The following is a 57,671-nucleotide window of genomic DNA, read 5'->3' as shown; positions in this document are numbered from 1 at the left end:
GAACCAGGACGGGCTGAAGCGCGGCGGTCGGATGATGCGCTCGCCCGCCAGCGGCGGAAAGGCCTGCGCCGCTTCCTTCTTGCACTGGAAGCTGTCTTCGTCGAAGTTGGCGTCGTAGCGGGTGGCGTGGCGCCACTGGTAAGTGGCGCAGGCGCTGAGCAAAGCGAGGCTCAGCAACACAAGCAGGCGGTTCATGAGGGTGTCCCGTGGCGCAATGCCGATACCCACAGTTTAGCCCGCCGCGCTGCCGGCGGGGCCGGGTGCGGTTATTCCTTTAGTGGATAAAGAATACAAAATTCATTTGTTTGTATGGCTTTGTCATCGTTTTATGATGGGCCATCTTCTCCTGACCTCTGAATGAAAGCCGACCATGAAACGCAAACTGACCCTGGCCCTGCTGCTGGCCGTGACCGCTACCTCCGCCCTGGCCGACCGCCTCGACGACATCAAGAAAGCCGGCGTGCTGCGTGTCGCCGCCTTCGACAGCAACCCGCCGTTCGGTTTCCTCGACGCGCAGAGCCGCCAGATCACCGGGCTGGATGTGGACGTGGCGCGCCACATCGCCGCCAAGATCGGCGTCAAGCTGGAGCTGGTGCCGACCAATCCGGCCAACCGCATTCCGCTGCTGGTGTCGGGCAAGGCCGACCTGATTGCGGCCAACTTCACCGTGACGCCAGATCGCGCCAAGCAGGTCGATTTCAGCCTGCCGTACTTTGCCTCCGGCCAGCAGTTCATCAGCCGCAAGGGCACGCTGGCCACGCCGGCACAGCTGGCCGGCCTGCGCGTGGGTGCGGACAAGGGCACCACGCAGGAGATCACGCTGCGCGAGAAATACCCGGCCACCAAGGTGGTGTCCTACGACGACACGCCGCTGGCGTTTGCCGCGCTGCGCAACGGCAACGTGACCGCGATCACCCAGGACGGCTCCAAGCTGGCGGCCCTGCTGGCCAATGCACCGGACAAGGACAAGTACGAGATCGCGCCGTTTACGCTGACCCGCGAATTCCAGGCCATCGGCCTGCCCAAGGGCGAGGCGCGGCTGGTGAAGGTGGTCAACGAGGTGCTGCTGGGGCTGGAGAAAAACGGCGAAGCGAAAAAGATCTACGACCACTGGTTCGGCCCCGGCACCAAGGCGCCGCTGCCGCGTGATTTCAGGATCGGCGACAAGGCCTGACCCGCCACGGACTCGGCTGATTCGTGCTGCCGCCGGGCTTGCCTGGCGGTTTTTCTTTGCTGAAGGGAGTAAATCATGACACCGCCTGCATGGCTGGGTTATGGCTGGCTGGAGTCGCATTTCATCGGCTGGATGCTGCAGGGCGCGGCGCTGACGGCGTGGCTGGCGCTGCTGGTGTGCGGGCTGGCAACGCTGCTGGGTGTGCTGCTGGCCGCCGGTTATGAGCAGCGCTGGCGCAGCGTGCGCCTGGCGGTGCGGACCTTTCTGTCGCTGCATCGCAATACGCCGCTGATGGTGCAGCTGCTGCTGTGGTACTTCGGCGTGGCCGGCTTGCTGCCGGAAGCGGTGATGTTGTGGCTGAATGCGCCGCACGAGGTGACGCTGGCCGGCTGGACGCTGGCCTGGCCGTCGTTCGAGTTTGTGGCGGCGCTGATCGCGCTGTCGCTGTACAGCGCGGCGTTTGTCGCCGAGGAAATCCGCGCCGGCATCCGCAGTGTCGCGCCGGGGCAGCACGCGGTGGCGCTGGCGCTGGGGATGACGCCGCGCCAGGTGTTCCGCCACATCGTGTTGCCGCAGGCGCTGCGCGTGGTGCGCCGCCCGTTGCTGGGCCAGTATCTGGGCGTGATCAAGAACACCTCGCTGACCATGGCCATCGGCGTGGCCGAACTGTCGTACAGCTCGCGCCAGGTGGAGAGCGAGACGCTGCTGACCTTCCAGGCCTTTGCCGTCGCCACGCTGCTGTACCTGCTGCTGGTGCTGGGCGCACAGCTGGCCGGCGGGCGGGCGCGGCCAACCTTGGGGGGCGGGCGATGACGGCGCTCGAGGTGATCAGCGCCAATCTGGACTACCTGCTGCTGGGCAGCTGGCCGGCCGGGCCGCTGGGCGGCATGGCACTGAGTGTGGTGATCGGGTTGACGGCGGCGCTGCTGGCGTCGCTGCTGGGGCTGGCGGGCGGCATCGTGCTGACGCTGGGGCCTCCGCTGCTGCGGCGTCTGGTGGCGATATCCGCCGCGCTGCTGTGCGCGATTCCGGTGGTGATGCTGATTTTCTGGTGCTACTTCTTGCTGCCGGTGCTGTTTGCCGTCGACGTGCCGGGCACGCTGACGGTGATTGCGGCGCTGGCGCTGATCGGCGGCGCCTTCCTGACGCAGGCGGTGCACGCCGGCATTGCCGCCATCGCCGCCGGGCAGTGGCAGGCCGGGCTGTCGCTGGGCTTCAGCCGCTGGCAGACGCTACGCCTGATCGTGCTGCCGCAGGCGCTGCGCATCATGGTGCCGTCCTTCGTCAACCAGTGGATCACGCTGGTGAAGGACACCTCGCTGGCCTACATCGTCGGCGTGGCCGAGCTGACCTTTGTCGCCTCGCAAGTGAACAACCGCGAGCAGGTGTATCCGCTCCCGGTATTCGCCACGGTGGCGCTGCTGTACTGGCTGTGGTGCAGCGGCCTGGTGTGGCTGGGTGCGCGCTGGGAGACGCGCTATGCCGGGGTTGGCCGCAAATGACAGCAGCCGGCCGCACCCGGCCACTGTCGGGTGCGGCCGGGTAAGCGGGGTCAGACTGGTGCCGTGTCGCGTCTGGCTGCCCAGCGGTACAGCGCGAGGCCGGCGACGATCATCGGCACGCTCAGCCACTGGCCCATGCTGATGATGTCGGACTGGCCGAAGATGCCGGCATCCGGGGTGCGGAAGAATTCGGCGATGAAGCGGAAGCTGCCGTAGCCGATCAGGAACACCGCCGACACCTGCCCCAGCGGCCGGCGCCGTGCCGAGAACAGCCACAGGATCACGAACAGCGCCAGGCCTTCCAGCGCCGCTTGGTACAGCTGCGACGGGTGGCGCGGCATGGCGTCGACGTGCGGGAAGATCATCGCCCACGGCAGATCGTGGCTGGCGATGCGGCCCCACAGCTCGCCGTTGATGAAGTTGCCGATGCGGCCGGCGGCGAGGCCGGTGGGCACCAGCGGCGCCACGAAATCGCTGATCTGCCAGAAGCTGACGCCTTTCTTGCGCGCGAACAGCAGCATCGCCGCCAGCACGCCAATAAAGCCGCCGTGGAAGCTCATGCCGCCTTTCCACACCATCAGGATCTCGGCCGGGTGCGCCAGATAGTAGCCGGGCTGGTAGAACAGCACCTCGCCCAGCCGCCCGCCGACGATGACGCCGAGCACCGCCCAGGTCAGGAAATCGTCGAGATCCTTGCCGTTCCAGCCGCAATCGGGCTGCTGTTTGATACGGACATGGCCCAGCCACAGGAACAGGCCGAAACCGACGAGGTACATCAGGCCGTACCAGTGGATGGCCAGCGGGCCAAGCTGGATGGCGACAGGGTCAAACTGGGGATGGATCAGCATTTGTCAGGTATGTGCGTTTGCGGTAAAAGGATAACTATAAATTATACGGAAAGCGTTACCGGTCGTCGCGCTGCTACCCGCCGCGCGACGCCTTCTGTGTAGAACATGCCGGCACCCGCAAGTTCTACCGGCCGGGCAATATCCCGCCTGGCCCGCGACGCGCCGCCAGATCAAAGCGACAAAGCCATTACTGCATTCAAGGACACATCATGCCTCAATACCGTTCCAAGACCTCGACTTCCGGCCGCAACATGGCGGGTGCCCGCGCCCTGTGGCGCGCCACCGGCATGAAGGACGAGGATTTCCAGAAACCGATCATCGCCATCGCCAACTCCTTCACCCAGTTCGTACCCGGCCACGTGCACCTGCACAATATGGGCCAGCTGGTGGCGCGCGAGATCGAAAAGGCCGGTGGCGTGGCCAAAGAGTTCAACACCATCGCCGTGGACGACGGCATCGCCATGGGCCACGGCGGCATGCTGTACTCGCTGCCATCGCGCGACCTGATCGCCGACAGCGTGGAATACATGGTCAACGCCCACTGCGCCGACGCGCTGGTGTGCATCTCCAACTGCGACAAGATCACTCCCGGCATGCTGATGGCCGCGCTGCGGCTGAACATCCCGGTGGTGTTCGTGTCCGGCGGCCCGATGGAGGCCGGCAAGGTCAACTGGCGCGGCAGCGAGCGCAAGCTGGACCTGGTCGACGCGATGGTGGAAGCCGCCAACGACAAGATCAGCGACGAGGACGTGGACAAGGTGGAGCGTTCCGCCTGTCCGACTTGCGGCTCCTGCTCCGGCATGTTCACCGCCAACTCGATGAACTGCCTGACCGAGGCGCTGGGGCTGTCGCTGCCGGGTAACGGCTCGATGCTGGCCACCCACGCCGACCGCAAGGAACTGTTCCTGCGCGCCGGCCGCCTGATCGTCGAGATCACCAAGCGTCACTACGAGCAGGACGATTACAGTGTGCTGCCGCGCAGCATCGCCACCAAGGCCGCGTTCGAGAACGCGATGAGCCTGGACGTGGCGATGGGCGGCTCCACCAATACCGTGCTGCACTTGCTGGCCGCCGCCAGCGAAGCCGGTGTCGACTTCAAGATGACCGACATCGACCGCATCTCGCGCAGCGTGCCCTGCCTGTCCAAGGTGGCGCCGGCAACGCAGAAGTACCACATGGAAGACGTGCACCGCGCCGGTGGCGTGGTCGCCATCCTGTCCGAGCTGGACCGCGCCGGCCTGATCCAGCGCGAGGTGCCGACCATCCATAGCGCCACTATGGGCGCCGGTCTGGAAGCGTGGGACATCCGCCGCCACGCGGCCGACAGCGAGGTGCACCGCTTCTACCGCGCCGCGCCGGGCGGGGTGCCGACCACCATCGCCTTCAGCCAGAGCATGCGTTACCCGACGCTGGACGACGACCGCGCCGAGGGCTGCATCCGTGACAAGGAACACGCGTACTCGCAGGACGGCGGCCTCGCCGTGCTGTACGGCAATATCGCCGAGCGTGGCTGCATCGTGAAGACCGCCGGTGTTGACGATTCCATCCTCAAGTTCACCGGCCGCGCCCGCGTGTTCGAAAGCCAGGATGACGCGGTGGCGGCGATTCTGGCCGACAGCGTGGTGGCCGGCGATGTGGTGGTGATCCGCTACGAAGGCCCGAAAGGCGGCCCGGGGATGCAGGAAATGCTGTACCCGACCTCGTACCTGAAGTCCAAGGGCCTGGGCAAGGAGTGCGCGCTGCTGACCGACGGCCGTTTCTCCGGCGGGACCTCCGGCCTGTCCATCGGCCACGTGTCGCCGGAAGCGGCCGAAGGCGGTGCCATCGGCCTGGTGGAAGAGGGCGATCGCATCGAGATCGACATCCCCAACCGCGGCATCCGCCTGGCGGTATCCGACGACATCCTGGCCGCACGCCGCGCGGCGATGGAAGCCCGTGGTGCGCTGGCATGGAAACCGGTCGACCGCCAGCGCGTGGTCAGCCCGGCGCTGCGTGCCTACGCCGCGATGACCACCAGTGCCGACACCGGCGCGGTGCGTGACGTGTCGCAGGTGGAACGCAAGTAAGCCATCCCCGTTGCGGCCAACCTTGGCCGCATCTCCCAAAACGGCAGCCCCCGCGGGCTGCCGTTTTTCATGGCCGTCGCGGTGCTGGTTACGATTGGTCACAGTTTGCCGGGCGCGCTGCCGCTACCATGCTGTCGCCACAGGCTTAAACAGACAATCGCGGTTTTTGATCGTGTTTCGATACAAAAGCGGACGGTCTGCGCCGGCTCAGACACTCGCGTCATGAGCCGGTAACAAGCGTGGCAGGGCTGGCGCCAGTACCGGATTTTGAGGTGCGGGCGGCCGGCCCGCGACAGACAGCATGACCTTGACCATAACAAGCAGCGGCCAAAAAAACACGCTGCACACGGCAACGAAGAGCAAACAGCAAACGGGAGAGATAGATGTTCAAAACGGTAAAAGCCCAATTCATGGCCATGGTGGGCGCAGCGGCCATCGGCATCGTGCTGATGACCATCTGGGCGTTGTTCAACCTTGGCCAGACCCTGACCGAGCAGGCGGTACGCGATACCCGCCAGCTGGCACAAAGCGCGGCCAGACTGGTGGAAAGTTACGAGGCCCAGGCGGCGACGCTGGGCGAGGACGAGGCGCGGCGGCGGGCGATGGCCGCGGTGATGGCGATGCGCTTCGGCGAGGACGGGTACTTCTTCGTCACCGACGACCGCTTCACCTACCTGGGGCACCCGATCCGTCGCAACCTGGTCGGCACCAGCATGACGACGCAGGTCGACCCCAACGGCGTCAACCTCGGCGCCGCTTTCCGCCAGGCGCTGGCCGGCGGCGGTGTCGCCGAGTACCACTGGGCCAAGCCCGGCTTTGCGCAGCCGGTGGGCAAGATCGCGGTGGTGCAGAAAACGGCGCGCTGGGGCTGGGTGATCGGCACCGGCATCTACGTCGACCATATCGACAATGCGGTGTGGCGCCAGGCGCTGTTCCTGGGTGCCGGCCTGGTCGGCCTGCTGCTGTTGCTCCTGGCCATCGGCTACGTGATCGGCCGCCGCCTGATCGGCCAGCTCGGCGGTGAGCCGGCCTACGCGGTAGAGGTGGTGGCGGCGATTTCGGCCGGGCGGCTGGATACCGCGGTCGATGTCAGCAAGGCCGAGCAGGGCAGCCTGCTGGCCAGCATCGCCGACATGCAGCAGCACCTGCGCGAGATGGTGGGGCAGGTGATCACCAACGCCGATTACCTGGTGTCGGTGGCCGACGGGCTGATGGACAACGTCGACCGCGTCGCCAGCGGTTCCGATCGCCAGAGCGGGGCGGCCACCGCGATGGCGGCATCGGTGGAGCAGATGACGGTCGGCATCAACCATATCGCCGCCAATGCCGAGCACGCGCACGAGCTGGGGCGCAATTCCGGCCAGCTGTCGCGTGACGGCGCGGCGGTGGTGCGCAAGGCGGTGGACGAGATGCGGGTGATCAGCGACGTGGTCGGCACCGCCTCGCAAAGCCTGCAGCGGCTGGTGGAGGATGTCGGCAATATTTCCTCCATCGTCGGCGTGATCCGCGATGTCGCCGACCAGACCAACCTGCTGGCGCTGAACGCGGCGATCGAGGCGGCACGCGCCGGCGAGCTGGGACGCGGTTTTGCCGTGGTTGCCGACGAGGTGCGCAAGCTGGCGGAGCGCACCGCGCAGGCCACCGGCGACATCGTCGACAAGATCGAGCAGATCCGCCGCCTGTCGGCCGATACCAGCCAGGCGATGGTGGAAACGGTGGCGCGCGTCGCCGCCGGCCGCGCGCTGGCCGACGAGGGCGGCGACGCCATCGCCAGCATCGAGGAGGCGTCGGCGGCGGTGCTGCGCGCGGTGGAGGACATCTCGCTGGCGCTGAAGGAGCAGAGCGTGGCCAGCAACGACATCGCAGTCAACGTCGAGGGCATCGCCGGCAGCGCCAGCGACAACGCCGCCGCGGCGCGCGCCGCCGCCGACGCGACGCAGAGCATGCACGGCCTTGCCGGCGAGCTGCACCAGTCGGTGACCAGGTTCCACCTCGGCTAAGCGCCGTGACCCGCCGCCGGCCAAGGTGGCGGGTACGGCTTTGACGACAGCGCTTGCGGCCAACCTTGGCAGCGGCCGGGGAGTGTGTTCTCCTTGCGCCTTTGCCGCCGGAGCCACCGATGACCCCTCCTTCCCCGCTTGACGCCGCGCTGGCGCAGTATTTCGGTTTTGACGGCTTCCGCGACGGCCAGCGCGAGGTGATCCAGCATTTGCTGGATGGCCATTCCGCGATGGCGATCTTCCCCACCGGCTCCGGCAAGTCGCTGTGCTACCAGCTGGCGGCGACGCAGCTGCCGCACCTGACGCTGGTGATCTCGCCGCTCTTGGCGCTGATGCGCGACCAGCTGGCGTTCCTGCAGCAGAAGGGCATCGCCGCTGCGGCGATCGACTCCAGCCAGAGCCGCGACGAGGCACAGCAGGTGATGGCCGACGTGCGCGCCGGACGCATCAAGGTGCTGATGGTGTCGGTGGAGCGGCTGAAGAACGAGCGTTTCCGCCGCTTTATCGCCGAGGTGCCGCTGTCGCTGCTGGTGGTGGACGAAGCGCACTGCATCTCGGAGTGGGGCCACAACTTCCGGCCGGATTACCTCAAGCTGCCGCAGTACCGCGAGCAGCTGGCCATTCCGCAGGTGCTGCTGCTGACCGCCACCGCCACCCCGGCGGTGATGCAGGACATGGCGCGCCGATTCGACATCGCACCCGAACACATCACCGTCACCGGCTTCTACCGCCCCAATCTGCACCTGCACGTGCGCGCGGTGGCGCAGGCGGACAAGGACGCGATGCTGCTGAAGCTGCTGGCGCGCACGCCGGGCGCCGCCTGCGTGGTGTACGTCACCCAGCAGCAGACCGCGGAAACGTTGGCCGCACGGCTGCAGGCGCAGGGCGTCGGCGCCGCCGCCTACCACGCCGGACTGGACAGCGCGCTGCGCGAGCAGATCCAGGACGCGTTCATGCGTGGCGACACGCCGGTGATCGTCGCCACCATTGCTTTCGGGATGGGTATCGACAAGGGCAATATCCGCCAGGTGATCCACTACGACCTGCCGAAATCGGTGGAAAACTACAGTCAGGAAATCGGCCGCGCCGGCCGCGATGGCGAGGTGTCGCTGTGCACGCTGCTGGGCAACCGCGACGGCCTGCACGTGCTGGAGAACTTCGTCTACGGCGACACGCCGCAGCAGGCGTCGATTGCGCTGGTGTTGCAGCGCATCCGCGACGAGGCGCAGCACGGGCAGTGGGAAATGACATTGTACGGCCTGTCGGCGGACAGCAATATCCGCCAGCTGTCGCTGAAGACGCTGCTGGTGTATCTGGAGGTGCAGGGCGTGCTGCAGGCGCAGTACAGCTACTACAGCGAGTATCGCTTCCAGTTGCGCGAGGACGAAGCTGCGCTGCTGGCGCACTTCAAGGACGAGCGCCGCGAGTTTGTCGCCGCGTTGCTGACACACAGCAAGCTGGGGCGCAGCTGGTACGCATTCGACTTCGACAGCTTCCTGCAGGCCTTCCCCGGCCAGCGCCAGCGTGCGGTGACGGCGCTGGAATTCATGGACGAGCGCGGCTGGCTGACGCTGGAAACCAAGCAGATGACCGAGGTGTACGCGGTGAACGACACTGCGTTCGATGTCGCCACACTGGCCGCCAGCCTCTATCGCCAGTTCCAGGCGCGCGAGGACAGCGAGCTGGCGAGGCTACAGCAGATGCTGCGCCTGTTCGAAACGGAAAGCTGCCTGAGCTTCGCGCTGGCCAGCTACTTCGGCGACAGCGCGGCGCCGCGCGAGTGCGGCCATTGTCTGGTGTGTCGCGGCAAGCCGGCGCGGTTGCCGGCAGCCCCGGCGCTGACAGCACTGGACGCCGTCACGCTGCATGGCGCGTTGGCGGCACTGCACGACAAGCTGGGCGCGGCCGCGACGCCGCATCTGGCGGCCTGCTTTTTGTGCGGTATCACCCTGCCACGGCTGACGGCGCTGCGCGCGGCACGGCTACCCGGCTTCGGCCGCTTTGCCGGCTATCCGTTTGCCCGCGTGCGCGAACTGTTGTCGGTGGAAATGGCGTAATAACCTGTTCAATGTCTGCTGCAACTGATCTCAACATGAGGCGATACGGCGTTGAAAACGGCTGCGGCAGGCGTGTTTATCTCTGGATAAACGCCGCTTCCTCAGCCGTTTTTGCCTTGTCTCGCGTGAGCTCGCGAGACTTTGAGCAGGTTCTAGGGGGAGGCGTTGCGGCCAACCTTGGCCGAAACGTTTGAATGCTCAGTAGAAGCCGAGCGCGCCGAGCAGGCTGAAGATCAGCACGAAGCAGGTGATGCCGGTCAGCAGCAGGTTGGTCTGCTTTTCCTTGTGCAGCGAGGTTTCCAGCGAGCGCTCCTGCGACTGCAGGCCGTGCAGCTTGTGCTGCAGCTCGGCGCGTTCCTCGTCGTGGCGCGACAGCGTGGTCAGCAGCGCGTTGAGCGATACCTCGGCCACCTTTTCGTTGTCCCAGCCACTGATCAGCTGCCGCACGCGGGCCTTGTGGTAACGGCCGTGCACCTGGCTGCCGTCGTCCCACTCGAAATCGAAGCCGTGCGCCGCCAGCCGGCTGTTGCGGTGCGCGCGCGCCTCTTCGCCCTCCGCCTCCGGTGCCGGCAGCACGCTGGGCAGCACACGGTAGTCCGGGTAGCGCTGTTTCAGCCAGCTGATCGCCTGCGAGTAGGCATAGCCGGACAGGCCGAGGCCGGAGATTTCCGGGCTGAGGCTGAAGCCGGATTTCGGCCCGAACGACACCGTGTGCGACGGGTGATCGACCGCCACCTGCAGGCAGTTGCGGGTGTTCATCCACTCCGACGCCTCGCCGCGCAGCGGCAGCCACTGGCTGCCCTCGGCACGGGCAAAGGTGACGAACTGGATACGGAAAAAATCGGACTGGAAGGTATGGCCGCTGCTGATGCGGCTGAACAGGTAGATCGGCACCCCGTTGTCGAGCAGCGCGATCAGCTGCTCCGCCTGCGGCGTACTGCGCCCGGCAAGATGGCTCTCGTCTTCCGGCGACGGCAGCGGGATCGCCTCCGGCTCGCTGGCGGTTTTGTCGATTTTCGGTGGCGTTTTCAGGCTTCGGCTGGACATGGCGGCATGGTTTCAATCGTGCGTGGCGGCTAGCGTACACCATTGGCTGTTATACGTCAGGAAACGAGGGCGGCTGACGTAGTGGATAAGCAAGCGCCACCTTTCGGGTGGCATGCGGCTTCTTCTGCGCCAGCATGGCAGCAGTCGCCCACGAGCGGGCGGTCGCGCACCATCTCTAGGATGGTTTCTTGCACGGATGTTCTCTACAGCAACTCGCTGAGAGTGGCCTCGGTCCAAGTGGTCGGATTGGGCTATATCTTGGTCAATAGCCAAAGAGTCATCCGGTGGCGAGGAGCTTCTTTGGTCTGATGAACCAGATCAGGAGGGCATGAGATCATGTTCAACAAGGATCGTTTTATCCAGGATTGCTTGAGCGCTATTTCCGGGGGCCATGAGGCGATTAGTGAGCTGGTGGCCGAAGCGGTGTCGGATAGCGCCGGGGTGATGGCCGAGCTTGGCGAGCCGCAACATGCCTGCCTTACGCCGCTATTCAGGTCGCCCGAGCTTACCGTCATCAGCTTTGTCTGGGCGCCGTGCATGAGCCTGATGCCGCACAATCACCAGATGTTTTCGGTGGTCGGCATCTATACCGGGCGCGAGGACAACGTCTTCTGGAAGCGGACGGGAACGACGATAGAGGCAGTCGGTGCCAAGTCGTTGGGGGCTGGCGATGTTGCCACGCTCGATAGTGACGTTATCCACTCGGTGCTGAATCCGATCGGGAAGATGACTTGTGCGATACACGTCTATGGCGGTGATTTCTTCGCTCCCCCCGTACCGCGCAGTGAATGGGACCACGAAACGCTCATCGAAGCACCATGGAATGTCGAGCACGCCAAGTCGCTGTTTCGGGAGGCCGAGGCACGCTTTCGTGCGAGCCTCGGTTAAGCAGGGCGACTCAAGGCGCTCCGGCCGTAATTGTGGCCAACCTTTGTGCGCCGGCCAAGCCCAAGCAGCGCCGCAATGAAAAATGGCTGCTTCCGTCACCGGAAGCAGCCATTTACCTTGTCAGGCCAAGCCGGCTTGCCACGCCTGCCGAGCCTGCCGCTTACGCCAGATCGAAACGGTCCAGGTTCATCACCTTGCTCCACGCCGCCACGAAGTCGTTGACGAACTTCGGCTGCGCGTCGCTGCAGGCGTACACCTCGGCCAGTGCCCGCAGCTGCGAGTTGGAGCCGAACACCAGGTCCACGGTGGTGGCGGTCCATTTCTGCGCGCCGCTGGCGCGGTCACGGCCTTCCAGTACGCCGTCGGTGGCGGATTTCTGCCACTTGGTTCCCATGTCGAGCAGGTTGACGAAGAAGTCGTTGCTCAGGGTGCCGGGGCGCTGGGTGAACACGCCGTGCTGTGCCTGGCCGGCGTTGGCACCCAGCACGCGCAGACCGCCGATCAGCACTGTCATTTCCGGCGCGCTCAGCGTCAGCAACTGCGCCTTGTCGATCAGCAGTTCGGCGGCGGCGCCCTCCAGCCCGGGCTGCACGTAGTTGCGGAAGCCGTCCGCGCGTGGTTCCAGCACCGCGAACGAGGCGACGTCGGTCTGGTCCTGCGTGGCGTCGGTGCGTCCCGGTGCAAACGGTACGGTCACCTGCTGGCCGGCTTGCTTGGCCGCGGCTTCGATGGCGGCAGCGCCGGCGAGCACGATCAGGTCGGCCAGCGAGATCTGCTTGCCGCCGGCGGCTCTGGTGTTGAAGTCCTGCTGGATCGCGGCCAACGTTTGCAGTACCTGCGCCAGTTGCGCCGGCTGGTTGACCGCCCAGTCCTTCTGCGGCGCCAGGCGGATGCGCGCACCGTTGGCGCCGCCGCGCTTGTCGCTGCCACGGAAGGTGGCGGCGGAGGCCCAGGCGGTGCCGACCAGCTGTGCCACGGACAGGCCGGAGGCGAGCACCTTGGTCTTCAGCGCGGCGATGTCCTGCGCGTCGACCAGCGGGTGGTCCACGGCCGGCACCGGGTCCTGCCAGATCAGTTCTTCTGCCGGTACCAGCTTGCCAAGGTAGCGGGCGCGCGGGCCCATGTCGCGGTGGGTGAGCTTGAACCAGGCGCGGGCGAAGGCATCGGCAAACGCCTGCGGATCCTGATGGAAGCGGCGCGCAATCGGTTCGTAGATCGGGTCGAGGCGCAGTGACAGGTCGGCGGTGGTCATCATCGGCGGATGCTTCTTGCTCGGGTCGTGCGCGTCCGGAATCATGTCTTCCGGCCTCACGTCCTTGGCCACCCACTGGTGCGCGCCGGCCGGGCTCTTGGTCAGTTCCCACTCGTAGCCGAACAGGGTGTTGAAGTAGCCGTGGTCCCAGGTAGTGGGGTTGGGTTTCCACGCGCCTTCGATGCCGCTGGTGGTGGCGTGCACGCCCTTGCCGCTACCGAACTGGTTGATCCAGCCGAGGCCCATTTCCTCGAGCGGTGCGCCTTCCGGTTCCGGACCGACCAGTGCCGGGTCGCCGGCGCCGTGCGCCTTGCCGAAGGTGTGGCCGCCGGCGACCAGCGCCACGGTTTCCTCGTCGTCCATCGCCATGCGGGCGAAGGTTTCGCGCACGTCACGGCCGGAGGCGACCGGGTCCGGGTTGCCGTTGGGGCCTTCCGGGTTGACGTAGATCAGGCCCATCTGCACCGCGGCCAGCGGGTTTGCCAGCTCACGGTCGCCGCTGTAGCGCTTGTCGCCCAGCCAAGTGCTCTCCGGTCCCCAGTAGATGTCTTCTTCCGGCGCCCAGATGTCCTCACGGCCGCCGCCGAAGCCGAAGGTCTTGAAGCCCATCGATTCCAGTGCCACGTTGCCGGCGAGGATGAACAGGTCGGCCCACGACAGCTTGCGGCCGTATTTCTGCTTGATCGGCCACAGCAGGCGGCGCGCCTTGTCGAGGTTGCCGTTGTCCGGCCAGCTGTTGAGCGGGGCGAAGCGCTGGTTGCCGGTGCCGGCGCCGCCGCGGCCGTCGGCGATGCGGTAGGTGCCGGCGGCGTGCCAGGCCATGCGGATCATCAGGCCGCCGTAGTGGCCCCAGTCGGCCGGCCACCAGTCCTGCGAATCGGTCATCAGCGCGTGCAGGTCGGCGACCACGGCATCCAGATCCAGGGTCTTGAACTCGGCGGCATAGTCGAACGCCTCGCCCATCGGGTCGGACTTGGCGGAGTGCTGGTGCAGGATGCCCAGCTTCAGCTGATTGGGCCACCAGTTACCGTTGGAGGGGCCGCCGGCTACGGTGTGCGGGGCGGCGCTACCCGAAAACGGGCACTTGGCTTCTGTCGACATGGTTATCTCCTGTTGCTTTTGATTGCCAGCGGATCACGCCAGGTGGCGGGTCCGCTGCGGTTGGCTGGGGTTGACTTGACTGCTGATCTGAGCAGCATCGCCGGCCACCCGGCTGGTTGCCGGGCACTGGCCATCACGCGGGTTGCGGCCAACGTTGCGGCTTACTGCATCCACACCAGGTTGGCCCACATCTCGTCGAGGGTGATGTGCTGGCGGAAGAAACGTTTCATGGTCTTGCTCCTTGCAGATCGCTTGATGACTGGATTATGGATACCGGTTATGCATTTGTTAAATTGATTGTTGTTTTTGATTTGTTAGCTTTTTGCTATTTATCTGCCATGCCGCACGTATCGGGTGCCATTTGCGCCGTGCTGGTGCACGCGCCATGTCGTGGTGATTCTTTTTATAGCGGCAAAGTGGCGAATTGGCAGTGATGGCGGCGCTTTTTGCTGGCACGGCAATTGCTCAATAGTCGGCGAGGGTAGCTGTGGTGGCTGCGCCTCGCTTGAGAGTCTGTCCCGTTGCTTCTGTCGGCATACTGCTAGACACGCCCGTTCCCGCACTGGGGGCGGGCGATTTTTTTGCGCCGGCCGCGCGCCGCGGCGGTTAAGCAATGCCGCGCAACGCGCTATACTCGCCGCTTCGATCACCGGGGGTGTCTGCCGCAGGCAGACTGAGAGATACCCCAGAACCTGATCTGGGTCATGCCAGCGGAGGGAGCGTGATGCGCGGCCAGTCCGCGTCCCGCTTCTTCTTTTGGTCGGCACCATTACCAAAAGAGGATGTCTGCAATGTTCAAGAAGTCCGTACTGCTGCTGGCGCTGGCCGGCGTTTCCCTGAGCACCCTGGCCGCGGAGCTGCGGGTGATGACGCACAGCTCGTTCAGCCTGCCGAAAGAGCGCATCGCCGAGTTCGAGAAGCAAAGCGGCGCCAAGCTGGCCATCATCAAGGGCGGCGATGCCGGCGAGATGCTCAACAAGCTGATTCTGACCCGCGCCAATCCGGTGGCCGACGTGGTGTACGGCATCGACAACACCCTGATCGGCAAGGCCAACGCCGCCGGCGTGCTGGAGGCCACCAGCAGCAAGGTTGGCCGCAGCGTGGCGGTGGCCAGCCTGCCGGGCGCGGTGGCCATCGATTACGGCTATGTCACCCTCAACATCGACAAGGCCTGGTTTGCTAACAGCAAGTTGCCACTGCCGGCGACGCTGGACGACCTGACCAAGCCTGCCTACAAGAACCTGCTGGTGGTGGAAAACCCGGCGACCTCCAGCCCCGGCCTCGCCTTCCTGCTGGCGACCATCGCCGGCAAGGGCGAGGAGGGCGCCTTCCAGTGGTGGGGCAAGCTGCGCGATAACGGCCTGAAGGTGGCCAAGGGCTGGAGCGAGGCCTACTACACCGACTTCACCCGCAACGGCGGCGCGCGCCCGATCGTGGTCAGCTACGCCACCAGCCCGGCGGCGGAAGTGTTCTACAGCAAGGAAAAACTGGCCGAATCGCCGACCGCCAACCTGTTGCTGAAAGGCGGCGTGTTCATGCAGGTGGAGGGTGTGGCCAAAGTCAAGGGCGGGCTGCAGCCGCAGCTGGCACAGCAGTTCGTCGATTTCCTGCGCGGCGAGGCGGTGCAGAAAGAGCTGCAGACCAGCATGTGGATGTACCCGGCGGTCGCCGGCGTGGCGCTGGCGCCGGTGTTCAAGCACGCCGCGCAGCCGGCCAGCTTCAGCAACCCGGACCTGAAGGCGATGCAGCACAAGACCGCCGCCTGGGTCAGCCGCTGGACGCGACTGGTGATCAAGAACGCGCCGTGATGCGGCGGGCTGCCGGCGCGCTCCGGCAGCGGGGTGTTTTCGCGACGGTAACGGCGGCAGCCGTTACCGTTTTCCATTGTCGTGATGCAGAAAGTGTTGCCCTTGTCTGATTTCCGCTGGCTGGCCTTGCCGCCGCTGTTATTTCTGCTGCTGCTGGTCGGGCTGCCGCTGTCGCGCCTGCTGTACGAGGGCGGGCTGGCATTCAGTCCGGCGCTCCTGAGTGATGCCTACCTGCAGTGGCGCCTAGGCTGGTCGCTGCTGCAGGCGGCGGCCACCTGCGTGCTAACTCTATTACTCGGCCTGCCGCTGGCGTGGGTGCTGGCGCACTTCGAGTTCCGCGGCCGCGCGCTGCTGTTGCGGGTGCTGATGCTGCCCTTCGTGATGCCGACGCTGGTCGCCGGCCTCGGCGTGCTGGCGCTGTTCGGCCCGCACGGCGTCAGCGGGCTGAACCTGCAGGACACGCCGTGGCTGCTGCTGTACGGCAACCTGTTCTACAACCTGCCGCTCTTGATCCGCGCCGCGGTGGACGGCTTCGACCACGTGCCGGCCAGCCGGCTGATGGTGGCGCGCACGCTGGGCGCCTCGCGCTGGCGCGCGTTCTGGCGCGTGGAGTGGCCGGTGGTGCGGCCGTGGCTGGCGTCGGCGCTGTGCCTGATCTTCCTGTACTGCTTCTCCGGCTTCGGCCTCGCGCTGCTGCTCGGCGGCCAGCGGTACGCCACGGTGGAGGTCGAGATCTACTCGCTGGTCGCCTACGAGCTGAACCTGGCCGATGCCGGCGCACTGGCGCTGCTGATGCTGCTGCTCGGCGCCGTCATCGCGCTGCTGTACGCGCTGATCGAGCGCCGCCTGGCGCGGCCGGACAAGCGCAGCCCGCCGCTGCGGCAGCCGGTGCAAGGTTGGCCGCAACGGTTGCTGCTGCTGGCCTGCCTGCTGCTGCTCGCGTTGTTTGCCGCCGCGCCGCTGCTGGCGGTGCTCTTGCGCGCGTTGCTGGCTGATGCCGCGGCGTGGCGGGTGCTGCTGCAGGACGACACCCTGCTGGCGTTGGGCAACACGCTGCGCTTTTCGCTGCTGGCGCTGCTGCTGGCGACGGCCCTGGGCCTGCTGCACGGACTGGCGGCGCAGCGCAGCGCCGGCCTGCGCGCGCTGATGTTCCTGCCGTTCATGGTGTCGCCGGTGTGCGTCGCCTTCGGCCTGCTGCTGGCCTATCCCGCCTACAGCGCGACGCTGGCGCTGCTGGTGGCCGCCTATGCGCTCCTGGCCTACCCGTTTGTCGCCAAGGCGGTGGTCAGCGCTCGCGACGCCTTGCCGGCGGCGCTGCCCAATGCCGCGCGCACGCTGGGCGCGTCGCCGTGGCGCGTGTTCTGGCGCGTCAGCCTGCCGCTGATGCGCCCGGCGCTGCGGCGCGGCATGGCCTTTGCCGCCGCCACCGCCGTCGGCGAGTTTGCGGTCAGCCTGTTCCTGTCACGGCCGGAATGGCTGACGCTGACCACGCTGATCTACCAGCATCTGGGCCGCCCCGGCGCGGCCAATCTTGAGGCGGCGCTGGTGTTGTCCAGCGTGCTGCTGCTGCTGGCGCTGCTGGCATTCATGGCCATCGAGTGGCCGGAGAAGACTCATGCTCGAACTTCGTGACCTGGCGCTGGCGTTTGCCGGCCGCCGCGTGCTGGACGGCCTGTCGCTGCAGGTGGCCGCCGGCGAAACCGTGGCCCTGCTCGGCCCCTCCGGCGAGGGCAAGTCCAGCCTGCTGGCGGTGATCGCCGGCCTGTTGCGGCCGCAGCGCGGCCAGGTGTGGCTGGGCGGGCGCGACATCAGCCGCCTGCCGCCTGAGCAGCGCCAGCTGGCGATGATGTTCCAGGACCACGCCTTGTTCCCGCACCTCGATGCTGCGGCCAACGTTGCCTTCGGCCTGCAGGAACGCGGCGTGCCGCGCGCGGCCGCACGGCAGCGTGCCGAGGCGGCGCTGGCGGCGGTGGGGCTGGCCGGCCGTGGCGCGGCCGCCTGCCACCAGCTGTCCGGCGGCGAGCAGCAGCGGGTGGCGCTGGCGCGGGCGCTGATCGGCGAGCCGGCGCTGTTCCTGCTCGACGAGCCGTTTTCCAGTCTCGACACCCATCTCAAGCAGCAGCTGATCGACGACCTGCGCCAGCGGCTGTCAGCCATGGCGGTGCCGACGCTGCTGGTGACGCACGACCGCCACGAGGCGTTCGCGCTGGCCGACCGCGTCGCCATCCTGCAGCACGGGCGGCTGATCCAGGTCGGCACCCCGGGCGAGGTGCTGGCGCGGCCGGCCAGCGCCTGGGTGGCGCGCTTCGTCGGCTTCGACAACGTCGCCGCCGATCACGCCATCCCGCCGGCGGCATTCCGGCTCGGCGACGGCCAGCCGCTGCGCACGGTGAAACTGGTCGAGCCGCGGGTGGAGGGCTGCCGCGTGGTGGTGGCTGGCGACGGTGGCGACTGGGTGCTGTCACTGTCGGCGCGCGAGCTGGCCACGCAGCCGTATCCGCAGCGTGGCGGCCATCTGGCGGTGGGCGTCGATCGCGCAGCGCTGCTGCGCTGGTAGCTCTTTGCGGCGTCAGGCAGCGGCACGCGGCCGGCGCCGGGCTTGAGGCGGAACAGGTGCCGGGCGCGGCTTTTGGTGTAAACTGCCACGCCTGTTTCCGGATAATTGCAGAAAGAACGCACCATGAAGCCGCATATTCTCGACACCCTCCACCAAGCCCGTAACGCGCTGGACGCGCTGCTGGCCAATCCGGCGGCGCTGGCTGCCATCGGCGATGCCGGTGATGCGCTGGTGAACGCCTTCCGCCAGGGCAAACGGGTGTTCAGCTGCGGCAACGGTGGCTCGATGTGCGACGCGATGCACTTTGCCGAGGAGCTGTCCGGTCGCTACCGCCTGAACCGCAAGGCATTGCCGGCGGCGTCGATCAGCGACCCCAGCCACATCAGCTGCGTCGGTAACGATTACGGCTACGAGGCGATCTTCTCCCGCTATCTGGAGGCGCACGCCGGGCAGGGCGACGTGCTGCTGGCGATCAGCACCAGTGGCAGCAGCAAGAACATCCTCGCCGCGGTGAACGCGGCGAAAGCGCTGGGCGTGACCGTGGTGGCGCTGACCGGCCGCCCCGGTTCGGTGATCGGCGAGCTGGCCGACATCGACGTCTGCACCCCCGGCGGCCAGTACGCCGACCGCGTGCAGGAGCTGCACATCAAGGTGATCCACATCCTGATCGAGTCGGTGGAGCGCGAGCTGTTTCCGGAAAACTACGCCTGATTGTCATCGGCATGAAATATAAAGCCTGCTCGCGAGCAGGCTTTTTTTTATTCAATTGCGACATGGTGTTACAGCTTTTTCGCCGTGACAGCTTGATTCTATTCTGGCTTTAATTGAGCAGGATTGGCATCAATGCCGTTCTGGCGGCTTTTGCCACGACCGGTCTTGGGTTTTGTGCGCCGCAGCATGAGGATTTTGTCATAAAATTGCTTATATGCTATGTCTTTTGCAACTAAGTAAAAATACTGGGTGCCAAAAGATCGCATTGCACTGGGGCCGGGTTGGCACTAGATATCAACAGTGATGTCATCAGGATTACCCCTGTCGACGCGCTCAACCCCACCGGAGCCACCCCCATGCTGCGCAATCCCACCATCGGCCAGCGCCTCAGTTTTCTGGTCATCGTCCTGCTCGCCATCGCCGCCTTCCTCGGTGGCTACGGCATGTATACCCAGTCCAAGATTCTTGCCGACTTTTCAAGCACCTATAACGATCGCGTGGTACCGCTGCAGCAGCTGAAGCTGGTGGCGGACGGCTACGCGGTCAGCATTGTCGATGCCGCGCACAAGGTCCGTGCCGGCGCGCTGAATCGCGACGGTTTCCTCTCCAATCTGGATCAGGCGCGCACGCAGATCCGCCAGCAGTGGCAGGCCTACCGCGCCACCGAGCTGACCGCGCACGAGCTGGAGCTGGCGCAGCAGGCGGAGCGCAGCATGCAGGCGGCCGACCATACCGTCGACCGGCTGCGCGAACTGGTGGTGGCCGGCGATAACGCGGCGTTGCAGACATTTAATGACGCGCAGCTGTATCCGGGGCTGGACCCGGTATCGGGGCGCATCTCCGCGCTGATCGACCTGCAACTGAAGGTGGCGGCGCAGGAATACGCCGCGGCCGAGGCCGACGCCGCCTTCTGCGCGCGGGTGTCGTTGGCGCTGATGCTGCTGGGCATGGTGCTGGGCGCGGCGCTGGGCTACACCATCATCCGCCGCTTGCTGTCGCAACTGGGCGGTGAACCGAACGACGTGGTGGCGCTGGCCGGGCGCATCGCCAACGGCGACCTCAGTCTGCAGCTTCCGGTGCGCGGCGGTGACCGCCACAGCATCGTCGCCTCGATGGCACAGATGCAGCAGGCGCTGATCGCGCTGGTGCGCAACCTGGACGGCATCGTGGCGCGGCTGACGGTGAATGCGTCGGAACTGGCGGCCGCCTCGGAGCAGGTCGCGGTCAGCGCCGAGGAGCAGACCCGCTCCGCGGCGTCGATGTCCGCCGCGGTGGAGCAGCTGTCGGTGAGCATCGCCTCGGTCAGCGACAATGCCCGCGATGTCGCCACCGACGCGCAGGCGTCCGGCAGCCTGGCGCAACAGGGGCAGGGCATCATCGAGCGCACCGTGCACACCATCCACCAGGTGGCGCAGCAGGCGCGCGACGCCAGCCGCCAGGCGGACCTGCTCGGCAACAAGTCGCAGCAGATTGCCAATGTGGTGCAGGTGATCCGTGATGTGGCGGAGCAGACCAATCTGCTGGCGCTGAATGCGGCGATCGAGGCCGCCCGTGCCGGCGAGCAGGGCCGCGGCTTTGCCGTGGTCGCCGACGAGGTGCGCAAGCTGTCGGAGCGTACCGCGCAATCCACCGCCGAGATCAGCAGCATCATCGGCGAGATGCTGGACAACAGCCAGCGGGTGGTGGCCGGCATACACGGCACGGTCGGGCAGATGGAGGACGGCCTGCAGCAGAGCCAGCAGGCGCAGGGCGCGGTGGCCGGCATCGGCGACAACGTTGGCCGCATCAACCACGCCATCGCCGAAATCTCGGTGGCGCTGGTGCAGCAACAGGCGGCCGGCAGCGGCATTGCCGGCAATGTCGAGCAGGTGGCGCAGATGTCGGAGGAAACGTGCAGTGCCGCGGCACAAACGGCGGCATCGGCCGGTCAGCTGGAGCAGATGGCGCACGAGCTGAAGGCCGCCATCGACTTCTTCTCGCTGCCCGCCACCACCGCGCCGGCACGTGACATGGCGTTCGCGATGCCGCTGGCCAGCCGGCTGCAACCCGCCTGATGTCGTACTAGCCAGACCGTAGCAAGCGACACGGCCCCATCCGGAGCCGTGTTGTTGTTGGCGCTCAGAAAGGGTTCATGATCTGGCACACTTATGCGGGACAAGGCGAAAACGGCTGAGGCAGCGGCGCTTATCCCGATGTAACAAGCATGCCGCCGCCGTTTTGAACGTGGCATCGCCCCGTTGATATCAGTCACGGCAGATCGTGGACAGGTTCTCAGGCGGCGACGGTTTCCTGCGGCTGGCACACGTCCACCCAGTGGCCGTCGACCACGGCGACCAGCTGCGCCAGGCTGATGCGCACCGCGGTGTGCACGTCACCGGCGGCGGGCAAGACCTCGTCGAAGGCCTGCAACGAGCTGTCCAGATACACCGGCAAGTCGGTGGCGAGGCCGAACGGGCACACGCCGCCGACCGGGTGCCCGGTCAGCGCTTCCACCTCGTCGGACGGCAGCATGCGGCCCTTGCCGAAGGCTTCCTTGAATTTGCGGTTGTCGATGCGGGCATCGCCGCGCGCCACCAGCAAGACCACCCGGCCATCGCCCAGGCGGAACGCCAGCGTCTTGGCGATGCGTCCCGGCTCGACCCCATGCGCCTCGGCGGCCAGCGCCACGGTGGCGGTGCTGGTTTCCAGCTCGATGATGGCGATGTCCAGCTGACGGGCGGCAAAAAACTCACGGACGGATTGCAGACTCATGGCGACCTCGGCTTGATGGCGAAGCGCTTATCTTGACAAGGTCGACGGGGTTTGAACATTCCCCGCACCCCGGCTGGCCGGGGGATATAACGGCGCTGTGGCGGTGGTGGCGAGCCGGCGGGGGATGTCGGGCGACCCGGCTGCCGCGTGCCTGAGCCCTGAGGTGCTGCGACGCAGGGCGCAAAGGTTGGCCGCAGCGCACGGGGAGGACACAGCAAAACCGCCGCGAGGGCGGCGGTTTGCTCGGCGGGATCGGCCGGCAGCGGGCGCGGCTCAGTTGTGCCGGTCGCGGCCGCGTTGCTGCTGCTGTTCAAGTAGCAGCTCTTCCTCGGTTGGCGGCCTGCCTCTGGATGGCTGCCGTTGCTGTGGCGGCTGTCTGGTTTCCGAATCCTGTTGCCGCTGCTCGGTGCGGGAGCGGTTCGGGTTGCCCTGTGGTTGCCGTGGCATGTCGGGTCGCTGTTGCTGCTCGATCCGCGGTTGGCCCGGTGCGGACTGCCGTGGCGCGTCCTGTTGTGGCTGCCGGCTTGGTGCTTGCCGCAGGTCGGGGCGTTGTTGCTGCTCCATCCGCGGCTGGTTTGGAGCGGGTTGCCGTTGCACGTCCGGTGCAGGCTGGCGGCTTGGTGACTGCCGCACGTCGGGGCGCTGTTGCTGCTGCTCCATCCGCGGCTGGTTCGGTGCGGGCTGCCGTTGCATGTCCGGTGCAGGCTGGCGGCTTGGCGATTGCCGCACGTCGGGGCGCTGTTGCTGCTGTTCCATCCGCGGCTGGCTCGGCTTGCCTCGCTGCTGGAAATGCTGCTGCGTTACCTCTTCGCGTGGCTGATAGCGGTAATTCCGCGAGCGGATCTCGCGCAGCTGTTCGGACGAGCGCGGATAGTTTCTTTCCGAATATTGCCGCTGATAGTGCGGCAAGGGTGCCGGGGCGGGTGCGGAGCGCTGATCCCAGCGATCCCAGTCACGATGGCGCTCGCTCCAGTCGCGTCCCCAGTGTTCGTCCCAGCGCGGCGCGCGGTCGGCACGCCAGTAACGGAAGTACATCGGCGGCCGGCGATAGTAGCGGATCGGCACCCGCAACACGAACAGCGGCATGTATTCCGGCTCTACCTCCCACCACGGCCCATTGTACCAGTCGCTGGCATACCAGCGGTCGTCCTCGTAGGCCCAGTACAGCCCGTCGTAGAAGAAGAAATTGAAGTTGAGGCGGGGGGCGTAGTAAACCGGATAGCCCGGCACCCTGACCATGGCCGGATACGCCGGCAGGTTGATGCCCAGGCTGATGCCGGGCAGTTCGATGCCAATGCCGATACTGAGCTGGGCGTGGCTAGGCAGCGCCGGGAACAGCAGCATGGATAAAGCAAGCAGGAGATAGCGCATTTCGGTTCTCCAGTAGGATAAACAGCCATCGCGGCGACGACTGTTGTGACCGAGGCTTGCCGACGAAGACGAGATCGTGGGCACTGAATGGAGCTGGAACAAACGAAGGCGAGAGCAACCAGTCCGCGTGAAGGCGCCGGCCATACCGGTTTCGGCGCCCATCAGGCTGCCAGCAGGGCCGTGCTCCGCCGTGTCGGGAGCCATGCCGCTGCGACAACCACCTGTTGCCAGACAAAGACGGCTCCGTACGGAGCGCGCAATGAAAAAAACACACTGTGTGGCACAGCCATGCATCCAGGCGCGCCCTTGAACCAAGGGTGAATTAACAACGCTTCATCTTTACATTCTAGGTCGGATACGCCGCATTGCGAGGGCTACCGCCTGGCCTCGCCCGCAAGCCCACGCCGCGGTCGTCATGCCGCAGCGCTATCTGCCGCCATCCACCTGCGGCGTGCGCGACTACAAAGCCAACTGCGCAAGGGGGGCCTGGCAGGGGGCAGTCACTTGAACGGCTGCCGAGGTGAACGACCTGTGGCCAGGTACGTGGCAGCGGGGCAGGTTGCCCACCAAAACGGCCATCCAGTCCCCAGGCATGGCGTGGCCGATTGCCGCTAGCAAACAGACATTCGATGACAAACTAACGATGTCTCCACGGAGCTGGGGCAACTGCAAGCGGATATCCGGCGCATATCGGGCGCGAGTGAGGTGACTCGCCCGCCAGTTGACACGCCCCCGCCGAACTGCGACCCTTTCCGCCTCAATTTATTAGCCATTGCCCGCCATGAAAATCACCCAAAACACCGCCGTCACCCTGCGCATGAAAGTTACAGACAGCCAGGGTCTGGTTTACGACGATGGCAAGAATCCGGTCTCCTACCTGCACGGTGATTACGACAACCTGTTTCCCAAACTGGAAGCCGCACTGGAAGGTCAGGAAGCAGGCTTTCAAACCACGCTGGAACTCGCAACTGAAGACACCTTCGGCGAGCGCGACGAAGCCTTGGTAACCACCATGCCCAAGGCCGACTTCCCGCCCGGCGTCAAGGTCGGCGGCCAGATCCAGCGCATCGGCCCGGATGGCGAGCCGCGCTACTACTTCGTCACCAAGATCAAAGGCCCAACCGTATTGCTGGACGGCAACCACCCACTGTGCGGTAAAACCCTGCGCTTCGCCATCACGGTAGTGGACGTGCGTGAGGCAAGCGCAGAGGAAATTGCCCACCAGCATGTACATGGCGAGCACGGGCATCAGCACTGATACCTCCCCGCTCCTCACAAACAAGGCCCTCCCTCCGTTGGGAGGGCTTTGTTTTGCCTGAACCCCACCTGCTATGGCCAGGAAGCGCGATCAGATGCCAGCGCTTTTCGGCAAGCTGGGATCCTGTCCCAACCATGCCGAAGTCGTCGCCATGAATCGTACGGCGAACTCCGTCGTTGGATGGGCAAGTCCCCCAAGCCAGGAGCGATAGGCTCGGGAAGCTGCGGCGCATTCGTGCAGGCGTGACAACAGAATCGCCATCTACTCTATGCCTTTCGCAATCAGGCACAGTCTGAGGCATGCGCTTTTACGATGGCTACGGACGAAGTGTTCACGGGGAGGCACAGGGCTGCGGTCAGCAGTGCCAAGCTCATATGGCACAAGTAGACGGTATTAAAGTCAGCACGTTGTAAACCGGGGCTCCCGAGCAGTAGGACGGTGAGGGCGACACCCATGACTGAACCAACTTGCCGTATCGCCTGGTTGATGGCAGCACCTACGGCGTAATGGCCGGAGGGTAGGTGGCTGACCGCCGCCCCCGACAGCGACGGCAACACCATGCCCACGCCAAGGCCACTCAACAGCATGCCCGGCAGCCAGTCGGTCAGATACGCGGGCTCGGTGCCGGGCACCAGCAAAAACCACAGTGCGCTGGCCGCGTAGATCAGACATCCCACAACCAGCAAAGGTCGGTGACCATGCCGGCTCGCGATTCGGCCCGACACAGCGGCTACCGGAATCACCAGCAGCGGTCCGGGCGCCATCGCCAGACCAGCCAGCGGCAACGAATAGTGCCAGATCGACTTCATGTAAAAAAAGAAGGCGAAAAACATCATCGAGAACGCGATGCCGAAGCTCAACGTTGCGAGATTGACGTAACGGTATGTGGCGTTGCGGAACAAGCCCAGGTCCACCAGTGGCGCGGTGATAGACCGAGCCCAGGCGACAAATCCGACGACGCACGCCAACCCGATGCCCGCAGCAGCCAGCAGCTCATGGCGTGACCAGGCTGGCGACTCCGCTTGCACAATGGACAACGCCAATGCACCGATACCGACGATCAGCAAGCCCATCCCCGCCAGGTCTAGCGGGCGCCCTGGGGTTGACTGCTTCGCCTCCGTCAGCAGTGTTGCGCCGCGCCAGATGGCAAGAATGCCCAACGGCACATTCAGGTAGAACGCCCATTGCCACCCGAGCGACGCAATCACGAACGCGCCCAGGCTGGGGCCCACCGCTGCCGCCAGACCACCGACCGCTCCCCATAGGCTGACCGCCACAGCACGTTTGTTTGTCGGGAACGCCGCCAGCACGAGCGAGAGCGATGCCGGCGTCAGCAATGCAGCCCCAATGGCCTGCAGAACTCTGGCTGCGACCAGTCCCTCTACGCTGACCGCCAAACCACAGGCCACAGAAGCCGCCAGAAACAGCGCAACACCAACGAGAAATACCTGCTTGTGCCCGTGCTTGTCGGCCAGTCCGCCGGATGGGATTAGCATCGCAGCATAGGCCACGGTGTAGGCATTGAGCACCCACGAGAGGTCTGCCGCAGTAGCCAGCGGGAAACCGGCCCGCAAGGCGCTGAAGGCGGCGAACAGCATGGTGCCGTCCATAGAGACAAGAAACACCGCCACACTGGCCACCCAGAACACCGGCCATGGTGAGGCGGTGCTGGGGGGCATGCTGGACAAAGCCTGTTCCATGCTGGCGCGCGAGGACATGCTGGACTTTCTGTCTGAATCTGTCATAAGGCTCTTCCGGTCATTTAGGGTGCTCGCTCCCTCGGCGCCAGGCTCATTGAGGTGCGTGCCACTGTTAGAGGGGCGGGATCGATTCAGGCCAGCCCAAACGTTTTCCGCAGGCCTTTCTCGACCGGGCCGGCAGGCATGAAGCGGCGCAGCCTGGCCAGCAGAGACGCCTCACCTTTGGGCGTATGGCGCATCTTCCAGGCGCCCAAGGCGGCATCAACAATCGTGGCGGCCACGCCATCGGGCTCGGGCGCTTTTTGGACATTGTTCAGGATTGCCTGGGAAACGACGCCGAGCTCCTTGTCGTAGTCGGAGATTCTGGAAGCGGTCTGCGGCGCATTGAGGTCGAGATTGGTCTTGGTAAAGGAAGGTTCGACCAGCGCCACACGGATGCCGAACTGGCGCACCTCGTGATCCAGGGTTTCGGACAGTCCTTCAACGGCATGCTTGGAGGCCGAATAGAGCGCCATGTACGGTGCGGGCAGAAAACCCAGCACCGAGCTGACGTTGACGATGCGACCGGAACGCTGCTCGCGCATGTGCGGCAACACGGCCTTGATCGTGCGCAAGAGGCCGAACAGGTTGGTGTCGAACAGCGTCTGGGCTTCGGCAATCGACGTTTCTTCCGTGGCGCCCAGCAGGGTCATGCCCGCGCTGTTGACCAGCACGTCGATGCGCTTGGCTTGATCGATGATGGTCTGGATGCCACGTTGAATTGACGTGTCGTCACGGATATCCATCTCGATGAGGGCAACGTCGGGTATGGCTTGCGCTTTGGCCGTGTTGCGCACCGTGCCGAATACGCGGCAGCCCTGTTTGGCAAATTGCATGGCGGCGGCACGCCCGATACCCGACGACACGCCGGTAACGACGACAACTTTGGAATTCGGCATGGCAGTTCCTTCTTGTGTAGGTGATTTGGATTGGGGGGTCAGCTTTGCGACGGGCTTGGCCTGATCTTGAACCAGATGGAATACATGGCCGGCAGGAACACGAGCGTCAGGATCGTCCCGGCAAAGGTGCCGCCAATCAGCGTGTAGGCCAGCGTTCCCCAGAACACCGAATGCGTCAGCGGGATGAAGGCCAGGATCGCCGCCAGTGCGGTCAGGATCACCGGACGCGCGCGCTGCACGGTCGCTTCGACCAGCGCACGGTATGGGTCCAGCCCGGCCTGTTCGTTTTCGCGTATCTGTCCGATCAATATCAGCGTGTTGCGCATCAGGATGCCCGACAGCGCAATCAAGCCGACCAGCGCATTGATGCCGAAGGGCTGCTGGAACAGCAGCAGCGTCGGCACCACGCCGATCAGTCCCAGCGGACTGGTCAGGAACACCATCACCATGCCCGCGATGGAGCGCACCTGCAGGATGATGATGAGCAGGGTGATGGCCAGCATGATGGGGAAGATCGGCAGCATGGCGACCGTTGCCTTGCCCGATTCTTCGATGGCGCCGGCCTCCGCGATGCGGTAGCCCGTCGGCAGCTTGGCTATGATGGGCTGGAGTTGCCGGGTCATGGCCGTGGACACGTCCGGCGGCTGCAGGCCCTCGGCGATGTCGCCCCGCACCGTGATGGTCGGCATGCGGTCGCGCCGGCGCATGATTGGCTCTTCCATGCGCACCTCGACCTTGCCCACCTGCGACAGCGGGATGCGCTGCCCGTTGGCGCCGGCCAGGGTGAAATCGCCGATCCTGGCCGGGTCGAGCCGGACATCCCCGGCCGAACGGGCGACGACCTGCACCGTGCGAATGTCCTCGCGCACAGCGGTGACGGGCACTCCGGTCAGCAGGAATTGCAGTTGTTGCGCCACGGCGCTGGAGCTCAGCCCGACGGCTTGCAAGCGGTCCTGCTGCAAGGTGAAGTGCAAGGTGGGCACGCGTACCCCCCAATCCGTGTTGACCGTGCGCATCATCGGGCTGGCATCCATGACCTGCTGCACCTCAGCCGCTACTTTGCGCAACACATCCGGGTCAGGGCCGCTGACCCGGTAGGCCACCGGGAAGGGCGAATAGGGACCAAACACGAGCTGAGTAACACGCAAGCGCGCCTCGGGGGCCAAACCATCGGCGATGGCCTGCCGCAGCCGGTGTTTCAACGCCTCGCGCTCGTCCTGGTTGTCCGTGCGCACCACGATTTTCGCAAACGACGGATCAGGCAATTCCGGACCCATCGAGAAATAGAAGCGCGGCGCGCCCTGGCCGACGTAGGAAGTAACGATCCTGGCTTCCTCTTGCTTGGCCAGCCAGGCTTCCACCTTCCCGGCCGCGACGCTGGTCTGGGTGATCGACGTGCCATAGGGCATCTGCACCTCGACCAACACTTCAGGCCGGTCGGAGATCGGGAAGAACTGTTTCTTGACCACCGCCATGCCGAGTACCGACACCACGAAAAGGCCGATCACCGAGCCGGCGACGATCCACTTGCGGGCAATGACGCGCCCCAGCAGCTGGCGAAAGCGGTTGTAGCGTGGCGTGTCGTAGATCGCATTGTGGCCGCCTGCCGCCTTCTTGAAGTCGGGCAACAGCTTGACCCCGAGATACGGCGTGAACACCACCGCGACCACCCACGACGCGATCAGCGCGACGCCAACGATCCAGAACATATTGCTGGTGTACTCACCCGCCGAGGATCGGGCGAAGCCATTGGGCATGAAGCCGACTGCCGTCACCAGCGTGCCCGACAACATGGGCGCCGCGGTATGACTCCAGGCGTAGGCTGAAGCTTTGATGCGGCTGTAGCCTTCTTCCATTTTCACCACCATCATCTCGATGGCGATGATGGCGTCGTCCACCAGCAGACCCAGCGCCAGGATCAGCGACCCCAGCGTGATGCGGTCGAAGTTCTTGCCGGTCGCCAGCATCACCGCAAACACGACGGCCAGCGTCAGCGGTACGGCCGCGGCAACCACGACCCCGACACGCCAGCCCATGCTCACGAAGCTGACCAGCATCACCACCAGCACCGCGGCGAAGAACTTGACCATGAACTCATCGACCGCCGAGCTGATGTTGACGGCCTGGTCGGTCACCTTGCTCAGGCTCATGCCCAGCGCTTGCTCGGCGTTGATCGCGCCGACTTCGCTATCCAGCGCCTTGCCCAGATCCAGCCCGTTCCAGCCGTCGCGCATGATGACGCCCAGCAACAGCGCAGGTTGGCCGCCGTTACGGATCATGAACGTCGCCGGGTCTTCGTAGCCGCGCTTGACCGTGGCGATGTCCGACAGCTTCAGCGTGCGGCCTTGCGCCACCACCGGTGTGTCGCGGATTTTCTGCAGCTGGTCAAAGGCGCCGTCCAGGCGGATGAACACCTCCGGCCCCCTGGTTTCCACCGCGCCGGCCGGCGTCAGTGCATTCTGGCTATTGAGGGCGGCGAAAATGTCCTGCGGGCTGACGCCCAGCGTGGCCAGACGCTCGTGCGAAAACTCGACGTAGATGCGCTCCGACTGCTCGCCAACGATGTTGACCTTCTTCACGCCCGGCACGTGCAGCAGACGCTGGCGTAGCGTTTCCGCGTCGCGAACGAGCTCGCGCTGCGGCACGCCCCTGGCCTTGAGTGAATACAAGGCGAAGGTCACATCGGCGTACTCGTCGTTGAGAAATGGCCCGATCACGCCGGGCGGCAGATTGCGTACTTCGTCGCCGACCTTTTTGCGGGCCTGGTAGAACTCGTCTTTCACCTCCGACGGCGGGGTGCTGTCCAGCAAGGTCAGCGTGGTGAAAGCCAGTCCCGGGCGGGTGTAGGTCTCGCTACGGTCATACCAGCGCAGCTCCTGCAGGCGCTTCTCGATCTTCTCCGCCACCTGGTCTTGCATCTCCTGCGCGGTTGCGCCGGGCCAGGCGGTGACGATGGTCATCACCTTGATCGTGAAGGAGGGATCCTCGGCCCGCCCCAGCTTGAAGAAGGACATCACCCCGCCCAGCGAGATCAGGATGATCAGGAACAGCGTGATGGCGCGTTCGCGTACCGCGAGCGCCGACAGGTTGAAACGGCCTTCGCTCACGGCTGGACTCCTTCGCTTGCCATGGCGACGGCTTGCTCAGCCACGCGAACCTGCCCGCCCTCGCGCAGCAGATGCGCACCGAGCGCGACGATCCGGTCGCCTTGCTTGATCTGGCCGGCGATGCGCGCGCTATCGTCACGCAGGTGCAAGACGGTGACCGGCCGCCAGGAAACCTTGGCCGGCTTGCCATCGATCAGCCATACCCCCGGCCCCTTGCCCGCGTCGAACAGCGCACTGATTGGCACCTGCATGCCGCCGTTCACTGCGGCCTGGCCATCCGGAATCCGGATGGTCACCGTGGCACCCAGCGGGGCGTCGGCCAATTCGCCCTCCAGTACGTAGTGTGCTTCGAAGGTGCGGGTGAGTCGGTCTGCGGCATCGGAAAGCTGGCGAAGTCTGGCCGGAACGCTCACGTCTTCCTTGCCGAACAGCGTGGCTTGCCCGCTGGAACCGACCGCAGGGCGCAGGGTTTCCGGCAACTGGATCACCGCCTCGCGGCGCCCGGCGTGGGCCAGCCGCACCACGATCTGTCCAGCGCCCACAACTTGGCCGGGCTCGGCCAGCGTTTCCATCACCACGCCATCGCCATCCGCCACCAGCTCCGCATAGCGGCTTGCATTACGGGCCACGTCGGCCTGTGCTTCGGCCGCGCTCAGCTGGGCTTTGGCGGCATCCGCCGCCGCCTTGACCTGGTCGTAGGCGGAAGCAGAAATCGCACCGGTGCCACGCAGGTCACGGTAGCGGGCCTCGTCCTGCGCCGTCTGCTGCGCCCGCGCGCGTGCCGCGGCAACCGCCTCCAGCTGTGCCTGTGCGGCCAACTTGAGATCGGCCGGGTCTATCCGCAGTAGCGGTTGGCCGCGTTTAACGGTTTGCCCGGCGTCCACCAGACGCTCCAGTACCTTGCCGGAGACGCGGAAGCCGAGATCGCTCTGTACCCGGGCAGCGATGGTGCCGGTGAAGGAACGTGACTCAGGGCTGAACCCCTGGACGATGGCGGCACGCACCAGCGGTGTGCCGGTGCGGGGGTCGGTCTGTGCTTTTTCGCCGCAAGCGACCAGGGCAAACGGCAAAGCACAAATGACAGTAGAGAGGGCAAGGCGATGCCAAAGCATGAAAGTCCCTTTGACGAAGTAATCGGGACTTTCAGTATTGTTCTTGTGACCAATTTAGTCAATAGTCACAAGCTGGTCGCATCATCATGGCGACAGGCTGCGCAGCACCAGGCTGGAAAGTTGCGCGGGTGCCTCCTCGGTGTTGTCGAAGTTGTACTGCAATAGCAGTGGGTGCAGATAAGGGCGCATCACCAGGTAAATCGCTTTGGTGGTTTCATCGAGCGGCGTCTTGCGCTCAAAATCCCCGCTCAGTCGCCCCTGCTGCACGACTTCCTGCAGCAAACCCTGAATGCGCTCCTCGTAGGCGACCGTCGCCTGCCAGCGTTCACCGGCGGCCGAGGCAGCGATCTCATAGAGCTTACGGTCCTGGAAAAACAGCCGCAGGCTAGCCTCCACAATGGTTTTGAACATCCGCCGCAGTTTCTCGGGCGGGCGTTCCGCGGCGTCTACCGCTGCTCTGACATCGTTCTCGATCTCGCGCAGACAGTTGGCACAGATCATCTCGCCGATGGCTTGCTTGGACTCGAAGAACTTGTAGATATAGGCCTTGGAAAAGCCGATGGCCTTGGCGAGATCCGATACTGTGGTTTTCTCGTAGCCATAGCGGCTGAAGTGCTCGGTGGCAGCGGCAACGATTTGATCGCGTACGTCGTGGTCGGCCGGGCCGCGGGCCGCAACGGGGGAGGCGTGTGTATTCTTCATGGGTTGTAGCTTACAGACCTGCTCAAAAATTGACAATGAGTGACCAATATGTATTATGGTCACTATAGTTCATTCAAATCCGGAGCCTGTCCGTGCTAGCTAAACACCCACTTGCCTTGCTCATCGCCGTCAGCCTGTTGACCGGCTGTGCCGTCGGTCCCGATTATGTCCGGCCCAACATGCCGATGCCTGAACGGTATCTGGGCGCGGCCACGGTGGAACAGCGCCATGCGTCCACCCGTGCCGACCTGGCCGTATGGTGGGAGGGTTTCGGTGATCCGCAACTGAGTCGATACGTGATGCTGGCGCTGGAACAGAATCTCGATCTTGCGCAGGCATCCGCTCGCGTCGTGCAAGCGCGGGCGGGTCTGGGGGCGGCCCATGCCGCCTTGCTGCCTGCCGGCAATGTCGGCGGCCAGGCCGCCAGGGCCTACCAATCCGTTGAAACGCCCATGGGTCAAGTCTTGAGTTCGACACCCGGATTCGACCGCTATGGCAATGCCTACGAGGCCAATCTCGGGGCCAGCTGGGAACTGGACTTGTTCGGTGGCTTGCGGCGCGGGCAAGAAGCGGCGCTGTCCGAGTATCAGGCTTCGGAAGCCGGCGCCACGGCCACGCGGCTGGCGGTGGCAGCCCAGACCGCCGACATCTATATCAGTATCCGCGGATTGCAAACCCGCCTGGATGTTGCCCGTCGGCAGGTGCAGAAGCAGCAGGAACTGCTCAAGATCATCCGGCGGTTGTATGGCAAGGGCTTGGCGGCCGAACTGCAGGTGAACCAGGCCGAAGGGGTGCTTGCCCAGGTTCAGTCCTCCGTGCCAGTGCTCGAAACGGGGCTGGACGCGGCGATGAACGCACTGGATGTGATGCTGGGCTCGTCACCCGGCACGCATCGCGCCGAGCTGGCCGAAGTCGGTGCCATCCCTCTCGCCCCACGCATTGCCGCCACCGGATCACCGGGCGAGTTGCTCCGGCGCCGGCCTGACCTGATCGTGGCCGAGCGCCGTCTGGCGGCATCGAATGCCCGTATCGGCGTCGCTCTTGCCGAGTATTACCCCAAGCTCACGCTGAGCGGACTGATCGGCAGCGCGACGGCCGTGTCCGCCGGCAATCTGTTCACTAGCGGTGCCAGCCAGGCCGCCGGGGTGCTGGGGCTGCGCTGGCGTCTGTTCGATTTTGCTCGCATCAACGCGCAGATCGACCTGGCCAAGGGGCAGGAAGCAGAAAGGTTGGCCGCGTATCGGCTTGCCGTGCTACGGGCAAGCGAGGACGTGGAAAACGCCTTCTCGGCCCTGGTCAAACGCGAAGAACAGGCGGCTGTCCTTGCCAAAGGTGTGGACTCGCTCGGCCGCGCCCGGTCGGCCTCGTTTGCCGCCTATCAAAAAGGGGTCGTCAGCCTGATCGAGGTGCTGCAAGCCGATGAAAGCCTGCTCCGCGCCGCCGACGCACAAGCACAGGCGCAAACGGAATCGGCACGCGCAGCGGTCGCAGCCTTCAAGGCACTGGGTGGTGGTTGGCAGCCTCACGAATCCGAGGTGCTGGCAAGCAAGTAGCAACAGGAGCGGGACAGGGCTCCTGTGCAAACCTGCCATTGTGAGTCTGGCTACTCATTGGCTGCCTTGGCCGAACTTCAGATGAATTCCTAGTACTCAATAATGGCCACCATCAGCACAAGGGACTCAGTGTGGCCACTTGAGCGGGCGCGCGTCGGGACCTCGAAATTGGCTTGTGGCACGAACACGCTTCGCGTCGAAGCCTCACGCCCATCTCAGAACTCCGTGACGACCGTCACGCCTGCCACTTCGAATTTGTCCATATTCATCAGCACATCGATCGACTGTTCAAGGTTGATCGTCCGGCCGATGAGCTTTTCCGGCGCCAGCTTGCCCGACTTCATCATCGCGAACATCGCGTCATAGCGGTGCGCCTGCATGCCGTGGCTGCCCAGGATTTCAAGCTCATGCGCGATGACCTTGCTCATCGGAATGGCCGGGGTGCTGTGCTCGCCCAGCATCAGGCCGACCTGCACATGCTTGCCGCGTTTGCGCAAGTTGCTGACCGAATTGAAACAGGTGACAGGGTGCCCGAGAGCATCCAGTGACACGTGCGCGCCGCCGCGGGTGATCTCCAGCACGGCTTCGACCACGTTGGGCACTTTGGCGGCGTTGACCGTGGCCACCGCACCGAGCGCACGGGCGAGATCGAGCTTTTCTTCCGAAATATCAATGGCGATCACATTGGCGCCAATGGCATTGGCAATCATGATGGCGGACAGGCCGACGCCGCCGCAGCCGTGAACCGCCACCCACTGGCCGGCCGAGGTCTTGCCCTGGTCCACCACCGCGCGGAACGAGGTGACGAAGCGGCACCCCAGGCTGGCCGCGGTGGTGAAATCCAGCGTTTCCGGCAAGGACACCAGATTGATATCCGCCTGATGGATGGACACGTACTCGGCAAACGATCCCCAGTGGGTGAAACCGGGCTGGAACTGGTGGTCGCAGACTTGATGGTTGCCGGAGTGGCACTCTGGGCAATGGCCGCACCCGGCCACAAACGGAACCGTCACCCGGTCGCCCACCCGCCACTTCGTCACCTGCTTGCCGACCGCCTCCACGACACCGGAGAACTCGTGCCCCGGAACATGGGGAAGCTGAATGTCCGGATCATGACCGACCCAGCCATGCCAGTCGCTGCGACAAACGCCGGTCGCCATGACCTTGATGACGACGCCGCCGGATTCCGGCGTCGGGTCGGGAACGGTCGTCAGTTGCGGCGGGGCGGAAAACGATTCGTAGACAACAGCTTTCATGAGCGGCTCCTGTGTTGAAGTGTTCCTTCATTGTGAAGCATTGCCGTGAATTTACCTTTCTGTTTTCGATGGGAATAACGGCGAATATGAAATAATATTTCGCCAGTGAAAACGGATTGAAAGGTTGTTTCGCCATGGCCGCACTAGACAAAGTGGACATTGCCATTGCCGACCGGCTGCAACAGGATGGCCGGCTGTCCAATGCCAGGCTTGCCGAGCAGCTGGCCCTGAGCGAGGCCTCTTGCTGGCGGCGCCAGAAACGGCTGGAAGAGATGGGCGTGATCGAAGGCTATAAAGCGGTACTGAACCGGCGCAAGCTCGGGATCGGCGTGATGGCCTTTGTGCAGATCGTTTGTACGCAGCACAGCGAGGAAGTCACGGCCGCGTTCGAGCGGATCATCCAGGCTAGCCCCAATGTGCTCGCCTGCCACAACACAACCGGCGAGGCCGACTTCCTGTTGCAGGTCGTTGCCAGGGATCTCGATGATTACAGCCATTTTGTCGAGAAAGTGCTGAGAAAATTGCCGGGCGTATTGAGCATCCGCTCGAATATTTCATTGCGGGAGATGAAGGTGACGAACAAGCTGCCGATTACGGACATCGATCTGGCCTAGACCGGCCGGGGCGACTCGCCGCTGCCGCTCCACCGCACCTGTACGGACACTCCACAAAAAGAGGCCCCTTTCGGAGCCTCTCTTTGCGTCGAGTCCGACTGCCCGGATGGCAAGCCGTCCCGGCCGTCCCGGTCTTTCCGGATCGCCTACCAGTTGCTCTCCCGCTCCGGGGTGGCGGTGATGTTGTGGATGGACAGGTCGGCGCCGTTGAATTCTTCCTCGTCGCTGAGGCGGATGCCGACCACTTTTTTCAGCACGCCGTACACCAGGTAGCCGCCGCCAAAGCCGATGCCGACGCCGGCCGCGGTGCCGATCAGCTGTGAGGCCAGGCTGACGCCACCGGCGCCGCCAAGCCAGTGCTGGCCGAACAGGCCGGCGGCGATGCCGCCCCAGGCGCCGCACAGGCCGTGCAGCGGCCATACGCCGAGCACGTCGTCGATCTTCCAGCGGTTTTGCGTGAGGGTGAACAGGTAGACGAACATGGCGCCGGCGACGCCGCCGGTGACCAGCGCGCCCAGAGGGTGCATCACGTCGGAGCCGGCGCACACCGCCACCAGCCCGGCCAGCGGGCCGTTATGGATGAAGCCGGGGTCGTCGCGGCCGGCCCACATCGCGGTCAGCGTGCCGCCCACCATCGCCATCAGCGAGTTGACCGCCACCAGGCCGGAGATGCCGCCGACCTTCTGTGCGCTCATCACGTTGAAGCCGAACCAGCCGACGATCAGGATCCAGGCGCCCAGTGCCAGGAAGGGGATGGACGACGGCGGGTGGGCACTGACGCGGCCTTCCTTGGTGTAGCGGCCGCGGCGGGCGCCGAGCAGCAGCACCGCCGCCAGCGCGATCCAGCCGCCGACGGCGTGCACCACCACCGAACCGGCAAAGTCGTGGAAGGGCGCGCCGAAGTTGGCCGCCAGCCAGTCCTGGAGGCCGAAGTGACCGTTCCAGACGATGCCCTCGAAAAACGGATACACCAGTCCGACCAGCAGGAAAGTAGCCGCCGACTGCGGGTGCAGGCGCGCGCGCTCGGCGATGCCGCCGGAGACGATGGCGGGAATGGCGGCGGCAAAGGTCAGCAGGAAGAAGAACTTCACCAGCTCAAAGCCGTTGGCCTGGCTGATGTGGCTGACGTCGCTGAAGAAGTGCACGCCGTAGGCGACGCCGTAGCCGACAAAGAAGTAGGCCAGCGCCGAGATGGCGAAGTCGGTGAGGATCTTGACCAGGGCGTTGACCTGGTTTTTCTTGCGCACGGTGCCCAGCTCCAGGAAGGCGAAGCCGGCGTGCATCGCCAGCACCAGAATGGCCCCGATCAGTAAGAACAATACGTCGTTTGCACTTGTTTCCGTCATGCTTGCGCTCCAATGGTGCGTATCCGTGGTGCAGCACGGCGGGCTGCGGATACGAATGCCTGTGATTGGGGCGCTTTCTTGCAAAAATGGTGCCAGCGGGCGCCAGCCTTGTGCATCAAGGCGTCATGACGATGCCTTGCGCTGAGCACTGGTGCGGAGGAGGGTGGTTGCCTTGATTTGGTGCGGACTGATGTGCGCTATTGGTGCGTGCTGCGCTGCGGCCAACGTTGGCCGCAGCCTCAGAACCTGTTCACGTGCTACTGCGACTTGATCTCGATGGGGTGATGCGGTGCAGGCGGCGGCTTCGGCATGCTTGTTTATATCTGGATAAACGCCGCTTCCGCAGCCGTTTTCGTCTTGCCTCGCGGAGATCGTGAACACGCTCTCAGGCCGGCTGCAGTGCCTCGACGCGGTCGTCGCGCTGCAGGATCTGCTGCAGGAATTGTTGCATGCTGTGATCGTCGCCGGTGGTGACGAAGCGGTAGTGCGGCGGCGTCTGCGGGCCGCTGCGGCAGTGGTGTTGCTGCAGCAGGCGCAGCGTCTGGCGCACCACGGCGTCGGTGGGGTCGATGATGTCGATGTGCGGCGGCAGCTGGGCGCGGATCAGCGGCGCCAGGAACGGGTAGTGGGTGCAGCCGAGCACCACGTGGTCGACGTTGTGCGCCAGCAGCGGCGCCAGCGCCGCAGCGACGGTGCGCCGGGCCGTGTCGCTGTCCAGCTCGCCGCTTTCCACCAGCTCGACAAAGCCGGTGCCGGCCTGGCTGTAGATCTCGGCGTGGTCGTGCAGCTGCGCCGCCAGCTGGCGGAATTTCTCGCCGCGCAGCGTGGCCTGCGTTGCCAGCACGCCGACCTTGCCGCTTTGCGTCGACAGCGCCGCCGGCTTGATCGCCGGCTCCATGCCGACAATCGGCAGTGCCGGGTGGCGCTGGCGCAGGTGGCGCGCCGCGGCGCTGGTGGCGGTGTTGCAGGCGATCAGCAGCAGGGTGGCGCCCTGTGCCAGCAGGTAGTCGGCGATCAGCTCGGCGCGGGCGATCAGCTCGTCGTCGCTGCGCCCGCCGTAAGGACAGTAGCCCTGATCGGCCAGGTAGATCACCGGTTCGTCGGGAAGCTGGGCGGTGAGCTCGCGCCACACCGAAAGGCCGCCTAGGCCGGAATCAAACATGCCGATCATGAGGGATTAACTGTTCTGGATGACGATTTTCGGGAATTTACCAGAGAAGTCGCGTGCCTTGTCACCGACCTTGACCGCCACCTTGCGCGCGATCTGCTGGTAGCGTGCCGCCAGCGCGCTGTCCGGCGCCGCCGCCACCGTCGGGCAGCCGTCGTCGGTGGCCAGGCGGATGCCCAGATCCAGCGGCAGCGAACCGAGCACGTCGACGCCGTACTGGGCGCTCATCTTGTCGGCGCCGCCGTGGCCGAAGATGTGTTCTTCGTGGCCGCAGTTGCTGCACACGTGCATCGCCATGTTCTCGACGATGCCGAGGATGGGCACGCCCACCTTCTCAAACATCTTCAGCCCCTTTTTCGCATCCAAGAGCGCGATGTCCTGCGGCGTGGTGACGATGATGGCGCCGGTGACCGGCACCTTCTGCGACAGTGTCAGCTGGATGTCGCCGGTGCCCGGCGGCATGTCGATCACCAGGTAGTCCAGCTCGTTCCACAGCGTGTCGTTGAGCAGCTGCTGCAGCGCCTGGCTCACCATCGGGCCGCGCCACACCATCGCCTGGTCCTCGTCCACCAGGTAGCCGATCGACATCGTCTGCACGCCGTGCGCCGGCAGCGGCACCAGCTTGCCGTCGATCACCTCCGGCTTCTGGCCCTGCAGGCCCATCATCAGCGGCTGCGACGGGCCGTAGATGTCGGCGTCCAGAATGCCGACCGACGCGCCTTCCGCCGCCAGCGCCAGCGCCAGGTTGGCCGCGGTGGTGGACTTGCCGACGCCGCCCTTGCCGGACGACACCGCGATGATGTTCTTCACCCCCGGCAGCAGCGGCACGCCGCGCTGTACCGAGTGGCTGGTGATCTCGCTGACCACGTCGATGCTCAGCTTGCGCTCGCCGGCCAGCGGCGCAAGCCGTTCGCGGAACAGCTCGGCGATGGCGGCGAAGCGGCTTTTGGCCGGGTAGGGCAGGACCACGCGCACATTGAGGTGGGCGGCATCGTTTTGCTGCACGCTGACGCCTTTGCGGTAGGGCTTGTGGGTGTCTTCGTCGATCAGGTCGGCGATGGCATCGAGAATGTCGGTGTCGGTCAGGGCCATGTCAGTAGTCCGGGAAGCGGCGTCGCCATGGACGCCAAACAATTTGCCGAGTCGGGAAAGCATGATGGGTGATCTTGAGCGGGATGAATAGCCGACTATTTTAATCGGGTTTGCCGCGGGCGAACAGGCTTGCCCGCCGTTTTGGCTGCAGCCGTCATGATAAGCGCTGCGCCGGCGTCGTGCATGCCGCTGTCGGCGTGGCTGCGGCCAACCTTGGCACAGTGTGGCGCTTACTTTTTTGTCATGGTGGCGATATAGACAGATTTGCTGGTGCAAGTGCCTGATTCGGCGTAGAATCGACGCCTTTTTTCTGAACCGGCGCAGGGCGGCAGACTGCGCTGTTGTGGTTTTTCCGAGGTTATGTTTTGTCTGAATTCACCAAGATTTCCCGTTTGACCCCGGCGCGGATGCTGTTCCCGCTGGCGCTGGTGCTGTTTGAATTTGCGGTCTACATCGCCAACGACATGGCGCAGCCGGCGATGCTGCGCGTGGTGCAGGAGTTCGGCGTCGGTATCGAGTGGGTGCCGATGGCGATGACCGCCTTCCTGCTTGGCGGCGCGCTGATGCCGTGGCTGACCGGGCCGCTGTCCGACCGCATCGGTCGCCGGCCGGTGCTGCTGGGCGGGGTGGTCTATTTCATCGTTGCCTGTCTGGCCACCTATCTGGTGACCTCGATCGAGGCGTTCATGGCGCTGCGCGTGCTGCAGGGCGTCGGGCTGTGCTTCATCAATGCCGTCGGCTACGCCGCGGTGCAGGAGGCGTTCGAGGAGAAGACCGCGGTCAAGGTCACCGCGCTGATGGCCAACGTGGCGCTGATCGCGCCGATGGTCGGCCCGCTGGCCGGCGCCGCACTGATCGAGTTTGCGCCGTGGCGCAGCTGCTTCCTGTTCATCGCCGGCGTGTCGCTGCTGGCGCTGATCGGGCTGTGGTGGAAGATGCCGGAAACGGTCAACGTTGGCCGCACGCGCGCGCCGTTGCGCCGCATGGGCGCGGACTACCTGGCGCTGCTCGCCGACCGCCGTTTCGTGCTGTCGCTGCTGTGCATCCCGCTGCTGGCGATGCCGCTGATGGGCTGGATCGCGCTGTCGCCGGTGCTGCTGGTGGAAGACCTTGGCATGAGCACCGTCGAATACGGCCTGTGGCAGCTGCCGGTGTTCGGCGGCCTGATCGCCGGCAATTTCGCGCTGGTGTTGCTCACCGAGCGCCTGGCGCTGGGGCGCTCGGTACTACTGGGCATGTGGCCCATCGTCGGCGGCCTGGCGCTGATGCTGGGCGGCATCCAGTTCAGCAGCGTGCCGCACATCTATATGGTGGCCGGCATGAGCCTGATGGCGTTCGGCGAGGGGCTGTCGTTTGCGGTGCTGTACCGCTTCGCGCTGATGGCCAGCACGGTGAGCAAGGGCACGGTGTCGGCGGCGATGAGCATGCTGTCAATGGCCGGCTACGCGCTCGGCATCGAGCTGTTTCGCCACGCCTATATCGCGGGCGGCATGATCGGCTTCGCGCTGATGTCGCTGCTGACCTCGCTGCTGTTCGTGCTGGTGGCGCGGCCGCGGGTCCGCCACGCGATGAAGCTGCGCGCGGCGCCGGTGGCGCAGGCAGCCTGATGTTTCGGGCGCACTGTTTATAAAGGTTGGCCGCAACGCTGTTGCGGCCAACCTTTGTCGTTATAATCGACGGTTTCGTATTGCTTATCGGGATGCATTTCATGACTAAACGCCAGATTCTGGTTACCAGCGCACTGCCGTACGCCAACGGCGCCATCCACTTGGGTCATATGGTTGAACACATCCAGACCGATGTCTGGGTGCGCTTCCAGAAGATGCGTGGCCACGAGTGCTACTACGTCTGTGCCGATGACACCCACGGCACCCCGATCATGCTGGCCGCGGAAAAGCAGGGCATCACCCCGGAGCAGCTGATCGAGCGCGTCAATACCGAGCATCTGGCCGATTTCAGCGGCTTCCACATCGGTTACGACAACTACTACAGCACCAACAGTCCGGAAAACAAGGCGTTCTCCGAGCAGGTTTACTTGGCGCTGAAGGCCAACGACAAGATCGCCAGCCGCACCATCGAACAGCTGTTTGATCCGGAAAAGAACATGTTCCTGCCGGACCGCTTCGTGAAGGGCGAATGCCCGAAGTGCGGCGCGGCCGACCAGTACGGCGACAACTGCGAGAAGTGCGGCGCCACCTACAGCCCGACCGAACTGAAGAACCCGTACTCGGCGGTATCCGGCGCCAAGCCGGTGCTGAAGACGTCCGAGCACTACTTCTTCCGCCTCGGCGAGTGCACCGACTTCCTCAAGGACTGGACCGGCGGCAGCAGCCTGCGCGGTGACGGCGGCAGCCAGGCCCACCTGCAGGCCGAGTCGCTGAACAAGATGAACGAGTGGATCGAAGGCGGGCTGCAGGACTGGGACATCAGCCGCGATGCGCCGTACTTCGGCTTCGAGATCCCCGGCGCGCCGGGCAAGTACTTCTACGTGTGGCTGGACGCGCCGATCGGCTACATGGCCAGCTTCAAGAACCTGTGCGATCGCACCGGCATCGATTTCGACGCGTGGTTCAAGCCGGACAGCAAGACCGAGATGTACCACTTCATCGGCAAGGACATCCTCTACTTCCACGCGCTGTTCTGGCCGGCGATGCTGAAATACGCCGGCTACCGCGCGCCGAGCGGCGTGTTCGCGCACGGCTTCCTGACCGTGGACGGCCACAAGATGTCCAAGTCGCGCGGCACCTTCATCACCGCCAAGTCCTACCTCGACTGCGGCCTGAATCCGGAATGGATGCGCTACTACATCGCCGGCAAGCTCAACGGCCGCATCGAGGACATCGACCTCAACCTCAATGACTTCGTCGCGCGCGTCAACTCGGACGTGGTCGGCAAGTTCGTCAACATCGCCAGCCGCGCCGCCGGCTTCATCAGCAAGCGCTTCGGTGGTCAGCTGGCGGCCAAGCTCGAAGACGAAACCCGCCTGCTCGGCAACATCGCCGGTGAAGCGGAGAACATCGCCGCCGCCTATGAGGCCCGCGAGTATGCCAAGGCGCTGCGCGAGGTGATGGCGATTGCCGACATCGTCAATGGCTATGTGGACGCCAACAAACCGTGGGAACTGGCCAAGCAGGAAGGGCAGGACGCGCGCCTGCACGAAGTGTGCAGCGTGCTGATCAACGCCTTCCGCCTGCTGACCATCTACCTGAAGCCGGTGCTGCCGAAGCTGGCCGAAGGCGTGGAAGCCTTCCTCGACGTGGCGCCGCTGCAGTGGGCGGATGCCGACCAGCTGCTGCTGGGCCACACCATCAAACCGTACCAGCACCTGATGCAGCGCATCGATCCGTTGCTAGTGGAAAAACTCATCGAGGCGAACAAGCAAAGCATGGAAACACAAGCACCGGCCGCCGCGGCCAACTACGAACCATTGGCCGACACCATCAAGATCGACGACTTCGCCAAGCTGGACCTGCGCGTCGGCAAGGTGCTGGCCTGCAACTTTGTGGAAGGCTCCGACAAGCTGCTGCAGTTCACCGTCGACCTCGGCTTCGAGCAGCGCAACATCTTCTCCGGCATCCGCAGCGCCTATCAGCAGCCGGAAGCGCTGGTTGGCCGCAAGGTGATCGTGGTCGCCAACCTGGCCGAGCGCAAGATGCGCTTCGGCGTGTCGCAGGGCATGATCGTGTGCGCCTCCGGCCCGGAGGACAACTCCGGCCTGTTCCTGCTGGACGCCGACGACGGCGCCGAACCGGGCATGCGCATCGGCTGATCGCCTTGCCTGTTTGCCAGAGCTGCCAATGCCCCGTCGCCGACGGGGCATTTTTCATGGCGGCGATTCATCAGATTTTCATAATTGCTGCTTAAGCTGTGATCAGTGCTACGGGAACTCCGTGAAACTACCTATAGTCAATAGCAACATAAACACGTTATCGTAGCGTGAGCTTATGTTGTTTCAGTAAGCCGGATAATCGTCAGAAAAAGAATGACAAAAAGGAAAAATCATGAGAATCAACCAACTTGAGCCAGGCCATAGCATCCTGGAAACAACCGACAGCGGTGAAGAAATCCGCTTTGAAGTGATCAATGTCAAGCCGCTGGGCCGACGCTACGAAGTGACGATGCGCACTTCCGCCGGTCTGGAAAGTGTGGTCTACCCGGGCAACGCCTACGTACAGACCGCCGCCTGACATTGCGTGGTGCCACAATCAAAGCCCTGCCTTGCAGGGCTTTTGTCTTTTTGCTTGACGCACCGCAATATACGCGGTACTATCTCTTTCTCAGTCGCGGGATGGAGCAGTCTGGTAGCTCGTCGGGCTCATAACCCGAAGGTCGTAGGTTCAAATCCTGCTCCCGCAACCAGAATTCATAAAACAGTTTGGCGACTAAACTGTTTTGCGTTGAGAAATATAAATGGCAGTTCGCCACTTGTTTTTCATGGCGCAATCTATACTTGCAGTATTCAGTCGCGGGATGGAGCAGTCTGGTAGCTCGTCGGGCTCATAACCCGAAGGTCGTAGGTTCAAATCCTGCTCCCGCAACCACATATAAACCCCTGATTCAATTGAAAAATTGAATCAGGGGTTTTTTGTTTTTCAGGCTTCCCTGAGTATCACAAACTGCTGTTGTGACATTTGCGTACCAAATCCGAGACGCGGGCTGTGACAACCTGAGGCGCATTTTGACCTTGGGGTACAGCTTGTCACTGCCACATCTTGCTTCGTCCTTGCCCAGTCCGGTTGACGTCCCTTAAGTGTTCTATCGTGCCAAGCTTTTGCCTGTGTTCCCTGTCGTCATGTGAAATCTGAGGCGATGCAAGCCGCTGCGGCCCTTTTGCCAGTCATGCGCCCGCGCTAGGTGCGCCTTCAAAATCGAGGCGGCAGAAGGCTGAGCCAACTTCAGAATCCTAGTGGACATCTTTCAACAGAAAAAACGACATCCACATAAAAACCTTCTGGAATAGTGAAGCCGAGTGTCATACAACGTAGATCAGGCGCTGACTTCAACACGACGGCGCGATCAGTCCCGTTAGTCACGCTTGAAGGGGTAGCCATGCGCCAGAATCTTCCCGTCACCGAGCAGGAGTTGTTTCTTGATCCGCGTAGTCCCATTGTCACCAAGACTGACCTTAAAGGCCGGATTTGCTATGCCAACCCGGCCTTTGTCGAAATCAGTGGCTTTACTGAGGCGGAGTTGATCGGTCAGCCGCACAATATCGTACGCCATCCGGATATGCCGGCGGTGGCGTTTCTGGATCTCTGGAACACCATCAAGCGCGGCCAACCTTGGCAAGGACTGGTAAAAAACCGCGCCAAGAATGGCGCGTTTTACTGGGTGGAGGCCTACGTGACCCCCTTGAGTGAAAACGGTCAACACATCGGCTACATGTCGGTGCGTTCTACGCCCGCCCGTGACAAGGTCAGGGGAGCCGAGCTGCTGTATCGCGCCATCAACGCCGGGCAGGCCAGCTTTCCATCTACAGCGCAAACGACGACCCCATCCTGGCTGATGCTGCAGCTGGTGATCTTCAGCGTCACCCTGTTGGCTGGCGGCATCAGTATCCTGCTGTTGCCGAACAGTTGGCAGCAAGGTGCGCTCCTGCTGGCATTCCTGCTTGGCTGCCTTGCCACACTTGGGCTGCAACAACGAGTGCGGGCCACACTGCTTGCCGCGAATGCGGCGCTGCTTCGCTTTGGTGAGGGTAATTTCAAGGAGATGGTGGCGGTCCAGGGACCACGTGAATGTGCCGACTTACGGCAGCGACTGGAAACAACCCGCATCAATCTGCGAGCCATCCTCGCCGACGTGGTCTCCGCCAGTGCCAGTATCGGTCAGGAGGCTGACAATATCGGCCGCCAGGCCGCCACCCTGCAGGAGCGGGCATCGGATGAAAGCAACGACATCGCTCACATCGCCGCCGCACTGGAGCAACTGACCGTCTCGGTCAGCGAAATTGCCGATACCACCCGTACCGGCTCGGATCATGCCAGCACCGCCCGCCAGCTGGTGCAGCAGGGCAGTGCCCACATGCAGCATACCTTGCAAAGCACCGACAGCATGCTCGCTGCCATTGGTGAGGTGCGCGCTACCCTGGAGCAATTGAACGGCGCGGTGACGCGCATCGGCTCAATAAGCCAACTGATCGGGGATGTGGCCGATCAGACCAACCTGCTGGCACTTAACGCGGCCATTGAAGCGGCTCGTGCTGGCGAGCACGGTCGCGGTTTTGCCGTCGTCGCCGACGAGGTGCGCAAACTGGCCGAGCGTACCAGTCACAGTACCCGTGAGATCGGCGACTCGATCGGACAGGTCCGACAGCACACTGATGCCGCCTTGTCCTCCATTGACCACGCCAGCCAGGTGACAAGGCAAGCCAGCGAGCTGATCGGCGCGACCTCGTCCAGCCTGGTACAGATTGATCAGGCGAGTCTGGGCGTGGCCAACAGTGCGCAGGATGTGGCGTCCATGCTGGTACAACAGTCGCGCGCCTCGACCGAGGTCGCCCACAATATGGAAAAGGTCAGTGCCATCACCGAAAATAACGCCCATAACGTGGCTCAGACTGCTCAGGCCGCGGGTGAGCTGATGGGAACCACCAAGGCGTTGAAACAGCTGGTGGCGCACTTCGAAAAGTCATTGTGAGTCGCGGTGTATCCGCCCGTAGTGGGAGGGGGCTTGGTGCCCGGGTTCTTTGCCGGGTGTTTTGGTCCGCTGGGTTGCTTTTTCCTGTGTTGGGCGCAGGTTCGGGAACGTGCTCAAGCAGGCCGCCAAGCGGGCAGTCGAAGTGACCTGTCCCGGGCGAGGCTACGCAAAGCAAACCCTGCTGCGGCTCGGGAATATCCGCCAAAAATGGACGATCTCGGTTCGTGACGGGAAGGTCTTGCAGACTCGATCGGTTGTGTGGCGATGCGCCCAGGCGGTGAGCACGGCCTTGATCACGCGCGGGCGAACGTGACAACGCGGGCGCTGCGTGTGCAGCGCCCGCGTTGCATGGTGTGCCAGCCGGCCAGGTGTGGCCGGCAGCCGGCATTACAGGCTAGGAAACGCGAACTGCGATGCCTCGTGGCTGGCGCGTTGCGGCCAACGTTGGGTGATGGTCTTGCGCTTGGTGTAGAAACGCACGCCATCCGGGCCGTAGGCATGCAGATCGCCGAACAGCGAACGCTTCCAGCCGCCGAAGCTGTGGTAGGCCACCGGCACCGGCAGCGGCACGTTGACGCCGACCATGCCGACTTCGATCTCGTCGCAGAACAGGCGCGCCGCTTCACCATCGCGGGTGAACAGGCAGGTGCCGTTGCCGTATTCGTGATCGTTGATCAGCTGCATCGCGGCTTCCAGGCTGCCGACGCGCACGATGCACAGCACCGGCCCGAAGATTTCCTCGCGATAGATGCTCATCTCCGGCGTGACCTTGTCGAACAGCGTGCCGCCGACAAAGAAGCCGGATTCGCAACCGGCCACCGACAGCTGGCGGCCATCGACCACCAGCTCGGCGCCCTGCGCCACGCCGCTGTCGATATAGCCCTTCACCTTGTCGCGCGCCGCGCCGGTGACCAGCGGGCCCATGTCCAGGCCGCAGGAGGTGCCGGCGCCGATCTTCAGCGCCGCGATCTTCGGCACCAGTTTTTCCACCAGCTTGTCGGCCACCTGGTCGCCGACCGCCACCACCACCGAGATCGCCATGCAGCGCTCGCCGCAGGAACCATACGCCGCGCCCATCAGCGCGTTGACGGTGTTGTCGAGGTCGGCATCCGGCAGCACCACCGCGTGGTTCTTGGCGCCGCCCAAGGCCTGTACGCGCTTGCCGCGCTTGGTGCCCTCGCTGTAGATGTACTCGGCGATCGGCGTGGAGCCGACAAAGCTCAGCGCCTTCACTTCCGGCGCCTCGATTAGCGCGTCGACCGCGGCCTTGTCGCCATGCACCACGTTGATCACGCCCTTGGGCAGACCGGCTTCGTGCAGCAGCTGGGCAATGAACAGGGTGGAGCTGGGGTCGCGTTCGGACGGCTTCAGGATGAAGCAGTTGCCGCACACGATGGCCAGCGGGTACATCCACAGCGGCACCATGGCCGGGAAGTTGAACGGGGTGATGCCGGCCACCACGCCCAGCGGCTGGTGGTCGGACCAGCTGTCGATATTCGGGCCGACGTTGCGGTTGTATTCACCCTTCAGCAGCTCCGGCGCGCCGCAAGCGTATTCCACGTTCTCAATGCCGCGCTGCAGCTCGCCGACCGCGTCTTCGATGGTCTTGCCGTGCTCTTCGCTGATCATGGCGGCGATCTTGTCACGGTTGGCTTCCAGTAGCTGCTTGAAGCGGAACATCACCTGCGCGCGCTTGGCCGGCGGGGTGTTGCGCCAGGCCGGAAACGCCGCCTTGGCCGCGTCGATGGCGGACTGGATGGTGGCCTGGTCGGCCAGCGCTACCTGGCGCACGGCTTCGCCGATGGACGGGTTGAACACCGGTGCGGTGCGGCCAACGTTGGTGACGAGCTCACCATTGATCAGATGGGCGACGGTAGTCATGTCTTTACTCTCCGGTATGCGGGAAATCGGTTGGCGATCAGGCGGTCTGGTTCAGCACGTCGCCGACGGCGTTGAACAGGGTGTCCAGTTGCTGCGCAGTGGTGTTGAAGGTCGGCCCGAACTGCAGCGTGTCGCCACCGAAGCGCACGTAGAAACCGGCCTGCCACAGCTTGATACCGGCCTCGTACGGGCGGATGGCGGCGTCGCCGTCGCGGGTGGCCAGCTGGATGGCGCCGGCCAGGCCGCAGTTGCGGATGTCCACCACGTGCTTGCTGCCGCGCAGGGCATGCAGCTTTTCTTCGAACACCGGTGCCAGCGCGGCGGATTGCTCGATCAGCTGGTCGCGCTGCAGCAGCTCCAGCGTGGCCAGGCCGGCGGCGCAGGCCACCGGGTGGCCGGAATAGGTGTAGCCGTGGGTGAACTCGATCATGTGCTCGGGCGTGCCCTGCTGCATGAAGGTGTTGTAGATCTCGCTGGAGGCGATTACCGCGCCCAGCGGAATGGCGCCGTTGGTCACCTGCTTGGCGGTATTCATGATGTCCGGGGTGACGCCGAAGTAGTCGGCGCCGGTCCACTTGCCCATGCGGCCAAAGGCGGTGATCACTTCGTCGAAAATCAGCAGGATGCCGTGCTGGCTGCAGATCTCGCGCAGGCGCTGCAGGTAGCCCTGCGGCGGCACGATCACGCCGGCGGAGCCGGACATCGGCTCCACGATCACCGCGGCGATGTTGGAGGCGTCGTGCAGCTCGATCAGCTTCAGCAGCTCGTTGGCCAGCTCCACGCCGCCGGTTTCGGCCATGCCCCTGGTGAACGCCATGCCCGGCTGCAGGGTGTGCGGCAGGTGGTCGGCGTCCATCAGCTGGCCGTACATCTTGCGGTTGCCGCCGATGCCGCCCAGCGCGGTGCCGGCGATGTTGACGCCGTGGTAGCCACGGGCGCGGCCGATGAAGCGGGTCTTGCTCGGCTGGCCTTTCAGGCGCCAGTAGGCCTTGGCCATCTTCACCGCGGTATCGGCACATTCGGAGCCGGAGCCGGTGAACAGCACGTGGTTGAGGCCGTCCGGCATCAGGCCGGCGATCTTGTCGGCCAGGCGGAAGGCCAGCGGGTGGCCGTACTGGAAGCCCGGCGCGTAGTCCAGGGTACCCAGCTGGCGGGCGACTGCTTCCTGGATCTCCTGACGGTTGTGGCCGGCGCCACAGGTCCACAGGCCGGACAGGCTGTCGAAGATACGGCGACCCTTGTCGTCGATGAAGTAGTTGTTCTCGGCGCCCACGATGATGCGCGGATCACGCTTGAACGCGCGGTTGGCCGAAAACGGCATCCACTGGGCATCGAGATTCAGATCGCTGACGGCAAATTGGTCGTTGCAGTTGTTCATGACGTGGCCCCTGTGAGCGCTGTGTTGATGATTGAGCCTGTTCATGGTCTTTTTACGGCTGCGGCCGGATTCTGCCGGATGCAACGCTAGGAGAGCGCTCCGCCGCAGTGTCATTCACTGCCAGGGGCGATCGACACCGCGATGCACCGGCTGAACCCGGCCCCGTAGGGCTGGCTCGGCAAACGGCCATCTGCGTTGTTGGCCGGCTTGGCCTTAGAACGCTAAGGCCGGCGCCGTCCGCCTGGCATCTGACCATTTGCCGTGCCAGCGCAGCCGCCAAAAGATCATGAACAGGCTCATAGCTTGCAATAGAACTGTAGGTGAGTTAAATCACATCTTTCTCACGTTAAGTTGAGTGTTTATTCAACTATGAGCAAGAAGACTTCCCTGAGCCAGGTCAGCGATTTCGATATCCGCCTGCTGCGCCTGTTCAAGACCGTGGCCGAGTGCGGTGGCTTCTCGGCGGCGGAGAGCGTGCTGGGCATCAGCCGCTCCGCCATCAGCCTGCACATGGGCGATCTGGAGAAGCGCCTCGGCATCCGTTTGTGCCAGCGCGGCCGCGCCGGGTTTGCGCTGACCGACGAGGGGCGCGAGGTGCTGCACGCCAGCCAGAGCCTGCTGGCGGCGATCGAAGGCTTTCGCAGCCAGGTCAACCAGCTGCACCAGCAGCTGCGCGGCGAGCTGAATATCGGCATCGTCAACAGCCTGGTGACGCAGTCGCGCATGCGCATCACCCAGTCGCTGCGCGCGCTGAGCGAACAGGGGCCGGGGGTGCGCATCAATATCGGCATGATGACGCCCAGCGATATCGAGCTGAAAGTGCTGGACGGCCAGCTGCACGTCGGCGTGGTGCCGCTGGTCAGCCCGCTGGCCGGGCTGGACTACATCCCGCTGTACGAGGAGGACTCGCTGCTGTACTGCAGCCAGGGCCACCCGCTGTTCTGGCGCGCCGATGCTGATATCAGCGATGCCGACATCGCCGTCGCGCCGGCGGTGATCCCCGGCTTTCGCCTGCCGCCGGAGGCGCAGCAGTGCCAGCAGGCGCTGAACGGCAGCGCCACCGCCAGCGACCGCGAAGGCATCGCCTTCCTGATCCTGACCGGGCGCTACATCGGCTACCTGCCGGACCACTTTGCCGCCAGCTGGGTGGCGCAGGGCAAGCTGCGCGCTATCCGCCCGCAGCAGCTGCACTACCAGGTGCCGCTGACGGTGGTGACGCGCAAGGGGCGGCGGCCCAACCTGGTGCTGGAAAAATTCCTGGACGAGCTGGCGGTCAGCAGCGACTGACACGGCCCGCGAGCCGGCGGTCGCCCATGATGCATTGTGGGTTTTCTATGGAAATCGGGTTGCGAATGGCTATCGCCGCCGCCGTTTTTATCGCATCCTGCGCAGCATTGCCGTGCGGCCAACGTTGGCCGCGACTGCCGGCTCATTTCAATCGGGAAGCGCATGGCCACCACCCTGAAACTGTCCGAACTCATCAGCGCGCTCAGCTACGCGCTGGATATCACCGAGGGCCAGCCGGAAGGCCACTGCATCCGCAGCTGCTGGATCGGCATGCACATCGGCCAGGCGCTGGGGCTGACGGCGCAGCAGCTGTGGGATCTGTACTACACCATCCTGCTGAAAGACCTGGGCTGCAGCAGCAACGCGGCGCGCATCAGCGAGCTGTACCTTACCGACGATCGCCAGTTCAAACAGGATTTCAAGCTGGTCGGTGCCAGCCTGCCGCAGATGCTGGGCTTCGTGTTCAGCAACACCGGCACCCACGCCAGCAGCTGGCGCCAGCGCGCACAATCCATCCTCAACGTGCTGCGTCACGGCAAGGAAATGGCCGACGAGCTGATCAACACCCGTTGCCATCGCGGTGCCGATATCGCGCGCCAGCTGCGTTTCAACGGCAGCGTGGCCGCCGGCATCCAGGCGCTGGACGAGCACTGGGATGGCTCCGGGCGGCCGCTGGGCCTGCAGGGCGAGACCATTCCGCTATCGTCGCGCATTGCGCTGCTGGCGCAGGTGCTGGACGTGTTCCATGTTACCCACGGCCGCCACGCGGCGCTGACCGAGGTGCAATCGCGCGCCGGCAGCTGGTTCGACCCGCAGCTGGTGGCGGTGATCGGTCAGCTGGGCGCCAGCGCGCCGTTCTGGCAGCAGCTGGAAGCCGACGATATCGACCAGGCGGTGCTGGCGCTGGAGCCGGCGCAGTGTGCGGTGCCGCTGGACGAGGACTATATGGACGAGATCGCCGAAGGTTTTGGCCAGGTGGTGGACTCCAAGAGCCCGTTTACCGCCGGCCACAGCCAGCGCGTCGGCCATTACGCCGACTGCATCGCCGCCGAGCTGGGCATGGCGCCGGCACGCCGCCGCTGGCTGAAACGCGCCGCCTTGCTGCACGACGTGGGCAAGTTGGGGGTCAGCAATACCATCCTCGACAAACCGGGCAAGCTGGACGCCGACGAATGGGCGGCGGTGCAGCGCCATGCCGGCTACACCGAGACCATCCTCGAGCGTATCGGACATTTTGCCGAGATGGCACGGGTGGCCGGCGCGCACCACGAAAAGCTGGATGGCAGCGGCTACCCGCGCGGGCTGGGCGCCGACGCCATTGCGCTGGAAACCCGCATCATCACCACCGCCGACATTTTTGACGCCATCAATGCCGAGCGCCCGTACCACCCGGCCACACCGGTGGCCAGGACGCTGGACATCATGCGCCAGCATCTGCACAGCGCCATCGATGCGGAGTGCTTTGCCGCGCTGGAGCGGGTGCTGCGCGCCGAGGGGGCGCTCTAGGGGGTGCGAGTTTGCCGGCGCCGTGACCCGATGAGGGGCGGGCCGGATGTCGTATCGCGGCGTGGCACGGCAGCCTGCGCCCGCGCCAGCAGGGGTGAGCCGCCCCGCATGGCGCAAAGGTTGGCCGCAAGCGCCTGCGCCTCTTGCTGGCAGCGGCGAGCGATGCGACATGTACGATTCTTCATGGCTGAAGCAGCAACTTAGCCGCTAACAGAACCTCGCAGCGCACCTGAGCCAAGGCGTGCCGACGCAGACAGTACAAGTCGTACGGCAAGGAGGCGCAACGCAGGATCAGGGGGGGTGTTAGCAGCTCATATCGCTGAAATGAACACGCTGCTGCTGCTGGCGGGTACGGGGTGCACTTACAGGGCAGGCTGGGGCGGTGCATGCCCCTGCTCATCCCGGTGTCAGGCAATGACGCCATCCCGTCGCGACAGCCACGACCATTCCGGCAACGGGTTTGCGCAATGCGCGTCGCTCATCAGGCATTGTCTGCCAGCGCCGCGGGCAGGCCGGCGTGCCGGGCCGACACCCGGCTATGCTGCTGGGGCGGTGACTACTTCTTCACCCACTGGCCGTTGGGTGCCTTGACGTAGCTGCCGGGTGGGGTTTTTTCGATGGCTTTCTGGCCGGCCAGTATCGCGACCTGGTCCAGGGTAGTGCCGTTTTTCTTGGCGATGGCGTCATAGGCCTCGCGGCGCTTGGCGTTGATGTCCGCCGCCAGCGAAACCGCTTCCGGGGTGGCCTTCACCACGCCGAGGTAACCATCCGGCTGTTCGCCGACCAGGCCCTGCGCCTTGGCGCCGCCCACGTCCAGTGCCATTGCCAGGCTGCTGCAGAGCAGCAGGCCAATTGCCATCCATCGTGCTGCCGTTTTCATGCTGTGCTCCTAGAACAGACTGCTGTCGGTGGTGAGGTTGTCGATGTCTTTTTCCACCTTGAGGCGGATTTCGTGATCGATCTTCACGTTGAGGTTGATGGTGATGGGTTCCTTGGGCACTTCCAGTGCCACCCGCGGGGTGCAGGCGGTCAGTGCCAGGAGCGGTATCAGCCAGACGGGTTTCATGGCGAAGTCTCCGGTGTGGGGTTGCGCGTGGCAGCCGATTGTTTGCGGCTGAGCACACGGCGGGATATTTCATCTCCGATACGCAGGCTGCGTAACAGTTCCAGCACATTTTCACTATGGCTGTAATTCAGCACCACAGGTTGGCGATTTTGTCTGGGGTTGACCCCTTTCAGCGTCACCTGAGCGTCCAGCAGGCCGTTCCTCGACATGGCCAGCCTGGCCTGGAAATCGTTGACGTCCAGCTCGCTGAGCATGTCCAGCGCCAGCTGCACCGCCCGGTTGGATTGTGCCATGGCCGTTACCCCGGCGCTGGCCGGCACGCGCAGGGTCAGCTCGCCTTCGTTGCGCAGCAGCCCGTCTTGCAGCGCGATGCCCGCCGGTAACAGTTGCAGCGGCAGGGTGCCGCCGACGCGACCGGTGAGCTGTACCGTGGGCTGCGGGTCATTCTGCAGCGCCGCCACGGCGGCCAGGTCCAGCTGCTGCACGGTCACCGGCTGGAAGGCGCTGGACGGCCAGTGCAGGCTGTCGGCCTGCAGGCTGCCGCCCAGCAGTTTGGCGTGCACGGCGCCCAGCTGCCAGTCTTTCAGATCGGAGCGCAGGGTGAGCGACACGTCCTGCAGCAGGGTACCCACGTCCAGCTGCGCCAGTTGTAGCGGGCCATCGCTCTGCAGCTGCAGTTGGCCGGGACGTGCGGCCAACGTTAGCCGGCCACGGCCACCGTTGGCAAGGATGCCGCCCCAGTCCAGCGCCACATCACTCAGTCGCACGTCGCCGTTCAGTTGCCATTGTTTTTGCCATTGCCACTGCAATTTGCTGGCCAGCTGTCCCTGTTGCAGGGTAACGCCCAGGCCGCGGCTCATGGCGGCGCTCAGCGGCGTATCCAGCTGCAGGCTGCCGGCGGCGCCCTCGCCGTGGCGGCGGGCGGTCAGTTGCAGCTTGCTGCGCCAGGCTGGCAGTTGCAGCTGGCCGCTGGCACGCTCGCCGGCCAGTTGCAGCGTGCCGTTGGCCGGCGGTAGCGTCCAGCGGCTGGCCACCGCGCCACCTGCCGTCAGCGCCAGCTGGCCGTGGGCACGGCTGCCGTCCGTCCGCAGTGGGCTGGTGGCCAGCAGGCTGAGCGGCTTGAGCAGCACGTTGCCGACGATACCCTCGGCAATGTCCAGCTTGCTGCCGCTATCCAGTTGCCAGTTGCCGGCGCTGCCGCGCCAGTTGGCCGCCAGTTGCAGCGCGCCGCCTTTGCTGTAGAACGGCGGGCGACTGCTGGCAGCGAGTCTGCCTTGCCAGCCCGCCCCTTGCTGGCGTGCAGCCAGGGTGCCCTTGAGTGGCCAGTCCTGATAGTGGCCGGCAAAGCTGGCGTTAAGCACCGGCTGGCGCGGGTCGATGGCGTTGACCGGCAGGCTGATCGCCAGTGCCAGTGGCGGCTTGCTGACCTTCAGTTGCAGCGGGACACCGTGCGCGCCCTGCGCGTCGAACTGGCCGCGCCACTGGCCGGCCAGCTGGTAGCCGGCATGGCGGCCAGCCAGCGCCAGCGCGCCTTGCCACTGCCAGCGGCCATTGCCCCAGCGCAGCGTGCCGTCGTGACTGCTCAGCTGCAGCTGCTGGTAATCGAGGCGGAACGGCAGGCGGCTGCTACCGCTGGCGGTCAGCGGCAGTTGCCACGCTTGCGGCCAACTCAGGCGCACGCCCTGCGGCAGGCGGGCTTCGCCGGCGGCCAGCGTCAGCTGGCGGCTGGCCCATTGCAGCGGAATGCGGGCGTGCAGGTCTTTGCCGTCCAGCTGCAGCAGGCCACTGCCGCGTTGCAGGCTGTGATCCTGCGGGGTGAGTTGCAGCTGTAGCTTGCCCTGTGGCCCGCTGGCCAGTAGGTCGGCCTGCAGGCTGTGCACGCCGTCCAGATCGCCGCTGGCCTGCAACGCCCGGCGCGGTTGCAGCAGCCAGCCGGCGGCCAGCGGCAGCGCGTGCGGCAGCGTGGCCTCCAGCTGCCACTGGCGGTTGTGCAGCGTGGCCTGCAGGCGGGCATCGCCACGGCGGGCATCGCCCTGATAGCCCAGCTGGCGGCCATCGGCCTGCACGCGGGCTTGCAGCTGGCCGGGCAACCAGCGTCCGCTGGCCTGCAGCTGCCATTGCCCCAGCAGCTGCGGCGAAAGCCGCGCTGCGGCCAACGTGCCCTGTGCCTGCCACTGGCCGTTGTCGCGCCGGTAGTCCAGTGCCAGCTTGTCGGCACCCTGTGCCAGCTGCGCCTGCCAGCGGTCGTTTTGCTGTGTAACGGCGGCGGCCAGCGCGGGAAGGCCAGGGGCCTGCAGGCTGGCGATGTGCAGGGTGAACGGCGGCAGGCCGGCGGGTGGCGGGGCCGGCAGCTCGCGTGGGCCGGCCTTGCTGCAGGATTGCAGCTTGAGCTGCTGCAGGCTGATGGTAAGCGGCTGCCAGCGCTCGATGCGCAGGCCACTGCCGTGGGCGGCGACGCAATCCTGCTGCCGCCATTGCCATTGCGCGATCGTGGCGCCGCCATCGCGCCAGCCCGGCCCCTGCAGTTGCAGGCCCTGTTGCTGCAGCCACCAGCGGGCGCCGGCTGTCGCCGCCAGCAACAGTGCCAACAGTACGAGCAGGGTAAACAGCAGCCAGCGGCGCCCACGGTGGTGGGCGGCTGGTGAAGTGGTCGGCGGGGTTGGGGGCTGGGTCATGGCTTAATGGCGAGATCTATTTCGTTGTTGCCGTAGTGATGCTGTCGCCGGCAGGGCTGCGCGCGGCAGCCTGTTGCTGCGGCAGTCTCAAGAAGGGGCCACTGGGCGGATTGTCTGGCAACAAGAGGAGCCATCGCTGGGCGGGTACCGTAAGACATGAATAGCTGAAGTATATACGGCACGGCGGCCGATGCTGAATGGGTGTGCCGGTGGTGCTTGTGACAAGTAAAGAATTATTCGTGGCCATAAGGATAAGCAAGGGGGAGAGCTGGTGCGGCTCGTCAATCCGGTGCATTGACTTCCGAGCGACCGTCTTGCTCCTGTTTTCGGCGAGTGCGAAGAAGGGGTTTCCCCGACTAAATGTGACTCCGTGTGCACAAAAATGCAGACACGTTCTTTGCGGCGTTTCTCGTGTTGCCCTTTAGTACAATGGGCTAAATTTTCGCGTTCCAGTAGATTGACTGCATCATGCAAAATGTCAATGGAGTGTTTAAATGAGTGTAGCCCACAATCAAGGCAAGATCGTTGCAATTAGCGGCAAGATCATCGCAGTTGCGGTAGATGGTTCGCAGCGCGTACTGAAGGTGGGCGACACCGTAGCGGTGGGTGAGCGCCTGATCGTACCGGCTGATGGTGTCATCGAGCTGCGGGCAGACAATGGCAACATCGTAAAAATTGCTGAAGCCCGTGATCTGACTATTACCGATGACGTATTCGGTCCTGCAACCGCCGATGTCACCGATGCCGCACTGGCTACCCTGCCAAGCGAAGCGCAGCAAGTCCTGGCTGCGCTGCAGGATGGTCAGGATCCATTGCAGAACCTGGAAGCGACCGCAGCCGGCCTGGCTGCAGGTGGTGGTGAAGATGGTGGCAGCTCCTATACCATCCTGGGCCGTGTCAGCGAAGACATTACCGATGCCAGTCTGGCGGCGGGTACTGCTAGCAATGCCAGCATTGAAACCATTGCCGCCACGACCGGCAGCCTGGATGCCTCCCAGACGTTCAACCAGCCTTCCGTGCTGGTTGCTGATAGCAATTTCATTGATGAAGACGGCATGGCTACCGGCAATCTGCTGGAGAATGACAGTGACACTGACGACGCGCTCAGTGTTGTTGGTATCACGGTCAACGACCGTACTTTCCCTGTGGATACTGAAGAAGGCGCATTCATCGAACTCGAGTCTGGTGTGCTCCAGGTCGGTGCCAACGGCGATTACATTTTCTCTCCGGCAAACAACTGGAACGGCACCGTTCCAGTTATTACCTACACCACCAACACCGGTAGCAGCAGCACGCTGACCATCACCGTCAATCCGGTAGATGACCCTAGTGTGCTGAAGGCAGACAGCAATACAGTTGAGGAAGACACGCCAGCCAAGGGTAATGTGCTGGAAAACGACAGCGATATTGATAGCGAGCTGAGTGTGGTGAGCATTACCGTCGACGGCCGCAGCTATACCGTTGACGCTCAGGATGGCGCTTTCGTCGAGCTGGAATCCGGCATGCTGGAAGTTTCCGCTAATGGCGATTACATCTTTACCCCAGCCAGTAACTGGCACGGCACGGTACCCACCGTTGCATACACCACTAATACTGGTAGCAGTAGCACCCTCAGCATCAGCGTCACCCCGGTGACCGACGGCTTCAGCGACGGCAATGAAACCGTCAGCGTGGCGGAAGACACCACCCTGGAAGGCAGCGTGCTGGGCGGTACCAGCAGCGTGGACGGCGACGTGCGCGTCACCGGCTTCAGCATCGGCGCCAACAACTACGCCGCTGGCGCCAGCGCCAGCATCGACGGCGTCGGCAGCCTGCAGCTGAACGCCGACGGCAGCTACGTGTTCACCCCGGCGGCCAACTACCACGGCGCGGTACCGCTGGTCAGCTACACCGTCAGCGACGGCGTGAGCAGCGACAGCTCCACCCTCAGCATCAGCGTCACCCCGGTGACCGACGGCTTCACTGACGGCAACGAAACCGTCAGCGTGGCGGAAGACACCACCCTGGCAGGCAGCGTGCTGGGCGGTACCAGCAGCGTGGACGGCGACGTGCGCGTCACCGGCTTCAGCATCGGTGCCAACAACTACGCCGCTGGCGCCAGCGCCAGCATCGACGGCGTCGGCAGCCTGCAGCTGAACGCCGACGGCAGCTACGTGTTCACCCCTGCGGCCAACTACCACGGCGCGGTACCGCTGGTCAGCTACACCGTCAGCGACGGCGTGAGCAGCGACAGCTCCACCCTCAGCATCAGCGTCACCCC

General features: G+C 64.6%; 43 protein-coding genes, 2 tRNA genes and 1 riboswitch (1 of these 46 running past the window's edge). Of the genes, 25 read left to right on the top strand and 20 right to left on the bottom strand.

The genetic code is table 11. The features are described from left to right. On the bottom strand, nucleotides 1-195 hold the 5' portion of the coding sequence (locus tag C8E02_RS10270) for a hypothetical protein (protein WP_120810703.1). 150 nt of this gene lie to the left of the window's left edge; the window shows 195 of its 345 coding nt (coding positions 1-195); the start codon lies at nucleotides 193-195; its stop codon lies beyond the left edge, outside the window. Nucleotides 196-370: 175 nt separating this feature from the next. On the opposite strand from C8E02_RS10270, the gene C8E02_RS10265 reads away from it, so the two are divergent. From C8E02_RS10265 to C8E02_RS10255, 3 genes are all read left to right on the top strand, one after another. Continuing rightward, entirely contained in the window at nucleotides 371-1,174 is an 804-nt protein-coding gene (locus C8E02_RS10265; protein WP_120810702.1) for an ABC transporter substrate-binding protein, read from the top strand. Nucleotides 1,175-1,249: 75 nt separating this feature from the next. Then, nucleotides 1,250-1,987, top strand: coding sequence for an amino acid ABC transporter permease (locus C8E02_RS10260; RefSeq protein WP_120810701.1), 738 nt, complete (start codon nucleotides 1,250-1,252; stop codon nucleotides 1,985-1,987). Beyond that, nucleotides 1,984-2,676, top strand: coding sequence for an amino acid ABC transporter permease (locus C8E02_RS10255; RefSeq protein WP_120810700.1), 693 nt, complete (start codon nucleotides 1,984-1,986; stop codon nucleotides 2,674-2,676). Before C8E02_RS10260 ends, C8E02_RS10255 begins: the two co-directional genes overlap by 4 nt. A gap of 50 nt (nucleotides 2,677-2,726) precedes the next feature. Here C8E02_RS10255 and lgt read toward each other — a convergent pair whose 3' ends face one another. Continuing rightward, complete coding sequence (lgt, locus tag C8E02_RS10250) at nucleotides 2,727-3,524, bottom strand: prolipoprotein diacylglyceryl transferase (protein ID WP_120810699.1); 798 nt, start codon at nucleotides 3,522-3,524, stop codon at nucleotides 2,727-2,729. A 209-nt stretch (nucleotides 3,525-3,733) separates the two neighbouring features. On the opposite strand from lgt, the gene ilvD reads away from it, so the two are divergent. The 3 genes from ilvD to C8E02_RS10235 all read left to right on the top strand — a co-directional run bounded on the left by ilvD (nucleotide 3,734) and on the right by C8E02_RS10235 (nucleotide 9,647). Beyond that, nucleotides 3,734-5,590 carry a dihydroxy-acid dehydratase gene (gene ilvD / locus C8E02_RS10245; RefSeq protein ID WP_120810698.1) on the top strand — a complete coding sequence of 619 codons (1,857 nt, stop codon included), beginning with the start codon at nucleotides 3,734-3,736 and terminating at the stop codon, nucleotides 5,588-5,590. A 383-nt stretch (nucleotides 5,591-5,973) separates the two neighbouring features. After that, entirely contained in the window at nucleotides 5,974-7,590 is a 1,617-nt protein-coding gene (locus C8E02_RS10240; RefSeq protein WP_120810697.1) for a methyl-accepting chemotaxis protein, read from the top strand. Nucleotides 7,591-7,709: 119 nt separating this feature from the next. Then, nucleotides 7,710-9,647 carry a RecQ family ATP-dependent DNA helicase gene (locus tag C8E02_RS10235; protein ID WP_120810696.1) on the top strand — a complete coding sequence of 646 codons (1,938 nt, stop codon included), beginning with the start codon at nucleotides 7,710-7,712 and terminating at the stop codon, nucleotides 9,645-9,647. A 198-nt stretch (nucleotides 9,648-9,845) separates the two neighbouring features. Here C8E02_RS10235 and C8E02_RS10230 read toward each other — a convergent pair whose 3' ends face one another. Then, nucleotides 9,846-10,694, bottom strand: coding sequence for a hypothetical protein (locus C8E02_RS10230; protein ID WP_120810695.1), 849 nt, complete (start codon nucleotides 10,692-10,694; stop codon nucleotides 9,846-9,848). A gap of 336 nt (nucleotides 10,695-11,030) precedes the next feature. On the opposite strand from C8E02_RS10230, the gene C8E02_RS10225 reads away from it, so the two are divergent. Then, entirely contained in the window at nucleotides 11,031-11,582 is a 552-nt protein-coding gene (locus C8E02_RS10225) for a hypothetical protein (RefSeq protein WP_120810694.1), read from the top strand. Nucleotides 11,583-11,742: 160 nt separating this feature from the next. Here C8E02_RS10225 and katG read toward each other — a convergent pair whose 3' ends face one another. Then, complete coding sequence (gene katG, locus C8E02_RS10220; RefSeq protein ID WP_120810693.1) at nucleotides 11,743-13,935, bottom strand: catalase/peroxidase HPI; 2,193 nt, start codon at nucleotides 13,933-13,935, stop codon at nucleotides 11,743-11,745. A gap of 206 nt (nucleotides 13,936-14,141) precedes the next feature. On the opposite strand from katG, the gene C8E02_RS17235 reads away from it, so the two are divergent. The 6 genes from C8E02_RS17235 (at nucleotide 14,142) to C8E02_RS10190 (ending at nucleotide 21,065) form a co-directional block, all read left to right on the top strand. After that, complete coding sequence (locus C8E02_RS17235; RefSeq protein ID WP_147424480.1) at nucleotides 14,142-14,369, top strand: hypothetical protein; 228 nt, start codon at nucleotides 14,142-14,144, stop codon at nucleotides 14,367-14,369. Nucleotides 14,370-14,576: 207 nt separating this feature from the next. Then, a riboswitch (TPP riboswitch) is annotated at nucleotides 14,577-14,672 on the top strand. A 54-nt stretch (nucleotides 14,673-14,726) separates the two neighbouring features. Then, nucleotides 14,727-15,743 carry a thiamine ABC transporter substrate-binding protein gene (locus C8E02_RS10210; RefSeq protein ID WP_120810691.1) on the top strand — a complete coding sequence of 339 codons (1,017 nt, stop codon included), beginning with the start codon at nucleotides 14,727-14,729 and terminating at the stop codon, nucleotides 15,741-15,743. Between the two features lie 84 nt (nucleotides 15,744-15,827). Beyond that, nucleotides 15,828-17,375 carry an ABC transporter permease gene (locus tag C8E02_RS10205; protein ID WP_120810690.1) on the top strand — a complete coding sequence of 516 codons (1,548 nt, stop codon included), beginning with the start codon at nucleotides 15,828-15,830 and terminating at the stop codon, nucleotides 17,373-17,375. Continuing rightward, entirely contained in the window at nucleotides 17,359-18,300 is a 942-nt protein-coding gene (locus C8E02_RS10200) for an ABC transporter ATP-binding protein (RefSeq protein ID WP_120810689.1), read from the top strand. Before C8E02_RS10205 ends, C8E02_RS10200 begins: the two co-directional genes overlap by 17 nt. 123 nt (nucleotides 18,301-18,423) lie before the next feature. Then, nucleotides 18,424-19,011: an SIS domain-containing protein gene (locus C8E02_RS10195; RefSeq protein ID WP_120810924.1), complete on the top strand. Its 588-nt coding sequence runs from the start codon at nucleotides 18,424-18,426 to the stop codon at nucleotides 19,009-19,011. Between the two features lie 356 nt (nucleotides 19,012-19,367). Further along, nucleotides 19,368-21,065, top strand: coding sequence for a methyl-accepting chemotaxis protein (locus tag C8E02_RS10190; RefSeq protein ID WP_120810688.1), 1,698 nt, complete (start codon nucleotides 19,368-19,370; stop codon nucleotides 21,063-21,065). A gap of 217 nt (nucleotides 21,066-21,282) precedes the next feature. On the opposite strand, the gene C8E02_RS10185 is transcribed toward C8E02_RS10190, so the two are convergent. Beyond that, nucleotides 21,283-21,762, bottom strand: coding sequence for a YbaK/EbsC family protein (locus C8E02_RS10185; RefSeq protein WP_120810687.1), 480 nt, complete (start codon nucleotides 21,760-21,762; stop codon nucleotides 21,283-21,285). Nucleotides 21,763-22,035: 273 nt separating this feature from the next. Continuing rightward, nucleotides 22,036-23,133: a hypothetical protein gene (locus C8E02_RS10180; protein WP_211329217.1), complete on the bottom strand. Its 1,098-nt coding sequence runs from the start codon at nucleotides 23,131-23,133 to the stop codon at nucleotides 22,036-22,038. A gap of 781 nt (nucleotides 23,134-23,914) precedes the next feature. Between C8E02_RS10180 and C8E02_RS10175 the strand changes: the two genes are divergently transcribed. After that, the gene (locus tag C8E02_RS10175) at nucleotides 23,915-24,391 is read left to right on the top strand and encodes an FKBP-type peptidyl-prolyl cis-trans isomerase (RefSeq protein WP_047967559.1); all 477 of its coding nucleotides are present in this window, start codon (nucleotides 23,915-23,917) and stop codon (nucleotides 24,389-24,391) included. Nucleotides 24,392-24,672: 281 nt separating this feature from the next. On the opposite strand, the gene C8E02_RS10170 is transcribed toward C8E02_RS10175, so the two are convergent. From C8E02_RS10170 to C8E02_RS10150, 5 genes are all read right to left on the bottom strand, one after another. Further along, nucleotides 24,673-26,136 (bottom strand): MFS transporter, encoded by a 1,464-nt coding sequence (locus C8E02_RS10170; RefSeq protein WP_120810686.1) that lies wholly within the window; start codon nucleotides 26,134-26,136, stop codon nucleotides 24,673-24,675. A gap of 86 nt (nucleotides 26,137-26,222) precedes the next feature. Continuing rightward, nucleotides 26,223-27,029 carry an oxidoreductase gene (locus tag C8E02_RS10165; RefSeq protein ID WP_120810685.1) on the bottom strand — a complete coding sequence of 269 codons (807 nt, stop codon included), beginning with the start codon at nucleotides 27,027-27,029 and terminating at the stop codon, nucleotides 26,223-26,225. A gap of 38 nt (nucleotides 27,030-27,067) precedes the next feature. Further along, nucleotides 27,068-30,136, bottom strand: coding sequence for an efflux RND transporter permease subunit (locus tag C8E02_RS10160; RefSeq protein ID WP_120810684.1), 3,069 nt, complete (start codon nucleotides 30,134-30,136; stop codon nucleotides 27,068-27,070). Continuing rightward, a complete protein-coding gene (locus tag C8E02_RS10155) occupies nucleotides 30,133-31,248 on the bottom strand; it encodes an efflux RND transporter periplasmic adaptor subunit (protein ID WP_120810683.1) in 1,116 nt (371 codons plus the stop codon). The genes C8E02_RS10160 and C8E02_RS10155 overlap by 4 nt, the downstream gene beginning before the upstream one ends. An 84-nt stretch (nucleotides 31,249-31,332) precedes the next feature. Beyond that, nucleotides 31,333-31,950 (bottom strand): TetR/AcrR family transcriptional regulator, encoded by a 618-nt coding sequence (locus C8E02_RS10150; protein ID WP_120810682.1) that lies wholly within the window; start codon nucleotides 31,948-31,950, stop codon nucleotides 31,333-31,335. Between the two features lie 92 nt (nucleotides 31,951-32,042). On the opposite strand from C8E02_RS10150, the gene C8E02_RS10145 reads away from it, so the two are divergent. Further along, nucleotides 32,043-33,503 carry an efflux transporter outer membrane subunit gene (locus tag C8E02_RS10145; protein ID WP_120810681.1) on the top strand — a complete coding sequence of 487 codons (1,461 nt, stop codon included), beginning with the start codon at nucleotides 32,043-32,045 and terminating at the stop codon, nucleotides 33,501-33,503. A gap of 215 nt (nucleotides 33,504-33,718) precedes the next feature. On the opposite strand, the gene C8E02_RS10140 is transcribed toward C8E02_RS10145, so the two are convergent. Further along, nucleotides 33,719-34,759, bottom strand: a complete 1,041-nt coding sequence (locus C8E02_RS10140) for a zinc-dependent alcohol dehydrogenase family protein (protein ID WP_120810680.1) — start codon at nucleotides 34,757-34,759, stop codon at nucleotides 33,719-33,721. A 134-nt stretch (nucleotides 34,760-34,893) separates the two neighbouring features. Between C8E02_RS10140 and C8E02_RS10135 the strand changes: the two genes are divergently transcribed. Then, nucleotides 34,894-35,373, top strand: a complete 480-nt coding sequence (locus C8E02_RS10135) for an Lrp/AsnC family transcriptional regulator (RefSeq protein ID WP_120810679.1) — start codon at nucleotides 34,894-34,896, stop codon at nucleotides 35,371-35,373. Between the two features lie 146 nt (nucleotides 35,374-35,519). Here the strand turns inward: C8E02_RS10135 and C8E02_RS10130 are convergent, their stop codons facing one another. From C8E02_RS10130 to apbC, 3 genes are all read right to left on the bottom strand, one after another. Further along, nucleotides 35,520-36,719, bottom strand: a complete 1,200-nt coding sequence (locus C8E02_RS10130; protein ID WP_120810678.1) for an ammonium transporter — start codon at nucleotides 36,717-36,719, stop codon at nucleotides 35,520-35,522. A gap of 385 nt (nucleotides 36,720-37,104) precedes the next feature. Further along, the gene (gene murI, locus C8E02_RS10125; protein ID WP_120810677.1) at nucleotides 37,105-37,890 is read right to left on the bottom strand and encodes a glutamate racemase; all 786 of its coding nucleotides are present in this window, start codon (nucleotides 37,888-37,890) and stop codon (nucleotides 37,105-37,107) included. A gap of 6 nt (nucleotides 37,891-37,896) precedes the next feature. Further along, nucleotides 37,897-38,979, bottom strand: a complete 1,083-nt coding sequence (gene apbC / locus C8E02_RS10120; RefSeq protein WP_245961121.1) for an iron-sulfur cluster carrier protein ApbC — start codon at nucleotides 38,977-38,979, stop codon at nucleotides 37,897-37,899. A 365-nt stretch (nucleotides 38,980-39,344) separates the two neighbouring features. On the opposite strand from apbC, the gene C8E02_RS10115 reads away from it, so the two are divergent. The 6 genes from C8E02_RS10115 to C8E02_RS10090 all read left to right on the top strand — a co-directional run bounded on the left by C8E02_RS10115 (nucleotide 39,345) and on the right by C8E02_RS10090 (nucleotide 45,618). Next, nucleotides 39,345-40,586, top strand: coding sequence for an MFS transporter (locus C8E02_RS10115; protein ID WP_120810675.1), 1,242 nt, complete (start codon nucleotides 39,345-39,347; stop codon nucleotides 40,584-40,586). Between the two features lie 101 nt (nucleotides 40,587-40,687). Continuing rightward, nucleotides 40,688-42,748, top strand: a complete 2,061-nt coding sequence (gene metG / locus C8E02_RS10110) for a methionine--tRNA ligase (protein WP_120810923.1) — start codon at nucleotides 40,688-40,690, stop codon at nucleotides 42,746-42,748. Between the two features lie 232 nt (nucleotides 42,749-42,980). Then, entirely contained in the window at nucleotides 42,981-43,166 is a 186-nt protein-coding gene (locus C8E02_RS10105) for a hypothetical protein (RefSeq protein ID WP_047967572.1), read from the top strand. Nucleotides 43,167-43,261: 95 nt separating this feature from the next. Next, nucleotides 43,262-43,338 (top strand) — tRNA-Met (locus C8E02_RS10100). Between the two features lie 105 nt (nucleotides 43,339-43,443). Next, nucleotides 43,444-43,520, top strand: a tRNA-Met gene (locus C8E02_RS10095). Nucleotides 43,521-44,028: 508 nt separating this feature from the next. Beyond that, the gene (locus C8E02_RS10090; RefSeq protein ID WP_120810674.1) at nucleotides 44,029-45,618 is read left to right on the top strand and encodes a methyl-accepting chemotaxis protein; all 1,590 of its coding nucleotides are present in this window, start codon (nucleotides 44,029-44,031) and stop codon (nucleotides 45,616-45,618) included. 387 nt (nucleotides 45,619-46,005) lie between these two features. Here the strand turns inward: C8E02_RS10090 and C8E02_RS10085 are convergent, their stop codons facing one another. Both C8E02_RS10085 and aptA read right to left on the bottom strand, forming a co-directional pair. Beyond that, on the bottom strand, nucleotides 46,006-47,499 hold the full coding sequence (locus C8E02_RS10085) for a CoA-acylating methylmalonate-semialdehyde dehydrogenase (protein ID WP_120810673.1): 1,494 nt from the start codon (nucleotides 47,497-47,499) through the stop codon (nucleotides 46,006-46,008). Between the two features lie 37 nt (nucleotides 47,500-47,536). Then, nucleotides 47,537-48,877 (bottom strand): omega-aminotransferase AptA, encoded by a 1,341-nt coding sequence (gene aptA / locus C8E02_RS10080; protein WP_120810672.1) that lies wholly within the window; start codon nucleotides 48,875-48,877, stop codon nucleotides 47,537-47,539. A 369-nt stretch (nucleotides 48,878-49,246) separates the two neighbouring features. Here aptA and C8E02_RS10075 point away from each other — a divergent pair, with 369 nt between their 5' ends. Both C8E02_RS10075 and C8E02_RS10070 read left to right on the top strand, forming a co-directional pair. Then, the gene (locus tag C8E02_RS10075) at nucleotides 49,247-50,164 is read left to right on the top strand and encodes a LysR family transcriptional regulator (RefSeq protein WP_120810671.1); all 918 of its coding nucleotides are present in this window, start codon (nucleotides 49,247-49,249) and stop codon (nucleotides 50,162-50,164) included. 162 nt (nucleotides 50,165-50,326) lie between these two features. Further along, nucleotides 50,327-51,670 (top strand): HD-GYP domain-containing protein, encoded by a 1,344-nt coding sequence (locus C8E02_RS10070; RefSeq protein ID WP_120810670.1) that lies wholly within the window; start codon nucleotides 50,327-50,329, stop codon nucleotides 51,668-51,670. Nucleotides 51,671-52,226: 556 nt separating this feature from the next. Here the strand turns inward: C8E02_RS10070 and C8E02_RS10065 are convergent. Genes C8E02_RS10065 through C8E02_RS10055 form a run of 3 tightly spaced genes read right to left on the bottom strand, consistent with a single transcriptional unit; the run spans nucleotide 52,227 to nucleotide 55,411 of the window. Beyond that, entirely contained in the window at nucleotides 52,227-52,550 is a 324-nt protein-coding gene (locus tag C8E02_RS10065; RefSeq protein WP_047968442.1) for a YdbL family probable chaperone protein, read from the bottom strand. A 9-nt stretch (nucleotides 52,551-52,559) separates the two neighbouring features. Further along, nucleotides 52,560-52,736: a YnbE family lipoprotein gene (locus C8E02_RS10060; protein WP_047968441.1), complete on the bottom strand. Its 177-nt coding sequence runs from the start codon at nucleotides 52,734-52,736 to the stop codon at nucleotides 52,560-52,562. Continuing rightward, a complete protein-coding gene (locus C8E02_RS10055; RefSeq protein WP_120810669.1) occupies nucleotides 52,733-55,411 on the bottom strand; it encodes an intermembrane phospholipid transport protein YdbH family protein in 2,679 nt (892 codons plus the stop codon). Before C8E02_RS10055 ends, C8E02_RS10060 begins: the two co-directional genes overlap by 4 nt. Nucleotides 55,412-55,905: 494 nt before the next feature. On the opposite strand from C8E02_RS10055, the gene C8E02_RS10050 reads away from it, so the two are divergent. Continuing rightward, on the top strand, nucleotides 55,906-57,671 hold a 1,766-nt coding region (locus C8E02_RS10050), incomplete at its 3' end, for a retention module-containing protein (RefSeq protein WP_120810668.1).

It is taken from the genome of Vogesella indigofera (assembly GCF_003633895.1).
GTDB lineage: Bacteria > Pseudomonadota > Gammaproteobacteria > Burkholderiales > Chromobacteriaceae > Vogesella > Vogesella indigofera.
This window is presented reverse-complemented; position numbering and strand designations above follow the sequence as displayed.

Excerpts from the sequence above, each read along its gene's own strand:
- C8E02_RS10105 (WP_047967572.1), top strand. The coding sequence starts at position 42,981 with ATGAGAATCAACCAACTTGAGCCAGGCCATAGCATCCTGGAAACAACC.
- C8E02_RS10055 (WP_120810669.1), bottom strand. The coding sequence starts at position 55,411 with ATGACCCAGCCCCCAACCCCGCCGACCACTTCACCAGCCGCCCACCAC.
- C8E02_RS10185 (WP_120810687.1), bottom strand. The coding sequence starts at position 21,762 with ATGAGTCTGCAATCCGTCCGTGAGTTTTTTGCCGCCCGTCAGCTGGAC.
- C8E02_RS10180 (WP_211329217.1), bottom strand. The coding sequence starts at position 23,133 with ATGCGCTATCTCCTGCTTGCTTTATCCATGCTGCTGTTCCCGGCGCTG.
- C8E02_RS10265 (WP_120810702.1), top strand. The coding sequence starts at position 371 with ATGAAACGCAAACTGACCCTGGCCCTGCTGCTGGCCGTGACCGCTACC.
- C8E02_RS10240 (WP_120810697.1), top strand. The coding sequence starts at position 5,974 with ATGTTCAAAACGGTAAAAGCCCAATTCATGGCCATGGTGGGCGCAGCG.
- C8E02_RS10175 (WP_047967559.1), top strand. The coding sequence starts at position 23,915 with ATGAAAATCACCCAAAACACCGCCGTCACCCTGCGCATGAAAGTTACA.
- C8E02_RS10060 (WP_047968441.1), bottom strand. The coding sequence starts at position 52,736 with ATGAAACCCGTCTGGCTGATACCGCTCCTGGCACTGACCGCCTGCACC.
- C8E02_RS10190 (WP_120810688.1), top strand. The coding sequence starts at position 19,368 with ATGCTGCGCAATCCCACCATCGGCCAGCGCCTCAGTTTTCTGGTCATC.
- aptA (WP_120810672.1), bottom strand. The coding sequence starts at position 48,877 with ATGAACAACTGCAACGACCAATTTGCCGTCAGCGATCTGAATCTCGAT.
- katG (WP_120810693.1), bottom strand. The coding sequence starts at position 13,935 with ATGTCGACAGAAGCCAAGTGCCCGTTTTCGGGTAGCGCCGCCCCGCAC.
- ilvD (WP_120810698.1), top strand. The coding sequence starts at position 3,734 with ATGCCTCAATACCGTTCCAAGACCTCGACTTCCGGCCGCAACATGGCG.
- C8E02_RS10155 (WP_120810683.1), bottom strand. The coding sequence starts at position 31,248 with ATGCTTTGGCATCGCCTTGCCCTCTCTACTGTCATTTGTGCTTTGCCG.
- C8E02_RS10210 (WP_120810691.1), top strand. The coding sequence starts at position 14,727 with ATGTTCAAGAAGTCCGTACTGCTGCTGGCGCTGGCCGGCGTTTCCCTG.
- murI (WP_120810677.1), bottom strand. The coding sequence starts at position 37,890 with ATGATCGGCATGTTTGATTCCGGCCTAGGCGGCCTTTCGGTGTGGCGC.
- C8E02_RS10085 (WP_120810673.1), bottom strand. The coding sequence starts at position 47,499 with ATGACTACCGTCGCCCATCTGATCAATGGTGAGCTCGTCACCAACGTT.
- C8E02_RS10150 (WP_120810682.1), bottom strand. The coding sequence starts at position 31,950 with ATGAAGAATACACACGCCTCCCCCGTTGCGGCCCGCGGCCCGGCCGAC.
- C8E02_RS10135 (WP_120810679.1), top strand. The coding sequence starts at position 34,894 with ATGGCCGCACTAGACAAAGTGGACATTGCCATTGCCGACCGGCTGCAA.
- C8E02_RS10165 (WP_120810685.1), bottom strand. The coding sequence starts at position 27,029 with ATGCCGAATTCCAAAGTTGTCGTCGTTACCGGCGTGTCGTCGGGTATC.
- C8E02_RS10090 (WP_120810674.1), top strand. The coding sequence starts at position 44,029 with ATGCGCCAGAATCTTCCCGTCACCGAGCAGGAGTTGTTTCTTGATCCG.
- C8E02_RS10195 (WP_120810924.1), top strand. The coding sequence starts at position 18,424 with ATGAAGCCGCATATTCTCGACACCCTCCACCAAGCCCGTAACGCGCTG.
- C8E02_RS10205 (WP_120810690.1), top strand. The coding sequence starts at position 15,828 with ATGCAGAAAGTGTTGCCCTTGTCTGATTTCCGCTGGCTGGCCTTGCCG.
- C8E02_RS10130 (WP_120810678.1), bottom strand. The coding sequence starts at position 36,719 with ATGACGGAAACAAGTGCAAACGACGTATTGTTCTTACTGATCGGGGCC.
- C8E02_RS10070 (WP_120810670.1), top strand. The coding sequence starts at position 50,327 with ATGGCCACCACCCTGAAACTGTCCGAACTCATCAGCGCGCTCAGCTAC.
- C8E02_RS10255 (WP_120810700.1), top strand. The coding sequence starts at position 1,984 with ATGACGGCGCTCGAGGTGATCAGCGCCAATCTGGACTACCTGCTGCTG.
- metG (WP_120810923.1), top strand. The coding sequence starts at position 40,688 with ATGACTAAACGCCAGATTCTGGTTACCAGCGCACTGCCGTACGCCAAC.
- C8E02_RS10225 (WP_120810694.1), top strand. The coding sequence starts at position 11,031 with ATGTTCAACAAGGATCGTTTTATCCAGGATTGCTTGAGCGCTATTTCC.
- C8E02_RS10235 (WP_120810696.1), top strand. The coding sequence starts at position 7,710 with ATGACCCCTCCTTCCCCGCTTGACGCCGCGCTGGCGCAGTATTTCGGT.
- C8E02_RS10140 (WP_120810680.1), bottom strand. The coding sequence starts at position 34,759 with ATGAAAGCTGTTGTCTACGAATCGTTTTCCGCCCCGCCGCAACTGACG.
- C8E02_RS10260 (WP_120810701.1), top strand. The coding sequence starts at position 1,250 with ATGACACCGCCTGCATGGCTGGGTTATGGCTGGCTGGAGTCGCATTTC.
- C8E02_RS10065 (WP_047968442.1), bottom strand. The coding sequence starts at position 52,550 with ATGAAAACGGCAGCACGATGGATGGCAATTGGCCTGCTGCTCTGCAGC.
- lgt (WP_120810699.1), bottom strand. The coding sequence starts at position 3,524 with ATGCTGATCCATCCCCAGTTTGACCCTGTCGCCATCCAGCTTGGCCCG.
- C8E02_RS10170 (WP_120810686.1), bottom strand. The coding sequence starts at position 26,136 with ATGACAGATTCAGACAGAAAGTCCAGCATGTCCTCGCGCGCCAGCATG.
- C8E02_RS10230 (WP_120810695.1), bottom strand. The coding sequence starts at position 10,694 with ATGTCCAGCCGAAGCCTGAAAACGCCACCGAAAATCGACAAAACCGCC.
- apbC (WP_245961121.1), bottom strand. The coding sequence starts at position 38,979 with ATGGCCCTGACCGACACCGACATTCTCGATGCCATCGCCGACCTGATC.
- C8E02_RS10075 (WP_120810671.1), top strand. The coding sequence starts at position 49,247 with ATGAGCAAGAAGACTTCCCTGAGCCAGGTCAGCGATTTCGATATCCGC.
- C8E02_RS10200 (WP_120810689.1), top strand. The coding sequence starts at position 17,359 with ATGCTCGAACTTCGTGACCTGGCGCTGGCGTTTGCCGGCCGCCGCGTG.